Origin of the sequence: Bradyrhizobium sp. CCBAU 11361, from assembly GCF_028128935.1 — a bacterium.
Classification (GTDB): domain Bacteria; phylum Pseudomonadota; class Alphaproteobacteria; order Rhizobiales; family Xanthobacteraceae; genus Bradyrhizobium; species Bradyrhizobium niftali.
The window spans coordinates 57,672-98,393 of record NZ_LBJZ01000172.1; the positions used below are offsets into that span (position 1 = coordinate 57,672).

34 protein-coding genes and 2 pseudogenes (1 of these 36 cut by a window edge) are annotated in these 40,722 nt (G+C 58.2%); 15 read left to right on the forward strand and 21 right to left on the reverse strand.

Annotation, left to right across the window (positions count from 1 at the left end; translation table 11 throughout):
* Window positions 1-177, forward strand: the 3' portion of a protein-coding gene (locus XI08_RS19190; RefSeq protein WP_271575565.1) for a hypothetical protein. The gene continues 123 nt to the left of window position 1, outside the view; the window shows 177 of its 300 coding nt (coding positions 124-300); the start codon falls outside the window, past its left edge; the stop codon is at window positions 175-177.
* Between the two features lie 568 nt (window positions 178-745).
* Window positions 746-1,783, forward strand: a complete 1,038-nt coding sequence (locus XI08_RS19195; protein WP_271575566.1) for an IS481 family transposase — start codon at window positions 746-748, stop codon at window positions 1,781-1,783.
* Window positions 1,784-2,442: 659 nt separating this feature from the next.
* Here the strand turns inward: XI08_RS19195 and XI08_RS46380 are convergent.
* Both XI08_RS46380 and XI08_RS19200 read right to left on the reverse strand, forming a co-directional pair.
* Complete coding sequence (locus XI08_RS46380; RefSeq protein WP_097668532.1) at window positions 2,443-2,862, reverse strand: DUF7694 domain-containing protein; 420 nt, start codon at window positions 2,860-2,862, stop codon at window positions 2,443-2,445.
* A gap of 2,099 nt (window positions 2,863-4,961) precedes the next feature.
* The gene (locus tag XI08_RS19200; RefSeq protein WP_271575567.1) at window positions 4,962-5,294 is read right to left on the reverse strand and encodes a hypothetical protein; all 333 of its coding nucleotides are present in this window, start codon (window positions 5,292-5,294) and stop codon (window positions 4,962-4,964) included.
* A 1,314-nt stretch (window positions 5,295-6,608) separates the two neighbouring features.
* On the opposite strand from XI08_RS19200, the gene XI08_RS19205 reads away from it, so the two are divergent.
* The 5 genes from XI08_RS19205 to XI08_RS19230 all read left to right on the forward strand — a co-directional run bounded on the left by XI08_RS19205 (window position 6,609) and on the right by XI08_RS19230 (window position 10,741).
* Entirely contained in the window at window positions 6,609-7,145 is a 537-nt protein-coding gene (locus XI08_RS19205; protein ID WP_271575568.1) for a biotin carboxylase N-terminal domain-containing protein, read from the forward strand.
* 10 nt (window positions 7,146-7,155) lie between these two features.
* Complete coding sequence (locus XI08_RS19210) at window positions 7,156-7,464, forward strand: ATP-binding protein (protein ID WP_245448758.1); 309 nt, start codon at window positions 7,156-7,158, stop codon at window positions 7,462-7,464.
* A gap of 748 nt (window positions 7,465-8,212) precedes the next feature.
* Window positions 8,213-9,226 (forward strand): anthranilate phosphoribosyltransferase, encoded by a 1,014-nt coding sequence (gene trpD, locus XI08_RS19220; protein WP_161536453.1) that lies wholly within the window; start codon window positions 8,213-8,215, stop codon window positions 9,224-9,226.
* A 255-nt stretch (window positions 9,227-9,481) separates the two neighbouring features.
* Window positions 9,482-9,667 carry a hypothetical protein gene (locus tag XI08_RS19225; protein WP_097668530.1) on the forward strand — a complete coding sequence of 62 codons (186 nt, stop codon included), beginning with the start codon at window positions 9,482-9,484 and terminating at the stop codon, window positions 9,665-9,667.
* An 810-nt stretch (window positions 9,668-10,477) separates the two neighbouring features.
* Window positions 10,478-10,741, forward strand: coding sequence for a hypothetical protein (locus XI08_RS19230; protein WP_161536454.1), 264 nt, complete (start codon window positions 10,478-10,480; stop codon window positions 10,739-10,741).
* 329 nt (window positions 10,742-11,070) lie between these two features.
* Here XI08_RS19230 and XI08_RS19235 read toward each other — a convergent pair.
* Window positions 11,071-11,296 (reverse strand): annotated as a pseudogene (locus XI08_RS19235) (AMP-binding protein); the annotation flags it as partial.
* Window positions 11,297-11,473: 177 nt separating this feature from the next.
* Between XI08_RS19235 and XI08_RS19240 the strand changes: the two are divergent.
* A complete protein-coding gene (locus XI08_RS19240; RefSeq protein ID WP_161536456.1) occupies window positions 11,474-11,857 on the forward strand; it encodes an IS630 transposase-related protein in 384 nt (127 codons plus the stop codon).
* A 325-nt stretch (window positions 11,858-12,182) separates the two neighbouring features.
* Window positions 12,183-13,220, forward strand: a complete 1,038-nt coding sequence (locus XI08_RS19245) for an IS481 family transposase (protein WP_271575569.1) — start codon at window positions 12,183-12,185, stop codon at window positions 13,218-13,220.
* A 73-nt stretch (window positions 13,221-13,293) separates the two neighbouring features.
* On the opposite strand, the pseudogene XI08_RS19250 reads toward XI08_RS19245, so the two are convergent.
* The 18 genes and pseudogenes from XI08_RS19250 to XI08_RS19335 form a co-directional block, all read right to left on the reverse strand.
* Window positions 13,294-13,479: pseudogene (locus tag XI08_RS19250) on the reverse strand (IS66 family transposase); the annotation flags it as partial.
* Complete coding sequence (tnpA, locus tag XI08_RS19255; protein WP_271575570.1) at window positions 13,404-13,865, reverse strand: IS66-like element accessory protein TnpA; 462 nt, start codon at window positions 13,863-13,865, stop codon at window positions 13,404-13,406. The gene tnpA and the pseudogene XI08_RS19250, both read right to left, overlap by 76 nt.
* A 418-nt stretch (window positions 13,866-14,283) precedes the next feature.
* Window positions 14,284-14,961, reverse strand: a complete 678-nt coding sequence (locus XI08_RS19260; protein ID WP_097668527.1) for a 2OG-Fe(II) oxygenase — start codon at window positions 14,959-14,961, stop codon at window positions 14,284-14,286.
* Window positions 14,962-15,233: 272 nt separating this feature from the next.
* Entirely contained in the window at window positions 15,234-16,055 is an 822-nt protein-coding gene (locus tag XI08_RS19265; protein ID WP_271575571.1) for a hypothetical protein, read from the reverse strand.
* 1,296 nt (window positions 16,056-17,351) lie between these two features.
* Complete coding sequence (locus XI08_RS19270) at window positions 17,352-18,194, reverse strand: electron transfer flavoprotein subunit beta/FixA family protein (RefSeq protein ID WP_097668526.1); 843 nt, start codon at window positions 18,192-18,194, stop codon at window positions 17,352-17,354.
* 585 nt (window positions 18,195-18,779) lie between these two features.
* Window positions 18,780-20,603 carry a nif-specific transcriptional activator NifA gene (gene nifA / locus XI08_RS19275; RefSeq protein ID WP_271575572.1) on the reverse strand — a complete coding sequence of 608 codons (1,824 nt, stop codon included), beginning with the start codon at window positions 20,601-20,603 and terminating at the stop codon, window positions 18,780-18,782.
* A gap of 182 nt (window positions 20,604-20,785) precedes the next feature.
* The gene (locus XI08_RS19280; RefSeq protein WP_097668524.1) at window positions 20,786-21,622 is read right to left on the reverse strand and encodes an SDR family NAD(P)-dependent oxidoreductase; all 837 of its coding nucleotides are present in this window, start codon (window positions 21,620-21,622) and stop codon (window positions 20,786-20,788) included.
* Between the two features lie 627 nt (window positions 21,623-22,249).
* A complete protein-coding gene (locus XI08_RS19285; protein WP_143279286.1) occupies window positions 22,250-22,429 on the reverse strand; it encodes a hypothetical protein in 180 nt (59 codons plus the stop codon).
* Window positions 22,426-23,538, reverse strand: a complete 1,113-nt coding sequence (locus tag XI08_RS19290; protein ID WP_271575573.1) for a nodulation protein NodZ — start codon at window positions 23,536-23,538, stop codon at window positions 22,426-22,428. The genes XI08_RS19285 and XI08_RS19290 overlap by 4 nt, the downstream gene beginning before the upstream one ends.
* Before the next feature lie 157 nt (window positions 23,539-23,695).
* On the reverse strand, window positions 23,696-25,735 hold the full coding sequence (locus tag XI08_RS19295; RefSeq protein WP_271575574.1) for a carbamoyltransferase family protein: 2,040 nt from the start codon (window positions 25,733-25,735) through the stop codon (window positions 23,696-23,698).
* Window positions 25,736-26,061: 326 nt separating this feature from the next.
* Window positions 26,062-26,850, reverse strand: coding sequence for an ABC transporter permease (locus tag XI08_RS19300; RefSeq protein WP_097668520.1), 789 nt, complete (start codon window positions 26,848-26,850; stop codon window positions 26,062-26,064).
* Between the two features lie 3 nt (window positions 26,851-26,853).
* Entirely contained in the window at window positions 26,854-27,774 is a 921-nt protein-coding gene (gene nodI, locus XI08_RS19305) for a nodulation factor ABC transporter ATP-binding protein NodI (RefSeq protein ID WP_245448754.1), read from the reverse strand.
* Between the two features lie 2 nt (window positions 27,775-27,776).
* Window positions 27,777-29,486, reverse strand: coding sequence for a nodulation protein NodU (gene nodU, locus XI08_RS19310; RefSeq protein WP_097668519.1), 1,710 nt, complete (start codon window positions 29,484-29,486; stop codon window positions 27,777-27,779).
* A gap of 12 nt (window positions 29,487-29,498) precedes the next feature.
* Window positions 29,499-30,128 (reverse strand): nodulation methyltransferase NodS, encoded by a 630-nt coding sequence (nodS, locus tag XI08_RS19315; RefSeq protein ID WP_097668518.1) that lies wholly within the window; start codon window positions 30,126-30,128, stop codon window positions 29,499-29,501.
* 11 nt (window positions 30,129-30,139) lie between these two features.
* Complete coding sequence (gene nodC, locus XI08_RS19320) at window positions 30,140-31,516, reverse strand: chitooligosaccharide synthase NodC (protein WP_143279285.1); 1,377 nt, start codon at window positions 31,514-31,516, stop codon at window positions 30,140-30,142.
* 17 nt (window positions 31,517-31,533) lie between these two features.
* The gene (nodB, locus tag XI08_RS19325) at window positions 31,534-32,193 is read right to left on the reverse strand and encodes a chitooligosaccharide deacetylase NodB (protein WP_271553807.1); all 660 of its coding nucleotides are present in this window, start codon (window positions 32,191-32,193) and stop codon (window positions 31,534-31,536) included.
* Window positions 32,190-32,822, reverse strand: coding sequence for a NodA family N-acyltransferase (locus tag XI08_RS19330; protein WP_097668516.1), 633 nt, complete (start codon window positions 32,820-32,822; stop codon window positions 32,190-32,192). Before XI08_RS19330 ends, nodB begins: the two co-directional genes overlap by 4 nt.
* Window positions 32,823-32,863: 41 nt before the next feature.
* Window positions 32,864-33,082: a hypothetical protein gene (locus XI08_RS19335; RefSeq protein ID WP_245448752.1), complete on the reverse strand. Its 219-nt coding sequence runs from the start codon at window positions 33,080-33,082 to the stop codon at window positions 32,864-32,866.
* A 576-nt stretch (window positions 33,083-33,658) separates the two neighbouring features.
* Here XI08_RS19335 and nodD1 point away from each other — a divergent pair.
* From nodD1 to XI08_RS19365, 6 genes are all read left to right on the forward strand, one after another.
* Window positions 33,659-34,603 (forward strand): transcriptional regulator NodD1, encoded by a 945-nt coding sequence (gene nodD1, locus XI08_RS19340; RefSeq protein ID WP_271575575.1) that lies wholly within the window; start codon window positions 33,659-33,661, stop codon window positions 34,601-34,603.
* Window positions 34,604-35,218: 615 nt separating this feature from the next.
* Window positions 35,219-36,211, forward strand: coding sequence for a transcriptional regulator NodD2 (nodD2, locus tag XI08_RS19345; RefSeq protein ID WP_097668514.1), 993 nt, complete (start codon window positions 35,219-35,221; stop codon window positions 36,209-36,211).
* Window positions 36,212-37,140: 929 nt separating this feature from the next.
* Window positions 37,141-37,854 carry a MerR family transcriptional regulator gene (locus XI08_RS19350; protein ID WP_179879918.1) on the forward strand — a complete coding sequence of 238 codons (714 nt, stop codon included), beginning with the start codon at window positions 37,141-37,143 and terminating at the stop codon, window positions 37,852-37,854.
* 212 nt (window positions 37,855-38,066) lie between these two features.
* Window positions 38,067-38,420, forward strand: a complete 354-nt coding sequence (locus tag XI08_RS19355) for an ABC transporter substrate-binding protein (protein WP_271575576.1) — start codon at window positions 38,067-38,069, stop codon at window positions 38,418-38,420.
* 134 nt (window positions 38,421-38,554) lie between these two features.
* Complete coding sequence (locus XI08_RS19360) at window positions 38,555-39,130, forward strand: ABC transporter (RefSeq protein WP_271575577.1); 576 nt, start codon at window positions 38,555-38,557, stop codon at window positions 39,128-39,130.
* A gap of 576 nt (window positions 39,131-39,706) precedes the next feature.
* Window positions 39,707-40,722 (forward strand): LLM class flavin-dependent oxidoreductase (locus XI08_RS19365; RefSeq protein WP_271575578.1); only part of this gene is annotated, 1,016 nt, incomplete at its 3' end.

A 40,722-nucleotide genomic window follows, 5' to 3' on the forward strand; every position in this document is an offset into this window, starting at 1 on the left:
TCGCTTATCCAAGGGACCGCTGAGACTGAAATGGATCCCGGTTTTGGGACCAGGGGCGAAGTTAAGGGCCGCGCATTGGAAGCGGTGCTGGAGCAGGCGACGGCGGCCGTTCTGGCCCAGCGCTATGAGGTTCACCCGAACCAGATCTACGCATGGAAGAAGCACCTGCTGGACTAGGCGGCCGGAGCGTTTGACGCGGGTGTCGGGCGCGAGAGCGAGGAAGCGCGCGAACGCGAGTAGCTGCAAGCCAAGATCGGACAATGACAGTCGAGCGCGATTTGTATGAGCAATCTCACGTCAAGAGACATCATCAGGTCATTTTGCTTCCCCTGTGGGAATCGATTTTGTGCATTGGCGGGCTTCGGATTGAGCGGCGGCGGCGCTCCGCACCTAGCGGAGCCCGACGGCGTCGTGTCTCGGTTCGATCGGATTGCCGGGTTCGATGATCTCTCGTGCGCGCGTGCGTTTGGCGCATCAACTTATATCCAACAGCTCCGTAACGGCATACGACAATCCTGCATGCACGAACCAAGACATCGAGGAGGCATCAGGCGCCTGGAAAACTGCGCGCCGATGGCGGTCTGGCGGACCGCTGTAACCGGCGCATTCGGCGAAGAGTGTAGAAGTTTCGACTTAATCTGACGGCAAGGTTTGAACTGGCAGGGAATGGAGCTGCGGGCGAGCAGGAGCGCTCACCCAAAGGGCGCTCCCGCGCAGCCCGCAGCGTCTCACAGGAGACGTTACCATGACCCTGGAACAGAAGGTCATTCGTGCGAAAGTCGGAATGCTGGAATTGGCCAAGCAGCTCGGCAACGTCAGCCAGGCTTGCCGGATGATGGGCTATAGCCGCGACAGCTTCTACCGGTTCAAGGAACTGTACGAGAAGGGCGGCGAGCTCGCGCTGATTGAGATCAGCCGCAAGAAACCGGTCCTGAAGAACCGTGTCGCGCTGGAGGTCGAGGCAGCCGTCGTTGAGCTGGCGATCGACCAGCCGGCCTGGGGTCAGGTGCGGGTCAGCAATGAGCTCAGGAGCCGCGGCCTGTCGATCTCCCCGTTCGGGGTGCGGGCGGTGTGGCTGCGTCACGACCTCGCCAACGTCAAGAAGCGGCTGACTGCGCTGGAGGCCAAGATGGCCCAGGACGGCCTGGTGCTGACCGAGGCCCAGCTCGTTGCGTTGGAAAGGGCCAAGTCCGAGAAGGAGGCGCACGGCGAGTTCGAGAGCGAGTGCCCCGGCTATTGCGGTGCGCAGGACACCTTCTATGTCGGCAACATGAAGGGGGGCGGGCGGATCTATCAGCAGACCTTCATTGACACCTACAGCAAGGTGGCGTTCGCCAAGCTGTATGATCGCAAGACGCCGATCACGGCGGCTGAACTGTTGACTGATCGCGTGGTGCCGTTCTTCGATGCGCGGGGCATCCCCCTGAACCGAATCCTGACCGACCGCGGCACCGAGTATTGCGGCAATCCGGAGCATCACGAATACGAGCTCTACCTCGCCGTCGAAGACATCGATCACACCCGCACCAAGACGAGGAGCCCACAGACCAACGGCATTGTTGAGCGCTTCCACCGCACCGCGCTCGAGGAGTTCTATCGCGTCGTGTTCCGCAAGAAGATCTATCCGAGCATCACCGCCTTGCAGAGCGATCTCGATGAGTGGATCGCTGCCTACAATGAGGTGCGCCCGCATCAGGGGCGCTGGTGCTACGGCAAGACGCCGATGCAAACATTGCTTGACGCAAGTGCTCTGTCGAGAGAGAAATTGTTGCCGGCTGCGTGAGGTCGGACATGAAACCTTTGTCGGGCACCTGCCGCGGCAAAGCACTCACTGTCAGCTCAAGTCCCTTCTTTTACAGTCGCTTCCCGCAAGCGAGAAGCTTGGACAGCGCTGCGCGTTGCCCACATCCCGCAGCCACAACAGCGGCACGCAAGAGTAGCGTATGGGAAGAACGAACGGCAGCAGCTCCACTTAAGAACCGGACCCGGTGGTCCTCAGCAAAGGGTCCACTTCAATTCCCTGCCAGTTCAAGCCTTGCCATCAGTTCTACAATTTCGCGTTATGCCGTTTGGTAGGAACATGCTTTTCGCTCCAAAGAGTGCGCAATTCGCGTCGTCGGATCGTCCAGTGATTGCCTTGTGACCCGTCGTCGGCCAGGTGAGACTTTGTTGTTGCTGCCGAGCCGGCGTTCATCACGATTCCGCAAACACTGGTTTCAATGCCGCCAAGATCCTAACTCCAATCTATCGTTCTCCCGACAATAACTGGTCCAAGCGCGTACGAGACATCTCTTGAACCGGATTAGTGCACTGTCAGCGGGCTCCTTCAGGCGATCGGTCTTGACATATATCCGCTTGTGACGCCTCATTCCGGTGGCGCCGAACCGGTTCTTCTGCATCCACTGGCCTCATCTTTCGCTCCGATATCGTTTACTCAGCTCATCATGCTGTCGCGCTCATCCGCGCGAACAACATTGCCGCTTCCGATGGCCCTAGCCCAACGATGCCTACAAAGCTCGGCGGCGGCATTGGGATGCCCCGATGAGTGGGTCTCCACAGGTGCAGGCAGTATCGGCTGTTATTCACATACTGCGAATGTGGCGGATGCAGCTGCATGACGCACTCCTCTTCATCCCAGAACAGGTCTTTGACAAAGCACATCTCCTCCCAATTCGGACAACGCCGCGGCGTCGAGACAGCGACATGTTCCCAGCCAGGACGGACAAATCCACTTATCTTGAGTTCACACCCGCAAGGCCCCTGCACAAAGAACAGACCGCAAGGGCCTGATCCCGGAACGGTAGCGAACTGGCCGTTTTGCACGCGGCCGGCCTCCAACTTCTCTATGATCTGCGCTCGCACGCCCCCTCCTTTGCCTCTCGGATGGCCTTGAACTCGACGTAGATGACGTTGTCTCGCAACTCATTAACCGGCTGGGTCCTCTGCGCGGCGTTGCTACATCGCTCTTCAGCGAACCATCTGCCGATAAAGCTGCAGATGTCCATCGTCACTCTTCTCCTGTTATTAGTTTTCTAACGCTGGCATTGTGGCTGACGAACGCTCTCGAAGCTCGTTGATTGCCTGACTACGAGCCGCGCAGCTTCTGCGCGATGGCGAATAAGCCCGCAGATCGCACATTCCCGCTCATGGTGGCCCGACGGGGTTCGCTCACGGGACAACTCCGTCATCAAGCCCTCTCATGCGAAGCATCTTGTCATCCATGCCCGCCGGTGCTGGCCGCACATCGCCGAACAGAGCGCCCGCACCAGCAATTGTAATATCCGCCATCGAGCTTTCGTGCGTCCAGCAAGCGTTCGTGCCCCTGCTAATTCATGTCTCATGGCGACTTGCTTAAGTCCATGAAATCGGCGGCTCTTGGCTCATCGCCCCGCCCTCAAGGAATCGCTCGTCATCATGGCAATGCTCTCAATAAACCTTTTGCATCTAAATTCCATGATGGTTCTCAAACCAGTGCGGCACCAGGTGACGCTTCGCGGCGATGTTGCTGCTTCGTGAGGTCGTACTTGATCATTCGCTGCTTTCTCGCCGAGTCTGAAACAGTGCCATTGAGCCATCTATGTGACCACGATTGAGTTGTATGGGGTCAAATCGAACGGGCTCACACCAGAGCCGCGGACGCCTGGCATGAACTGTCTTCGAGCCGATAACAGCCAGCGGATCGCCTACCATCTCGGTGCTCCTTGTAAGTCGGCGATCAGGAACAATGATTAATCGATCTCATTGACTGCAAATGCGACCGGCGGCCGATCTTCCCGCGTCACTACGATGCAACTCCTAACGCATTGTTTCCGGTATCGCGCACGCGAAGCGCTCACCTTTTTGCCGCTAATACGGGCGTTGTCTTTCAGACGTCGACGTCGCGAATCCGACAACGGGCGGCGACTCCGTGTCGCCAACGCCGATAGCGCGCTTGTTTTTTTGCATCAAAGCCGTGCAGGCACTCCTCCGTCGTGGCATGTAGGTTGCTGTGGTGACGGAACGCGACCTCCCTGTACCGACGATGCGCGAGCATGTCATCGGCCGGATGCTAGCCGCGCAACAAACAGGGATTCTGATACTCGCGCTTTGAAAGAGGACTGCGAACTTATGAGTGATACGAGGCATGTAAGGCCTGGACTTTTTCCGCGGACCAGCGCGGCAGGTGATGAAATGACACATTGGCGCGCACCAAAGCACTCAACGATCAACCATTATGGCGCCGATTGTCGCTCCTGGCAGGCGCAAAGGAGGTGGAACCTGTGGCCTCTGGCCGCACTCCTCATAAATGCGCTGCTTTGGGCTGGTATCTACTGGATCATCGCAGCGTTCTTCTGAAATAATCTCGCGGCTGGCAAAGGCGCGAGGGGCTTTCCGACGCCCCTCACGTGCCGCGGCCGCAACGTATGCACACCATCAATCGGACGTGGAGACCTCTTCACAGACTTGGTCAAGCCCAGACTTGGCGCGGCTACCTGGATATAAAATCCGCACCTCCGACCAACGCAAACGAAATATTGAGGCATGACGCAGATGTCTCGAATTGGCGAAACTGATATGCGGCCAGCTTGCCCGCGTGGATTGCAGCGGCGATGAAGTGCCAAACACTGACCTGTAACAGCTCAACACGGCCACGCGAGGATGGCATCCGGCCTTCTACGTTCAGCGCGACGCATTGACTGCAGGCGGAAATCTAGGTTCGGCATCTTCATGATAAGAGGATTAGCTTTCGAGAAGCTGACTAAACGAGTAGACTGAAGTGACCGTTAGGCAGGCTGCCTGCTCCGCCTTCTCACTTACGTGTTGCGGCAAAGGACCGTCGGGATGCCTCGCCCTACGGTGCCGCCTCAACGTCCCGTGCAAGCGCACTGACTCGCCTGCTGAGCGACATTTTATTGGATCGGGTAGCGATCAACAGGCCGGGGCGTTTTTATGGAACCGCAGCGACGCTTTACAGCTCTTGCTCAGGCCACATCATCCTCGCCGCTGCGCGTCTGCCACACCTGGGCACGGAGAGCCAGCTTGTCATATTCCATGGCAATCTTAAGCAGCCTGTCTCTCGGTTTGCCGTCGGCGAGCGCTTCCGCCTTCTTTCGCGTTGCTTCCGCACGGCCTCGCCAGTGGTCGGGCTGGTAGAGTTTACTTTTCGGATTCATGCCGAGAGCATGCAATTCGTAGATCAAAGAAATGCGACACAGGCCCTCCGTATAATAACGTAACAGCGACGCTCGTTGCCCGGCTGCCGAAGCGGACAGTCGCCCTGCACAGCCGCTATTCAGAAACGCCAAAGTGCGCATTGCAGCCGAAGCTCGTACGAAGATTGCACAGCTCCAACATCTTCAGACGATCGGACGCACGAAGGGGCTTGAATCGCACTTAGCGTTAGATTGTACGATCCTGGACACGTGGGAACGACCTCTGACAATCCAGACCCTTCCTGACAGGTCATGAGAATTGCAAATGTCTCAAACATCTAAACTCACCTGCCACGACCGCATAAGACCACAAGATCCTCCAGATGCCCGCTTGTCCGCGCTTCATCGGAGGTGTTCCTGTCGCAGCTGGACGAATCGCGCGTTTCGAGATCTGCACGGCAGGCGCTCCCACCACCGTAGCCTCACCGGAACTGACGCAAGACGAATTCTCCATCCCAGATACCCCACCCACGTCTTCACATAACGTGGAACACAGGCGCGCGATTACACCAAAGATAGTCTCGGCGCGCGCCATCATGGTTCGCTCTGCACAATCGAATGCATCATCAACAATGCCTTGAGCGCACCTGGCTTTTGCCTGATCTCTCTGCCTCGCGATAACTGGCCCGGGCCCCTCGCGCCGGCTACGGGGTCATTAGTCGGCTGGCGGGTACGCTGAGCCAGAGTACCTAAGCACCTGTCACGCCCAAGCAATGCCTCGCGACTCCAGGCAGGCACCGACCGCACAATCGACCGGAAGCTCCAAAATGATCCCTTGCTGGACCAGTTCAGCCGCCAGTACTTCCCCTCTTCGGCTGGCTCCGCCACTTCGGCAGGTGTCGTTTCTGTCGTGCCGGACCGATGACCAGCACCGTACAGTCAAGACCGCAAAAGTGAAGAACGAGCTTGCGGCACCGCGCTTAAGCAGTTCCGGCCTGTTTCCCCCCGGTTGACAGGTCATGTTGCGCTTCGCGCAAAGAACAATACCGCAGCCTCACCGATTTGAAGGGATATCATGACTCAAAATCACCGAGCTCAATTGGCTTCCAGCCTCACAATTTACTACTGCGCCATCGCTCTTGCGGTCGCAATGACAGCTGTGATGCCCGGGCCAGTCGACGCGCGCGATCAAGCGCCGACCGCAGAGGAGAAAGAGGCTTGCATGGAGGACGTGTTTCGCCTTTGTAGCAGCCACATACCAGATCGCACCGCTATCACTACCTGCCTCAGATCCAGACAAGCGAGCCTCAGTCAGCAATGTCGCTACGTGATCTCCGTGCGTGACACTGGCAAGAAAAGCAAGGACTCGAACTGAAGATATGGCGGCCTGTTCGTTTGCCTCATCCTCAGAAGTGGACCCAGCCTGACCAGCAGGACCGTCGCCCAAGGTCAGTGACGAGCATGGCTCGCCTACAATTGACCGACGCTCTGGTTCAATCGCGCTTGTCTGGATCGGCGAATGCGCAAATTACCCTTCAATACTGGTCTGACCGCGAATACGGGGAGATAGCCGCACGTATCATCAAAACGTTGCACAAGCTTGGACGTCGTTCTGCAATTGCCCAGCATGAGGTTGACGAAGGGACCCCGGCCGTCTCAATGGCCGGCTTGGCCATTCCGATCAGCGGCCGCCCGCCGATCGCAAGCTATCTGAACATCGCGCAGATTATCGCTGCCGCCCACAAGGCGAACGCCGGCGCGATACATCCGGGTTATGGAGTGCTTTCTGAGAGTGCGGAATTCGCGAGGACAGTGTTAAAGGCCGGAATTGCGTTCATTGGGCCGGTTCCAGAAACTATCGAACTAATGGGCGATAAGATCCGCGCCCGTAATTTCGTTCAGGGCAACGGCTTCGCACCCTGCGCCATCGAGGAAGATGATCCGCCAACATTCGTTTCGAGAGCGCGGGCTGTTGGAGTTCCTTTGCTCGTCAAGGCCATCAGGGGACGGTGACGGCAAGGGAATGCTGATTGTACGCGACCATGCTACGTTGGAGGCAGCCATTGAGCAATCGAGCAGTGAAACGCGTCGCTGCTTTGGAGATGTCCGACTTGATGTTGAACGATATGTCGAAAGCCCTCGACATATTGAAGTACAGGTGCTCGGTGACTGCTTCGGTAACCTGATCCCTCTCTTCGAGCGCGAATGTTCGGGTGCAGCGCCGTTTCCAAGAGATCATCGAGGAAACGCCCACGCTGGCGCTATCGCCGGAATTGCGGACCCCGGTTTGCGAGAACGCTCCTGCTCTTCCTGCAGAATGCAACGGGCTTGATGGTTGGCCGCGAATATGAACGGCGTGGGATCACCAAGGACGCAAAGCTGATCATGGCGCGTCCGTGCCGACGTTTGCGATCATTTGTAATAGCTCGCACGGCGCAGGAACTTACGCTATGTCGGGACGCGCGTTTGATCCATGCGCTTTTCGACGCGCCGCAGTACGGCGTAGTCCGACTGTAAGGCGGGACCGAAGACCGGCGGCTCACCGCCTCATGTGGGCGGATCAACGGAACACGTCCATCGCTCTACGAAGGCTGTCCTGCGCACCTTCATTTGCAATCGGCTGGGGTTCTTTTGTAGAGCGGGCTCGATCTACCCAGCACCGATAGCCTCGAAGCAGGTAGAGGAAGCCGCTTCAACGCTCCACGACGGCGGCGCCGGAAAGCCATAAGGCTTTGAAGGATGCGGTGATCCGGCCGGAACACCGCGGTCAAGAGGGCGCTGCGGACGCGGCAAGCGGTCCCTAGACAGTGCCATTGGTCCCGGCGTCAAGCAAACTGCAAGTTCCAACTAGGCGGCGATCTCCTATCGACGGCACCATAAAATGAAGCTTGCCCCTCACGTAGCGTCAGGTTGTAGCCTCGCCAAGGTGCGCACACTCAACCGACTGCCGCCTCAAGCGTCAATGAGACCATGCCCCGTGGGGCGGGCAGCTGCATCAAGGCAACCGGTGCCAGGTCTCTTCAACGATGCTTCGTTGAACGGAAGAGCGCGAGGCTTGGACAAGGAACGTGTAAAGTTCGATGGAAGCGCTTAGATCAATCATCGGCAAAGTTGCCACCGGCGCCACTCTGACGCGTGAGGAAACTGCGTCAGCCTTCGAAAGCATGATGTCGGGGTACGCGACTCCCTCGCAAATCGGTGGCTTGTTGATGGGGATGCGGGTCCGGGGCGAGACGGTCGAAGAAGTCACCGGCGCCGCCTCCGCGATGCGGAATAGGATGCCGCGTGTCGAGGCGGCATGCGACCCCTTCGGTATCGCTGGCGCGAGCGACACCCTTATGTATTCGGTCAACGTGTCGACGTGTGCTTCCTTTATCGTCGCCGGGGCCGGCATTCCTGTCGCCAAGTATGCCAGCCGCGCTGCGTCTTCGGGATCAAGCACCGCAGACTTGTTGGTGCGGCTCGGCGTGAAGGTCGATCTCAAGCCTGAGGCCATTGCACGTTGTGTGCAGGAAGCCGACGTCGGCTTCATGTTTGCGGCAGCCCATTATCCGGCGATGCAGCGCGTCGGCCAGATCCGGAACGCACTTGGAACCCACACGATCTTTAATCTGATCGAGCCTCTGTCCAATCCGGCCAGGGTAAAGCGGCAGATCGTTGGGGTGTTCTCTGCCGAATGGGTCCAGCCCCTGGCGCACGTTTTGAAGAACCTTGGGGCCCAGTCGGTATGGGTTGTTCATGGCTCGGACGGGCTCGATGAAATGACCCTCACCGGTCCAACCTTTGTTGCTGCGCTTGAGGCGGGTATAGTCCGCACCTTCGAAGTGACGCCGGAAGAAGCCGGGCTCCCCCGCTGCCGCAACGACGCGCTGGAGAGCAGCGATGCCGAGGCTAATGCCGTTGCACTGCAAAATGCGCTTGATGGCGTACCAGGTCGATTTCGCGACGCTGCGCTTTTGAACGCAGCGGCGGCATTGGTCGTGGCCGGGCGGGCCTCGACCCTGCAGGAAGGCGTAGCACTTGGACAAGAATCACTTGATCGCGGCGCCGCAGCCGCTCGACTGAAGCGCCTGATCGCGGTTTCGAACGCGTGACAGCTAGGCTGGCCGATGTCCCAGTATTCCGACCAAGACTGCGGCTCACGAGCGCGACGATATTGCAGCCGCGAATGCGCTCACGTCTGTGGGATTTCAAGGAGCGTGCGCCGCCTGCACTCGCCCCGACCAAAGCAATTCGCGCTGAGCACGCGGCCCGAGAGCCAATTTTGTTTATCGAAGAGCCTGTTGCAGCCGGGGTTGCCGAGGTGAGCCCCCGACGAAGCGCGCGCTGCGCTCCGAAGGAGAAAATCGATGATGTCCCGGCAGAATATTGAAGCACTCGGATCTATTGCAATGATAGAACACATCATTCGGAAGTTTCGGGAATTGATCGATACAGATAGCTCGATCCCGCCGGAGCTGCGGGGTGCGCTGCACGCGACGCTCGATAAGCATCTTCTCGAGGCAAAAAAGCGTGTTCTCCTAAAAGTGCCTTAGGTGCGCCGCTGCCGTCTACGTGCGGAGAAACTCTGGCAGGCGCGCACCGGTACCGCAATCGGCATCATCCCATCCGCACGGGGGCCCAGCGAGGCTCCAGCCCAGCCGGTCGGATCGCGACCACGACTCCATGTGCACTTCGCCGGCCGCTCAGCGTGGTTTCCTGCTTGAGAAGGGTCCTATTGTGCGGCAATTCTCAGTTGGCCGCTGGATCGCTGATCCGGCCTACACGGCGAAATATTGCACGTCCGTCGGGTCATGATGGTAGCTAATCCAGCGGACACCAACGAGATGACGAACTCTCTTGACGCAAATTGCAGCGCTGAATGCTTGCGACACCAGACCGGCCGATCCGGCAGCCCGAGAGCTTGGCCATGTTCTCACAGGCTGCAAAAAAAAGCTTGAATCTGACGTAACGTTAAATTGTACGGTCTTGAGGTTGGCACCTATCTTGGTCTGCCGCCGGGATTATGAAGGATTGCGAATGTCTCAGCAGGTCAGATCCACGACCCGATGGCGCTACGGCTCGCTCGTAGCTTTGAATGCTTAGGCATTCAGGAACCGAAACTATGGGGCTAACCTGAGCCGAGCCACCAGAGAGCCGCGCGACACCGCGCCAAAATCAGTTCGCCGAACCGGTTTTGCGCTCTGTTCAAACTACTTTCCCGTGGCTGGCTAGGCATTTCCATGGCGCAAAGGTGCGGCTGACGGCGGGCCTCCGCAGGTTTCCTAAGATCCTGAGCTGCGAGTGCCGCTCCGCGTGATCCCGCGGCATCGGAAGATATTGCTTGGCATTATGGAGCATCCAAGTTGAAAGAGCCCGACGGCGTCAAGAAGGTCCTGTTAATCGACCATATTGAAGGCCAATGCCGTTGCATCATCGGCTTCAAAGATGGAGATGCCAGAGCGGCCTATATGTGCGGCGAGCCTGTATATCAAGGACGCGGCAAGAAACTATCTTCGTGGTGTGCCTATCACTACCGACAGATGCACACGACCGTCGCCGAGCAGAACAGAGTGAGCGATCAATCGCCCGAGATCCCTCAAGCAATATCCATTGTTCGCAGCCAATGACAACCATCCAGAACCAAGTCCTGCCAAGGCGGTGCGATCATAGCCTGTACGAAGGCCAACCGAAGCATACGAGCGGGAGCTCGAACAAGCAGTTCGGGGTTGCGACTGAAGCGCATCGGGACAATCGTGCTGTGCGGACCTGATGCGCATGGATAACAAGTTGGATCGCTGCATACTGATCGAGCGCGTCATTGCTGGCCTGGGCTTGCATCATGGCTGGCACCAGGGCTGCCAGCGTCGACCGGCCCCGCTCGAATGCATTAAGCGTGGTCTCCGGCATAAAGCGGGTGTGGAGCACCTTGTCGAGCGCTTTGACAAAATGAAAAGTGCTCGGCGGCCGCACGGCGCCAATTCAATGATACGAGGATTGCGCCGAGCCTCGCAGCAGGCATAGAGCAACGCCAGATAATCAGGTCTATTGAGGCTGACGATCGCGATCCGGTCTCCCCTCTGGACGCCGAGCTGGCTCTTGAAGGCGCGGGCGATCCGCTCGATCTGTCGATTGAGGCCGGCGTAGCTGAGAGTCTGCCCCTGACTATATTTAAATCGCTCAATTCATCCGAACTTGCCCAAGCTTTCGATCGCGCGCTGGAAAGCGGTACCCTGAGGACGTGAGGTGAATGTCTGCTTCGTCTCGCTAGAGCATTTTCCGACCGGAATGAATCGGGTGGGGATTCCCAAAGCGGCGCGAGTCAGATTCAAGCTGCATGCTGGCGAGGGAGGCCAGCATGTATGGCCAGGGCGCTTTCGGTTGATCTTCGCCAAAGGGTGGTAGCAGCGATTGACGGTGGCATGTCCTGTCGACAGGCTGCCGAGCGCTTTGGTGTCAGCGCGGCCAGCGCGATCCGCTGGCGCGGTCGCCTCAAGGAAGTTGGCGACATCGTTCCTAAACGCCAGGGCGGTGACCGCAAATCGCAGCGCATCGAAGCGCATTCGCAATTGATTCTGGAGGCGGTGAACGCGAAGCCGGATATCACGCTCGCCGAGTTGCGAGAACTGTTGAAACGTCGTGGAATATCGACTGGCATCGCGTCGCTCTGGCGTTTTTTCCAGCGCAGAAAGATCACACTTAAAAAAAGACAGCGCACGCCGCCGAGCAACGGCGCGGCGATATAAATGCCGCGCGCGAGGAGTGGTTCGAAGGGCAAATCGATCTTGACCCTGAGCGTCTCGTTTTCATCGACGAAACCAGCGCCAACACCAAAATGGCGCGGCTTCACGGGCGCTCGCCACGCGGCGAGCGATGTCGTGCAGCAAACGAGCAAAGCCATCCCATCGGTTGAGCAGATAATTGATCGGCTTGATCACGTTTGATGTAGAAGTTTCGACTTAATCTGACGGCAAGGTTTGAACTGGCAGGGAATGGAGCTGCGGGCGAGCAGGAGCGCTCACCCAAAGGGCGCTCCCGCGCAGCCCGCAGCGTCTCACAGGAGACGTTACCATGACCCAGGAACAGAAGGTCATTCGCGCGAAAGTCGGCATGCTGGAATTGGCCAAGCAGCTCGGCAACGTCAGCCAGGCTTGCCGGATGATGGGCTATAGCCGCGACAGCTTCTACCGGTTCAAGGAACTGTACGACAAGGGCGGCGAGCTGGCGCTGATTGAGATCAGCCGCAAGAAACCGGTCCTGAAGAACCGTGTCGCGCCGGAGGTCGAGGCAGCCGTCGTTGAGCTGGCGATCGACCAGCCGGCCTGGGGGCAGGTGCGGGTCAGCAATGAGCTCAGGAGCCGCGGCCTGTCAATCTCCCCGTTCGGCGTGCGGGCGGTGTGGCTGCGTCACGACCTCGCCAACGTCAAGAAGCGGCTGACGGCGCTGGAGGCCAAGATGGCTCAGGACGGCCTGGTGCTGACCGAGGCCCAGCTCGTTGCGTTGGAAAAGGCCAAATCCGAGAAGGAGGCGCACGGCGAGTTCGAGAGCGAGTGCCCCGGCTATTGCGGTGCGCAGGACACCTTCTATGTCGGCAACATGAAGGGGGTCGGGCGGATCTATCAGCAGACCTTCATTGACACCTACAGCAAGGTGGCGTTCGCCAAGCTGTATGATCGCAAGACGCCGATCACGGCGGCCGAACTGTTGAATGATCGCGTGGTGCCGTTCTTCGATGCGCGGGGCATCCCGCTGAACCGGATCCTGACCGACCGCGGCACCGAGTATTGCGGCAATCCGGAGCATCACGAATACGAGCTCTACCTCGCCGTCGAAGACATCGATCACACCCGCACCAAGACCAGGAGCCCACAGACCAACGGCATTGTTGAGCGCTTCCACCGCACCGTGCTCGAGGAGTTCTATCGCGTCGTGTTCCGCAAAAAGATCTATCCGAGCATCACTGCCTTGCAGAGCGATCTCGATGAGTGGATAGCTGCCTACAATGAGGTGCGCCCGCATCAGGGGCGCTGGTGCTACGGCAAGACGCCGATGCAAACCTTGCTTGACGCAAGTGCTCTGTCGAGAGAGAAATTGTTGCCGGCTGCGTGAGGTCGGACATGAAACCTTTGTCGGACACCTGCCGCGACAAAGCACTCACTGTCAGCTCAAGTCCCTTCTTTTACACGTTTGACGAACGCGAGAGCCGGGCGGATTCCGCCCGTAGCCAAGCCTCAAAATCGCTCAGCAGCGGCGCGCTTCTGTCTTGGCGGACCCGCAGCCGCTCCTCGGCATTCAACCCATGGATCTCGCGCTCGATCTCGAACAGCTGGTCAATTCGAGGCACCGCTTCCAGCGCAATGGGCGAGATCGCCGCCGCCGAAGCGCCTCAACGTCGACGCCCGCATCGACAATGACGCGCCGCCCGCCAGCCAGCTCGATCTCAATCCGACGCTCCGTCGAGTGTGCTGTCGCGCTCTCCGATGAAGCCGCCACCGACGCCACAGGCCCATCCTCGGCCACAACTGCCCTGACAAAGCCAGCCTCGGATTTGGTCCGCTCCGCCGCGAAGGCTCTTCGCCAAGTCACCAGCAGAGAACGCGACAAGCCGTATCGCCGCGCTGTCGCCGCAACCAGCCGCGGCTCGGACAGGCTCTCCAAAACAATCCGCGCCTTCTCCTCCTCAGACCAACACCGCCGCCGGCTCGTCTCCACCACTTCCAGTCGATTCAGCGCACTGATCGTATGGCTGTCCATACGTACAGTTCTCAACCATCAAGCCAGCCCGTCGCAAGGCGTCTTTCCTCGGAGGCTTACCCTGCGCCAACGGCGTAAGGCAGCGCAACGCGCAAGACGGCCTCTAATCAGCGCTCGTGTCAAGTCTACCAAAAAACTCCGCAATCATGGCCGTTCTGCTGCCGGGCTATGCGGGGCGGTTGCACGCGGGAGCCGAGACGGGCGGCGAACTGGACGGCGCTGTTGCGAGACCCAGCGGAGTTACTCTTCCGAGCGGCTTTAGCCGGCGACCTTTCGTTGGGCTTTAAAAGAAAAGTCTATGTCCCACAGCGACAAAGACCCAACCTGTTCTTTCACAAGATGGCCGAGCTACCAACCTCATCTTCTGATGAGCTCACCCGATACCCAACTCATTCAAAGGCCATTTCAACCACCTCAATCACAGGCCACCGGTAGGGCTTCCGACGACCCGGCGGTTCGCGCCGGTGCGTTTTGAACAGAAGTAGACCAACGATCGGCGCTCCCCGGTCAGCACAGGCTTCACCTCATGTCGGAGCCTACATGTGGTGACAAGCACGGCGCCAAAGGGCGGTCGGAATACCTGCTGTTCGTATCCGCTTGGATATACCACGAACTCCCCCCCATCGAAGTCTCTCGCGAGCTGCACAATCACCGAGTACTCGAAATCCGGGTCGCTCGCCGCATCCCGATGCATGCCAACAAAGGAACCAGGTGGCATACGATGCATTTGGCATCGGCGAATCACGTAATCTGACGATGCCCCCAAGATCTTTCTTACCGCGACTCTGCGGTCTTTCCTTTCAAGTAGTTCCATGATCTGCCCTGGAGCTGCACCACTCGCGTTGCTAGGAGCGCGGCCGGGCGGGTCTACCCTCACGCGTTTGACAAAGACATGGTGCGAGTCGCCGGCATCTCCTTCCCGCACTTCTTCTTCGGGAATCTCAGCCTGCAGCTGATCGATCCTGGCCAAGTCATCTTGGGTGAACAATATCTGGGGGCCGATCACGACCGTCCCCTTCACCAACAGCTCTATGCGGTATTTTGTCAGAGCTTCTTCTGAAAGCAGACGGGATTTATCATTCATTGCGCGCGCCATTCTAGTTCACTCCAGGGCTTCAATCTTCGAGGCAGGGCTACCGGGTCCTGGCGCATATAGCGGAATGCTTGCTCCCAATGCTCGCCATCGAACTCGTTTATTCTTATGCATTCGATTATCCAGGCATCGAATATTTACGGCTGAATCCGGAAGGGTTCGACTGCGGCCTATAGAATGGCTTTGGGCCACAAAGCCGGCAAAACGTGTGCCGAGCGATGTTCTTGTTGAACTGGTACGCAGTGAGGAATTCTTCGCCGCACTTAATGCCGAGCCTATCGCCAGGTACGAGCAAGTGCAGAAATCCAGACATTTGGCAGATTGAGCAATTGCATCGAACTGCAGAAGCTCTCGTGGCGCTCGGACGCAGAACTTGCAGAACCACAATGGCAACGGCCATGGTGTTCGATCTCCGAGTGACCATCTCCCTCACGTGAGACGATTCGGAGCAGATCGCGGCACCACAGTAAGCTGAGCCGATAGGCTCGATCGAATTCATTCAAAAAGCGACCATTAAGGTCTGCCGGGACAAGTTCGCCAAGCAGCCGGCTTGTCATTTCTCTGTGATACTTCTCCGCGGGATCTTCTCCGCGGACATGGCTGCGGAAATTCTCAAGATCGTCAGACCGCGCCTCAAAGGTTTTTACCAAAGTGGTCCGCCGCGACTGGATCATGTCCGCAGCGTGTAGCTCAAAACCGACCATGTAGGCGCAACCCACTAGGGGGTCTTTCGATGACAATCCGGCATAGAGAGAATACAGGTACCGCTTCGTCGTGGCACTGTAGTTGGTCCGCACTGCTCTGCCGAGTAGTCGCGAAGCATTCTTTCTAAAGAGGTTTGAGTGGAGGTTTTCAATGACCGGAATATCGGGTAGCGCTGCCTTGCCGCCCTGGGGAACTCGGCGATAACCACCCCTCTCATCCCAACAGTTAAAATTTGCGACCATGCTGGTCAGTTCAATGTCCCTCGCACGATCTCGATTGTGATGCATTGCATCGAATATGAGATCCCTTTGCGACTCTGCCTGCAGGTACGAGAACGCCTGTGACATCGCCAGGTATTCAGGCATCAGGATAGCGACCTGGTCTTCGGACATCTCCACATCGAACGGGTGCGGGCCGAACAGGGCTCGCGCTTGCTCAGTCAAATACTCGCAGCATATCTGCGGAGGCTGATCCGGTGGAAATCGAGACGCTTGAGATGTCATTTGACCTATGGCGATGAGGAGAGAACGAAGCCACTTCGTGTCCGGACCGGCTATTGGCCGCCGCGGAGATCTGCAACTTCGTTGGTTCGATGGTCGTATGATCGCGTTCACCATCGAGGCGAACTTCCTCGTGCCGACGTTCACGTACCAGACAGCGGCATGCTCAATCCTGCTCACGCGATGTCCACCAAATTGAGCGGCGGCGATCCAGTCGGATTCCGGACCATGAGCAGTCCGATGCCGTGAATGCCCGGCACGGCTAGCAATCGCTTGTAGAGTCATGGTGAGATCTTGCCGGCGCACGCCATCGGGAAGCTAACGTCACTGCGCGAGTCGCCCGGGCGCTTCCAGCTTTCGCGAACTGTCGTGGATGAATCAAGCCCTCGCGGTTGCTGCTCCTGCCAGTTCATCGAACGGCTATGACCTACGTACAACATTGCAAGGATCAATCCGCATCTACCTGGCGCTTGACGCCTTTGGCCGCAAGCTGCGCGAAATGCCGGCTGCTGGGCGGCACGAGCGTCTCAAAGAGACCGCCGCTAGTTTTCGCGTTGCGAGCGCCGCCATATTGTGTTCTCGCACGTTTACAGCAATCACCGTGCCAAAACCGTGCACTCGCCCCATAAGGTTATGAGTGCGTTGACGAAACGCTGGCGACCGACTCCTCATTGCAAGTGTATTGAACCTGACAGGACTTGCACGGCCCTCGGAAACCAAACAGCGAAGAGCCAGCGGCCACTCACAATGGGTATAGGGCTGTTGAATTGCGAACATTGCTCAAAAGGCGACACATAGGTGGGCTTTGCGCCCTGAACCGCGCGACAGCACTTCGGGCGTTCAAGCGGCATCGCGCTAGCATGGTGATCCTAGTCGCTGACGTGTTCCGTCTTCGTTCGTAACAACTACGCGCGAAGCAGTCGTCGAATACGACCACACAGTGGGGGTCTGGACGCATGCGCAGCCCTTAGTCGATGCGCCTGATCGCAGCCAACTCGGGGCATCGATCGGTCTACGGAACATGCAGTCCCGGGTGATCGCGAGCGATCGAAGAACGCCATAGACCAGAATGCGCAGGTCGCGGGCTGAGATGCGTACTACATCTTGCGCGCTCTCACTGGACGGTGCCTCTTGCCCTTGGTACATCCTCGGACCGTTTCCGATCTATCGTTGCCAGGGCTCTCCAGATCACGCGTCACGGACAAGTGCCGCAAGATCGGTTTCGAGCTTCGGTTGATACTTGAAAATAGCGTCTATCAACGCCTGTGCCGGTTGCTCGGCGGCCTCAACCAACGTTGCCTTCTCAGCCCGCGCAGAGGGAGCGAACACTCGTTTGACGACGGTCGGCGAGCCCTTGAGGCCGCATTTGGAGACGTCTTCGACACCGGCATCGTGCGCGCTCCATTTCACGATTTGGGCACGCGCGGCACGCAAGGCATCCGCCATCGCGCCGCGCCGAATCTGATTCGTTGCCTCCAGCATGGTGATGAGACAGGGCAGCCTCGTGTGCAGCACCTGGACACCACCTTCGGAGCGTCGTTCCGCTTCAATTGTATGGGCGGCGAGATCTAAGGATCTGACCTTGGCAACGTAGGTTAGCTGCAGTACGCCAAGCCGCTTTGCGATGCCGGGCCCAACCTGCGCGGTATCGCCGTCGATGGTCTGCTTTCCCGTGAAGATAAGGTTGGTCGGGCCGTATTCCTTACCAATTTTTCGGATGGCTGTTGCAAGTGCATACGTTGTGGCCAGGGTGTCGGAGCCCGCAAAACAGCGATCGGTGAGGAGTACGGCGCGATCGGCGCCATAAGTCAGCGCCTTTCGCAAGGAATCTTCCGCCGATGGCGGCCCCATTGTAAGCACGGTAATTTCGCCGCCGAACCGATCGCGAAGCTCCAGCGCGGCCTCGAGTGCGAAGAGGTCATATGGATTGATGATGGTCGGCACTCCCTGACGCATGATCGTATTGGTCACGGGGTGCACGCGGATCTGCGCCGAGTCCGGAACCTGTTTGATGCAAACGACATTGTGCACGGAGTTGCTCCAAAAAGTTGCGACAGCTGCGAAGAGAACAGCAAGTGTTGTACCATCGCCATCCTTTTGAAATCGGCTTGCCATCACAGTGGCTAGAGCGGGTAATGCGCCCCTCTAGCCCGCTCTTCCTGACGAACGAATGCTGACACAAGTCGGGGCTGCGACAGCGCTGTTCCGCAGGGCACGCCAGCCGAGTGACGCCAGGACGGCTTGCGACAGACTACCGCCGCTAATCACGAGCGGGCGGCGGACCGGTTGACGGTCAATGAGAATTGCCGCTAGTCCGGCTTGATGGACGAATACGCGTGATAGCTCGTCTGATGTCGAGCAATTGACGGTTCGCGCTTGCAGACCGAAGGTGACGCTCTGTATGTCGTGGCGCGCAAATCCATCTCTCACCGAACCAGGTGAGTTTGCTTGCGACAGCAGTCTCGGAAGCGAGCGGAGCGGTTTCGGTCGTGGCCAAGTCGCCGCCGAGGGCGGACCCGTTCCTTTAAGATTGCAATGAGATTGGCCACCGGAGATCGTCCTCACATAGCTATTTGGCTCAACTGTGATAGTAAAGGTTCCGGCCGATTTTGTCGTTCAGAACCGCTTTATTTCGATTCCGTATTTCCTCAGCGCGTAGCCTATCTGGCGTGGCGTTAGTCCGAGCAGGCGCGCGGCCTTTGCCTGCACCCAGCCAGATTTTTCCATGGCCGCAATGACCCGTTCGCGATCGGCCATCTTCGCGCCGCTTACGAGAACTGTGCCGGGAGGAGCCAGTGAGGTCAGTTCGCTGCCGACGGACGGGACCGGCGGGGTCGCTTCAGCTAGCGGAATGATGGACTTTCCGGGCACCGGCGGGATGGGTGCCGGCTGGTCTGGCCTCCCGTCCGATGTACTTTTCCACAGCATCGCGGAAAGGCACTGGGCCTGGTGGCATGCAAAGTCAGTTCTTACGATCGATGATCCGGCGCACAGCGTCGCTGTCCGCTCGATGCAGTTTTCGAGTTCGCGGACATTTCCCGGAAAGCCGCACTTCATCAGTACATCGATCGCACTCGCCTCCAAGGTCAGCGTACGGCCGTTCTCGTTGTTGAACTTTCTGAGGAACTCGCTGGCAAGCAGCGGAATATCACTGCGTCTTTCGCGCAGCGGTGGCAACAGCAAGGGAACTACGCTGATGCGATAGTAAAGGTCCGCGCGGAACTCACTCCGTGCCACGGCCTCTTCAAGGTTCCTGTTGGTCGCAGCTATGACTCGAACATCGACCTTAATCGTCTGGTTGCTGCCGACGCGCTCGAACTCCTGCTCTTGCAGGACGCGCAGCAACTTCGCTTGGAACGGAGCTGAAATCTCGCCGATCTCGTCAAGAAATAGCGTTCCTTTGTCAGCAAGTTCGAAGCGTCCCTTGCGCGAACTGAACGCACCGGTAAAGGCACCTTTCTCATGGCCAAATAATTCCGATTCCAGGACGGTCTCAGGAAGCGCCGCGCAATTCAGCTTAACGAACGGCCGCTTGGCGCGGGACGACGATTCGTGAATGGCCTTGGCTACGAGTTCCTTCCCGGTACCGGATTCGCCACGCAACAGAACCGTGCTTTTCGATTTGGCTACAACCGCAATCTTCTCGAGCAGCCCGCGCAGCGCCGGGCTGTCGCCGATGATCCCATGGACGTGTAGCTTCTTGCGCTCTCGAGCGGGCTGCCTGAGGTCAAATATCTGCTTTTGTAGACGGTCTTTCTCCGCCACCAGTGGTTCGCGATCGCAGGCGAACACGCGGTCTAACTTCACTGTTTGTCCAACGAGGTTGGCGATCATGGCGAGCAGCCGCGCATCGTAATCGATGCGGAGGCTTGACCTATCGTCGCGGATACGGTCGATCGTCAGAGTACCCACAACCTTCGGACCAATGCGAATCGGAACCCCGATGAACGACACTGGCATATTATCGGAGGCGCCGAGCACTTCCCGGTCGTCAGCGCTGAATGCCGGCTCGGCGGCCACGTCCTCGGCGACAAGAGGCCTGTCTGTCGCGACGATCTGATCGATTGCCTTCCGTGGCAGGCGCATCCGGTAACGTTCGTCGCTGCCTTCGCTCCAGCCGGCGCCCACTGTAATGTCCGGCATGCCGTCATCGTCGAACAGTGAGACGATGCCGTGTCGCATCTGCACAAACGATTGCAGAAGATCAACAACGTTTGCCAATGTGACTTCGAGCGGACAAGGAGCCGTGAGTATTTTCGATATTTCGAAGATGCCGGCCAACGCACTCTCACGCAACGGCTCCCCCGAGAGCTTATGCTCCGGCTCAAGTTGCGAGGCAGGTCTTTCGAGTGAGGAAGGGATATCCAGCATGAAGCGGCCTCCGTTGTCTTGATGATCCTCCGTAGCACCTTGTTCGGGTTTGCGAGGTTCGTTTTGCATGTCACTCTCGATCTAGTTCCAAGTGTTGACGAGATGACACAGAACCGTAACACCTTTTCATGGCACGACGGTAAACTTACAGTGTGCCTTTTTCCTTTTGCGGAATGTGTGCGCGTCGTCAGCGGAGAGCATAAGTACCGCTGCTGCAGCTCAAGTCACTGCGGCGCCAAGGCTTGGCCAATTCACAGATGTTGCCCACCATCGATCGGCACCTCGGCCCCCGTGACATAGCTCGCCGCATCCGAGCACAGGAAGAAGATGACCTTGGCAACTTCATCCGGGGTTCCCACTCTGCGCAAGGGGATGTTTGGCACGAGACGCGCTTCTGTGTCGGGCGATAACATGTCCGTCCTGATTTCGCCGGGCGCGATCGCATTCACGCGAATGCCATGCGGCGCATAATCATGGGCCATTTCGCGTGTGAGGCTTGCAAGCGCAGCTTTTGAGGTCGCATAGGCACTGCCGGCAAACGGGTGCACCCGCGAGCCCGCGATCGAAGTCACATTCACGATCGATCCTGACGCGGCTCTTAGCTCGTCAAACAAACCCTGCGCCAGCATGATCGGGGCCACCAGATTGAGATGGAACACGCTCATCCAGGTCTCGGTTGAAGTCGTCAACGACGTCATCCGATCGCCAGTGGGCGTTTTCGGCGAGACACCAGCATTATTCACCAGCGCGTGCAAAGGAGCACCTGCCAAGCGCTTCTTGACCTCGCTGATCGCGCGCGGCAGCATTCGATGATTGCTCAGGTCGATCTGGACATGATCCTCGTTCCCTGCCTCCCAGGGGCATCGCTTGCTGTCGAACGGTTGGCGCGCGCAAGAAATGATGCGCCAGCCCGCCTCCGAAAACAGCTTGGCAGTGGCATGGCCAATTCCGCGCGATGCCCCGGTCAGCAACATCGCCTTCTGTTCTCCGCGATGAATACGGGCATTATCGGCGTGAAAGAGGCAACCCAGGTGTGTTTCGGGCAGCTGACCTCTGATCAGATCGTCATTCGGCAGATCGAGACCCACGCCCGCCTCCTCTCCTATTGCGTCGGCGCACGCGTAGCAGAATTTGCGCCACTGCGATGCACGCAAATCAACTCCGTTTTTGCGTCCTAATGTCGCGCACGCGGAATGCTTGGTGGGTTCAAGACACCGTGCGTGTGCTCTGCGACAACGATGGTGCATTACCTACGTAATGTCACGAGCACACTCGCCTGCGTCAAGACGAGGGTGCAGCCGCGCTCTCTTTCCTGATCGCGCAACCGAGGAGCCAGCCGATGGGCACCGCCTCTCGTTGGAGGAACGATCGATCAGGATAGCGGCCCGCGGCCAGTAGCCGCGTCAACTCGAAAACTGACGTTACCAGCTTCGTGCGTCAGATTTGTCGGCAATTGATGCTGACTTTATCGCGCTCTGCTCTGCAGTGTCCGGCACTGGCACTTCGCCGGATTGGTCCTGGACCACGACCTGGCTTACTGGATGTTCAGCCCAACATAGTGGCTCTCGAGACCGCCGCTCCGCACCAGCGCGTGCCCGACCGCAACTACGGAACTCACCGGCTCTACGGAGACCCTTTCGATATGTTCGTCCGCGACCGACCACCGATTAGCTTCCACTCGCGGTCCGCGCAAGGCGAAGACGTGTTCCACCTGTTTAACGTGGCGGCAGCACGTTAGGGCCATCGTTGTCGACGTCGAGCTTCGGCGGGAGGCATTCGGTGGAGTTGTGCGACAGAGCATTACTTTGCGACAAATGCCGCCCCGAAAAAAAGTGCCAGCACTGCTGGATGCAACGAGCGGCAATCAGATCGATCAAGCGGGCAACGACTTTCATGAAGCAACGAGCTCTTGCGAGGTTTCTTCAATCAGGACCAAGCGGCTCGGATCGTTCAAATCGAATTCAATAACGCGTGGTGCGTGGAGACGCGCATAGCGCGTGAAGGCGCTCGTCGGGGGAAAACGGATCACGGTGTCGCAGCGCGCAAGAAGATACATATCGATCAGGGCGGAAAAGCCGCCCTCGGCTCCTAGCGCGGCGTTGTGCAATGGGCCGGCCTGAGGCGCCTGAAACCGTTTGGGGATCGTGAACACATCGGGAAATCTAGTCGAAACTTTCTCAAGGACGAGCGCGCTGTCCGTGCACAGGAAAGCTCTCACGGGTTTTGCGTGGGGTAACCCCCGGGCCTTATCAATGGCATCAAAGACCTGTCGCAAGGCGCGCTCCGGGTCGGCCCAGTAGGGAGTATGCCCCATAATATCTTCGCCGTTGCCATGCCGGACATGAATGCCGATTACGCTGTACGGCTCAAAGTGCTCACGGTAGACAGCATCAATCCGAGCCTGAATTTCAGGTCGTGGCTTGATGCTCCGAAAGATTTCTCGTTCGGCCTCCTGATCGCAGCGCCACATCAGGCACGCGTCACACACGACCGTGTTAGCGTCACTATCTTTCTGACTTCGCAACAATTGATCGAGTTCGTCGCGTTCCCGGAAAATCTGCTCGTCCGGACGATAGACGCAATCGATGGATGGCTTGTTCCACCATGTCGGGAAGAATGGTCCCGGAAATGAGCACTGATTGATCCTGTCGTCGCAGATTACCCGCACGCCGGCAATGTCTTGAACCGGTTCGAAGAAGACTGGAAAGGCGTTGGTGAATGGCTCATCGAGATAACAAGATCCCCGCCAATCAATGGCTAGCGTCCGTCCTGTCTGCTTTGCAAAACGCCAGGCAGCGGCCAGTGACCACAGGCAGTCGCCGAACCCCGTACGTCGCCGGGAAACTACGAACCGATCCTTCCTCGAACCGCTAAGCATCTGCATCGCCTCTTCCCGGGCTCCTGGTTGGACAAGAGACGTCATTGCAGACATCTCACGTATCATCTTGTCCGACGTCATGGTCTGAAATCGCAGTGCCGGCGAGCTGCGTCGGTAGAACTTCATAACAGCGCTATCCTTGATGGGCCGCGTTCTCTCAACACTTTCCGTCTTTTCTTCAGCGGTGTCGCGTCCACGTGCCCGATTTCAGTCGGATGGCCGATAACCCCGTGTGCGTCGGATGGCCTGGCCCCCTCACATGCAGGTATAGGCATGGCCATGCTCATGAGTCCCGGCTATGTCTATTGTTCACTTCATTGTGGCCGCAAGCCGCGCGCGGCGGATGCAGGCGAACGCCCCGCAGCTCCCACACGAGCCGCAATTCCTTCACGAGATCTTCACGCTGGGCCTGGCTCAGCATGGTTGTGTCGAGAAGCCAGCCGAGCGACGCCTCGCCCTCGATCCGCATCAAGATCTCGAAAAGCTCATGTGAGATACGCATACTATCGTGGGCGGAATGTCCCTTGCGGATCTCGCAGACCGTTTCCTGACGATCTGGCGCTGTGTGGGAGCGAACACGATGAAGGGATGCATACGGCGGCAATGAAACGCCCAGTGCACTCCAATCCTGCAGTGATGCTGGCCGCTTCCTGACGAGGAAAGGCCCAACAACAAGTCCGTCCAGGTCAGTCGTCAAGAACGTGGTGATCGCATCTGACACGGACTCCACGATCGGCTCGGCATTGTTGTTAAATGACGTATTTAAAAGAACCGGGATGCCCGTTCGCCTCTTGAACGCATTAATTACATCCCAATAGGTGGGGTTTGTCTTGCGCGATACTGTCTGCAGCCGAGCGGTCCCATCAATGTGCGTGATCGCACCGAGCACGTTACACTTGGTTTCACGCACACGAACTACGAAGTTCATGAAGGGGAGCTGCTGCGTGCCGTCCGGGAGCTCAAAGAACTCGCTCGCATCCTCCTCCAGTACAGATGGCGCAAACGGGCGATAGCCCTCACGCTTCTTGACCATCGCGTTGATGCGGTCCTTGTTTTCCGCAGGCCGCGGGTCCGCAAGAATGCTGCGGTTACCAAGCGCACGGGGGCCGAACTCAGAGCGGCCCTGAACCCAGCCGATTACAGCGCCATTTGCCATCCAGTCTGCCGCACTGGATGCTATGTCATCACTTCGTTGAATGTCGAGGTGGCCTGACCATGCGTTGAGCTCATGCTCTACGGCTTGGTCGCTCCCGAGATCGGGCCCCCAATAAACGTCCGGCAGTCGCTCGCGTGGTGCTGGCCTGCCCAGCTCGTTCGATACCATCAATGCAGCGCCGAGTGCGCAACCGGCGTCGTGCGCCGCGGGTTGAACAAAGATGTCGTCAAATAGCCCGGAATAAAGCAGTTTACCGTTCAGCGTGCAATTATGCGCTACCCCGCCAGCCAGGCACAAGCGTGTCATGCCCGTCGCTTCACGATGGTGCCGCAGGATGTGAAACACGATCCGCTCCAGCGCTTCCTGCAGCGAAGCGCTGACATCTCGATGCTGTTGGGTGAATGGCATTCCTTTTCGCCGAACCTCGATGTTGCGGACCAGGGCCGGACCGATTCGATCCAGGTAAACGCGATAGCCACCGTTGTCCAACAACTCGTAGAACTGCGCGAAGAGCTCGCGATAGGGAGCGGGATCACCATACGGGGCAAGCCCCATCACTTTGTACTCGTCGAACAACCCGTAGCCGAGATATCGGATCGTCTCGAGATAGAACAGCCCCAGGGAGTTATGTTCCGGGAAGCTTTCAAGTTGCGTAATTTCGGTGCCAGACCCCACCGCCAATAAGCCGGAGAGAAAATCGCCACCGCCGTCGATCGCAAAAACAAGACTTTGCTCGAACCCGGACATGGCAAACGCGCTCACAGCATGCGCTTCGTGGTGATTCACGAAGGAAACTCGGGACGGATCGATCTCGGCGCCGAACTCCCGTGTCAGCAGCTGCCGCAGCAACAGTTTGGCGTCCAACGGAATGGGCTGAGAAACAGAAAGGCGCTCGAGCATAGTATTGCAGTAGGCTTCAGTCGCGTAGAACGCGATACGGTCGATCTCTCCGAGCTCAACTCCTGCGGTAGAAAGGCAGTATCGGATCGAATTGCTCGGGAACTTGTTGGAGTGCTTGACGCGGTTGAGGCGCTCCTCTTCGACAGCAGCGATCACGCGGCCATCCTGCACAAGAACCGCAGCCCCATCGTGAAGAAATGTATTCGGCAGCTCCGGCGAGCTTTCATAGATTCTGTCAAGACCGCCACTCACTCCCAGGCACAACATCCCGTTCTCCATTTGATCATGACGGCAAGGCCAACTGCCGTCCCACCTACTTAATCTGTACAGTCACGCTCCGTCGGGTGCGCGGGCCAGACAGCACAACACAACTTTGCAAAGTCCGTCACGGCGCCTAGCGACAGGCGCTCAGAAATAACGGTGCTGGCGTCCGACACCGATCGACCGAACAGGCGGCCGTAGACCTAACTCGATCGCGGCCTCTTAAGGCCATTGCAGCATCTGCTGTGACAGACCAGGTCACTCCCGAGCTACCGCAGAAAGCATCGTGACACTGAATCGATTTGACATTCTCCGTTTTCGCTCAACTCACATCAACGCAGCAGGCGGCGCCGAAATAGTGCCGTCGACGCGAAAAAGGGCAAGACCGCGTAAACGCAGAGCGCACCGACGTGCAGCGCAGCACTGTCGGCGCCGCGCTCAAGCATCGCTGGGCGAATAAGGTCGACCGAATGTGCGAGCGGCAACAAGCCGGCGAAGTGCTGAAACGAGCCGGGCAGCTGGCTCGTCGGAAAGACCACGCCACACAAAAACACCATAGGAGTGAGGACAAGCGTCTGGTAAAACACGAAGTAATCGTAACTTGGCGCAAGAGATATGACGAGCATCGCCAGGCTGGCGAAGACAAGGCCAGTGAGAGCGATTGTTGGCATCGCATACAAAATGGATGGCCATGATGCATAACCCAGCGTAGCAGCGACGATCCCGATCGCTGTTCCGGCCAGAACGGACTTACTGGCCGCCCACACCAGTTCACCCAGAACGATATCGCCAAGCGTGAGCTGAGTAGAGAGGATTGCTTCCCAGGTGCGGCTGGCGTCCATGCGTGCAAAGGCTGCATACATGGTTTCAAAGGTCGCGGACGTCATGGCGCTGGTCGCGACCATGCCTGCCGCCAGGAACGCGATGTACGACGTCCCCTCAACGCGCCCCACGATCAGTCCAAGGCCAAAGCCGAGGCCAAACAGATTGGTTAGAGGATCTGCGAGGTTGCCAAGAATCGATGCAAGTGCGACTTTCTTCCATGCCAGGAAGTTCCGACGCCATACCGCGATCCAGTTGTACGCGTTAGCGGGCATCACCGCCGCATAACTTTCACCCATCGCTCACTTCTCCATCTCGCGCCCGGTCAGCCGCAAAAACACGTCTTCGAGATTCGGGGGGCGCTGCAGAATACGAAGGCCCGCTCGCCCGCGCAGTTGCACGCGTACCTGCTCCGGATATGGCGCATAACAAAAGAGCGTCTCTCCACTCACTTCGATGTGCCGCGCATACGGCCTAATCAGCTCGCAGAGCTGGTGCGGATCACCCCCATAGATTTCGATCACGTTACAGCCGATATGCTCATCGATCAGGCCGTCTGGCTTGCCCTCGGCGATCTTGCGTCCACCCTCGAGGACACACAGCCGATCGCACAGGCGTTCGGCCTCTTCCATGAAGTGAGTGGTCAAGAGAATCGTCTTGCCCCGCGCAAGCAGAACTCGCAGACGTTCCCAAATCAGGTGGCGGGCGTGCGGATCCAAACCAGTCGTCGGCTCGTCCATCACGAGCAGATGCGGGTCATTGATTAGCGCACGCGCCAGCGTCAGCCGCCGTTTCATGCCACCGGACAGCTCGGCAACGCGCGTGTCCGCCTTGCTTTCGAGGCGTGCAAACTCGAGCAGCGAGGGGGCGACCGCCTCGATCTTGCGAGCGCTCATGCCGAAGTAGCGGCCAAACACCAGCAGATTCTCTCGTACGGTGAACTCGAGTTCAAGATTATCGAATTGCGGCACCACGCCGATACGCACACGTGCGACACGAGCGCGTGCAGGTACAGGCTCATTGAGCACCGTAATCTTTCCTCCGTCCGGCGAGATCATGCCAAGCAGCATGCGCGCGATCGTGCTCTTGCCAGCTCCATTCGGCCCGAGAAGGCCAAAGCATTCTCCCCGCGCGACCGAGAACGACAGATCATTGACGATGATCTTGTCGCCAAATGATTTTTTCACGCCGGCAAGGTCGATTGCTACGGTGGACATGCTCACTCTTAGGCTGACAGAAGTCGTTCGGCCGATGATGACTTCCTTACGACCGTCTTGGTCCAGAGCAGGCCGTCGCACCACACATGCTCAACCCGTCCCCACTCGCAGGCCGCGGCAGCATCCGGAAAGAATCCACGTCCGTGGAGGTTGGCACTCGTATTGCAGAGCAGCGGAACGCCTGTGAGTTGTTCAAATTCGACGAGAAGCTCGGCGATTTTGTGCGGAGAGTTGCGGGAGATTGTCTGCAGCCGCGCCGAACCGTCCAGATGGACGACAGCGGGGACCTTGTCGCGCCATTCCGCGCGGGTCTGGTGATCGAACAGCATGTAAGGATCTGGCGTACCTGGGTTGAAAATCTCTGGGGCCCGATCCTCCAGACAAATCGGCGCCACCGGTCGGAAGTGCTCGCGACGCTTAATGTCGTTGAGATGATCTTTCATTGCTGGGGAGGTCGGGGCTGCAAGAATGCTTCTGCCGCCCAACGCCCGCGGCCCAAGCTCGGCGCGCCCGGAAAGGAAGATGATCGGCTTGTTGTCGGCGAGAATCGCCGCAAGTTCACGCAGAGTGCACGGCGCGGCCTCCCAGTCCGACGGAAGCTCGCTGTCCTGCAGGGCCGGCCCACTGTAGACTGACCATTCCACTGGCCCGAAGCCATTTTGCGCCGCCATCGCACCGCAAGCAGCGCCGATTGCCGAGCCGCTGTCATTCGGAAACGGCGGCACCCAGACATCATCGAACAGTCCCGTCATACGAAGCGCACTGTTCCACTTGATATTGAGACCGCAACCTCCGGCGACACATAGATTTCGCGCCCCCGGAAGCGACGAGTGCCGCAGCAGAACCATCGCGATTTCCCTGACAAGAAGACGTTCCAGGAACACATGAAACGACGCAAGAACGTCCTCCGCTCGCTTGGCCGTCAGGCGCAATGCGCTTGCCTCAAAGAACTCGTGTATAGCTGCGAGAGACGATTCCGCATTGTTTATGTCCGCGCGGTATCGACGAGCCTGCTCGGTGTCGGCCGCGAAGCGCTTTTCATAGAGCTCCTGAAACACTGCCACGATGCTTTCGTCGACAGCGCCAAGCGCGATGTATGCCATCAGCTTGCCGGCGATGCCCAAATCCCAACTGGAGCGGTTCGGCTGCCTGTAAGGCCCGAAGTGAAGGCCCGCGGCAGCATAGGCGTGGCCGATCATCGGAAACAGGGATCCAATGAGCCGCGCCCCCCGAGGTTCGACATAGTAAAGACGTGGAAAGATGCAGCCGTCCCATACCAGACACAACGCCGGTTCTCCCGCGCTGGCAAAGGGACTGGTGCTATATGCTGACGCGACGTGGCCCGTGACGTGCGGGTAGCTCTTATATGGAAACACCTTGCCGCCGAGGATCAGGCCAAAGCCGTCGACGGAATCAAGAAGCCCCTCAGCATGGCGCTCGACGTATGGCGCCCCTTTCAGCGCGATCGGCACAGCTCCACTGAGGACCTGGAAATGCGACTCGATCTCCCCATCCCAGCCGTCGATGACGAACTGATCGATATCTCGCGGATCCAGGCCATGCTCCGCCAATGCGAGCACGACTGCATCGAGATTCTCGACGGATTGATAGCGTGGACTGTTGCCGCGCTTCTCTTGCTCGGTGCAAAAGAGAAGCCGCCCGTCCTCGACGACAGCAATTGCGCCGTCATGTGTTAACTTGATGCCGCAGATGCGCATACGACCCCCTGCCTAGTGACTGACGTTTGATTGTTCTGACGGGTGACCCTGCTTCCGGAACCGGACGATCAAGCAGTCTTCGTTGACCGACCCGGTGTGGCAGTGCAGACGCTCGACCTCCGATAGACTCTCGTTAAAGAGACCGATCACCGTCTCGGCACCAGCTGTATGACCCCAGCGTTGACACGTGGCATCACGTGCGGACCCGAAAATCAGAGCTCCATTTGGTGCAAGCATACTCACCAGGTTGCGGATAGCCGCATGCATCTCGACAATGTCCTTGAGGTAGTAGAGAACTTCGGCCACGACAATCAAATCGAACTGCTCAGTGGTCGAGAACCGTTGAATGTCGCAGGTCACCCACGTGATATGTGACCACTTCCTGGTCCGTAGTCGCGCTCGCTCGATCGCCTGCGGCATGACATCGACCACCGTGAGTCGCTCGCAAAGCGGCGCCAGCCTGTCCGTGAATGCACCGGCTGCACATCCTACTTCGAGGGCATACGCAACATCTCCACCGCAACGCGACATCCGGAGCATTTGCGCGTATCGCTCCTGCTCGAACGAACTACTGTCGAGGCGCCATGGATCGTCGACAGCCAACTCTCGCTCTAATAGCTGATGGTTTTTGTCCGAGATCATGAGCCAACCACCTATTTGAAGGCGGTCGAACGATCGCGAGCGCAAACACTCTCCGTCGCCGCCAGGTTCGATGAAGGGTGCGAAAGCCCCGCCTTATGAATTGTGCCGGACATTCCCCCTATACTTGCAGGACTTCGTCCAGCGTTCGGGTGCAGGATGACGCACTGTTTTTCCCCTTCGGCCGGCACGTTGGCGACCTTGCGCGATAGCCAATCGCTGTTGCTCAATGTACAAAGTGCATAGGCCTTCAAAGGAAGTAAGAGAAAGATATTGATCGGTGTGTGGAGCGAGAAGCCGAGAAACCGCACTTCGCGAGCACGAAGCGCTGCAACACTGCACCGGACCATCGTCATTGCTACAATCGTCAATCCCGTCCACCAGGGTACCGAGCCGCCGATTACAAGCTGCGCGAGCGCAGCCAGTGATGAAAGGGCGAGAAGCAACGGGCCGAGATTTTGCCCGATAACGTCTAGCGTCAGATAGCCATCGAGCTCTGGCAGCAGACGTAATGCAAGAAACGTGTCCCGAAAGGTACTGCGCGCCCAGCGGAGCTGCTGACGCAGATATGGCCCAAGGCTGTCCGGAACTACTGTTGCTGCGATCGCGTCCGGGACATATTCGGTTCGAAACCCCGCCTTGAGCATGAGGATCGTTAGATGGCGATCCTCGCCGAAATCGCTCGGCTTCCCGCGAAAGAATTGCGCTTCGTATTGATCAAGCAGCAAAGCGAGCGCGGAGCGACGATACATCGCACATGGGCCGCAGCAGCACATGACGGCACCGAAACGAGCCTGTGCCGCACGCTCTTCGTTGCATGCCAACCAGTATTCCATATCGATCAGCCTGGTCAGCCAGGTTTCGCTGCGATTGCTCGCTATCAACTGACCCATGGCCGCACCGATTTCTGGGTCATGCATCTTCACTACAAGCTTCGTGACAACGTCAGCAGCAAGTATCGTATCCGAGTCGACGTTGAGCACCAGGTCCCCGGATGAGCTGCGTATTGCAGCGATCTGCGCCTTGCGCTTTCCAACGTTGTTTGCCAGCAAGATGATGCTGAATCTCGGATCGTTCGCATAGATTTTGTGTACAGGCGCGACAACGTCGCGATTTGCAGATCCGTCGTCGACCACATAGACCTGTAACTTTCCCGCGTAGTCTTGACTCGCAAGCGACTCCAGACATTCGGCGAGCGTGTTTGGATCCTCGTTGAAGCACGGCACGATGACGTCTACACTGGGAAGGACCACGTCCGATTGTCCCAGGTTGTCCTGCAGCGATGAGTTATTCGCCGGTTGGGCATAAAGCGCTTGCGCGCTCTTGTAGATAGTGGAGAGCAGTGCATAACACGAAACGGCGACAGCACTGGTTGTAGCGAGCAGGTCCATAGGGTGCCAGTTTTTGTTCAGTGAAGTTGAGGGAGCGGACGAATTACAAACCCGCGCCGTTGCAATGCCGGAATCAGATATGACAGCGCCATCGTGGTCTGATCACGCTGCGTAGCATCAGTGCACAGCCTCTCCTCATCAGGAGGATATCCGTCGTGCAGGAGCACAATTGCACCCGGGCGAACGCTCGCGAGCACTGAATTCACAATTCTATCAACCCCGGGGCGGGACCAATCTCGCGGATCGACCGACCAGTGCAGAGCTGTGAGACCAGCGCTCGCTGACATAGCGAGCACCTCTTGTGTCCATATGCCGTAAGGTGCTCGCATGTGCCTGGGCGAGGCCTGCGGGCACGCCGAACGGATCGCCTCGCTCGCCGTCAACACTTCATCGTGCACCTCCGCAGGTCCGCATCTGGATAGATCCGGATGCGTCATCGTGTGGTTCGCAACCTCGTGTCCTTCCGCGATCATTCGTCGAATGAGTTCAGGTTGGTCGGCCGCATACGTGCCGATCACGAAGAACGTCGCCGGAACCTGATGTTGCGCCAGCACATCGAGCACCTCTGGCGTGCAAAATGGATTTGGCCCATCGTCAAAGGTCAAATAGACAGGGCGACTTCCGCTCACGTCAGCGTAGTCGCATCGGACAGCAGATAGGGGGAAAAGCTCGTTCACAGCTCAGGCCCGTTCCGATCGATGATCGTCCCGGCCGGCCACTCGCTCATCGAGCGTCCAACCGGGAAAACCACCACGATCACGTCTTCGATCCGGATCGGCGACAAATTGGGATAGACATCCGGATGCGTGGAGCGGACGCGAATGCCAGACAGGAGGGTGGCGAGCCCCTGCCTTTCGACCAGTCGGGTCATATGTTTCTCTAGCGCAGGCCGAACTGTACCAAAGCCGAACGGGACCCCAAGCTCCTGCAGTATGGGATACATCACGCGCATCGCGTGGCTGATTCCCAGCCCTTCAAGATCCGGACGCACCGCATATAACCCCAGTTCGGCCACGAGGAGATCGACCCCACCAATCTTGATGAAGCGGCGTAGTAACCCGGCGTGAGCAGCTACCCCGCGGGCGTCGTAACCAATTACGCGGACCTCAGGTCTTGCACCGGCCCAACTTCGGTTGCCCTCAAATGGCTGCGCATTGAACGCACCGGTCGGCCCGTAACTCTTGCGGAAGAACTCGGCGAGCTCGGCATGATCGGCGAGCCGCAGCTCGTTTTCCCAGCGACGGCTCCACTGCACTTTGGCGCGCGCAGAAGGAGCTTCCGCAGTCCGGCATACGGCGATGTTCATGGCGGGCTTCCTTGCGCCAGTCGAATTAAGAGGGGAGATGGTCACGTGATGTCGCTACTCGCCGAACCGCTGATCAATACTGAAATGCGCTGCCATGCGTCGTAGGAGCTCAGCACCCTCGCCTGCACCGTGCCGTGCGCCTTCGCTCGCGACGAAGCGATCGCATGGTTCGCGCTCGTCATCCCGGCCAATGCCCCGCGCGAGATATGCCGGAAAATGCCGACGAGGCGATTGGACCATCCAGAACCTGTCTGCACCATGGAGCTTTTCCGCCTTGTCCAGCATCGCTGTCGACGTGTTGACGTCTGAGGGCATGCCATCGATGCGCGGGGCCGCTTCGAGGGCGCATCGGAGTGGCATTAGATCAAACTGGTTCTTATGCATCTTCGACTCGCCCTGAATGCGGTGGACAGGCGAGCCGTTTGGACAGTCGCCGGGAATACTTGGCATGCGCAATCTGCACCTGCCGCTATTCCGCGACACTAGAATGAGGCTGAACGCGCCCTCAAGTGTACGTGGGTAAACCTCCAATATGGAAACGGATGGAGTACGCATACCAACGTTTATCGGGACCCGCTTGGCGTCCGATCGAGCGCGCTTCGCAACCGAGAAGAAGCGATGCGGCACGCACGGCGCGCCCATCGCAGCCCGCGAAACCGATGCGGCGGGTGCTCGCACCTCCAGGAGTTTTTCTCTGAGCCCGCGTGAACGACCAACAGCCATCGTGGTATGCCATGATTACTTTTCCAAACCGATGTTTGCTATCCAACATCTCGCGATTTGGTAAAATCGATTGTTTCGATAGAACACATCCACACGATGGATAGACTCACAACATGCGGTTCAAGGGACTCGATCTAAATCTTCTCGTTGCGCTCGATGCTCTGATGACGGAGCGCAACCTCACAGCGGCGGCGCGCAAAATTAACCTGAGCCAGCCCGCTATGAGCGCTGCGATCGGGCGGCTGCGCACCTATTTCCGCGATGAACTATTTACCATGAGAGGTCGCGAGCTCGTCCCGACACCTGGCGCGGAGGCGCTTGCAGGTCCGATTCGCGAGGCCCTGCTGCACATCCAACTCTCGATCATATCACGGGACGGGTTCGACCCGACTCACTCGAGCCGACGCTTCAGGGTCATTCTCTCCGATTTCATGACAATCGTCTTTTTTCGGAGAATCGTGGACCGTATTGCACACGAAGCCCCCGCGGTACGCTTCGAATTGCTGCCATTTTCCGATGAACCCGATGAGCTGCTCCGCCGGGGCGAGGTCGACTTTCTCATTCTGCCAGAATTGTTCATGTCGAGCGCGCACCCTAAGGCGACGCTGTTCGACGAGACCCTCGTGTGCGTGGGATGCCGCGCGAACAAGCAGCTATCGCGGCAGCTTACGTTCGAGAAATACATTTCGATGGGGCACGTTGCGGCCAAGTTCGGACGGGCGCTGAGACCAAACCTAGAAGAATGGTTTTTGCTTGAGCACGGCCTCAAGAGACGCATTGAGGTCGTTGTGCAGGGCTTTAGCCTGATTCCGCCGATATTGTTAGACACGGGCCGTATCGGCACGATGCCATTACGGCTCGCCAGACACTTTGAAAAGCGGATGCCGCTGCGGATCGTCCAACCACCGCTCCCCCTGCCGACATTCACCGAGGCTGTGCAGTGGCCTGCGTTCCACAATACCGACCCGGCGAGCATTTGGATGAGGCGGATATTGCTGGAGGAGGCATCCAACATGGCATCTGCGCATCAGGAGCCTCCAACTCGAAGGCGCTGCTAGGCTCACCATAAGCCGGTTCTAAATACGCTATTAAATCCTTCGATGTGCTCGGCAACTTTATCATCTCAACCGTTCGGGGGCGAAGCTGCTAGAGGCCGCGGGGAGGCGGCGATCAGTTGCGAAGGCTTGCCGGGTGGTGAGCGTGGTGATCTCGCAGGTGTGGTTTGACGCCCAGCAATATTGCGCTCGCTTCTTCCAGAACAATAAATGTTTGGCTTGCCCAATAGAATCGCTTGAACCCCACACTGCGTCAGGTTGTAGATTGGCCGCCGTGACTAACGCTGCGCTACGGAACCCGTCGACGGAGCGCTTTGGCGAACTTAGGGCGCTGGCCGGACACTGTGGTTGATCTGCCATTAACGAACTGACCGGGTCCTGTTGCGTGGCTCGTCGGAAGGGGCGAGACCGATCAGCTTCGGGGCACCTGACGGTTTTCGGCCGCTGGTGGTCGGCCTACCGCCTTGCTCGCCATTCTTGCGATCATTTCGCGAGTGTCTTCTCGCGATCACACGATGGAACCGATGTCCATTCGGACGACGCAATAAGACCGCATCAGACGAGCCGTCACCGCTCGTTGTATGCACCGCAAGGATGGTTTGTGCTGGATAAGAAGACATGCGTTTCAACGGCCTGGATCTAAATCTTCTCGTCGCGCTGGATGCTCTAATGACTGAGCGCAACCTCACCGCAGCGGCACGCAAGATTAACCTGAGTCAGCCGGCCATGAGCGCAGCCGTTGCCCGGCTGCGCACCTATTTCCGTGATGATCTGTTTGCGATGAGAGGGCGGGAACTTGTCCCGACCGCGCGCGCGGAAGGACTCGCAGCTCCAGTTCGCGAGGCTCTAATGCACGTTGAGCTCTCCATTATCGCGCGGGACGTGTTCGACCCGGCTCGATCGAATCGGCGATTCAGGATCGGCCTTTCTGACTTTATGACAGTCGTATTCTTCCGAAATGTCGTGGAGCGCGTCGCGCGAGAAGCACCCGCCGTCAGCTTCGAACTGGTGCCACTCACAGATCAGCACGATGAGCTTCTGCGCCGCGGCGAAGTCGATTTTGTTATCCTGCCGGAATTATTCATGTCCAGCGCGCACCCCAGGGCGGCCCTGTTCGAGGAGAGCCTCGTCTGCGTAGGCTGCTGCACGAACAGCCAACTACTACGGCGACTTACATTGGATCGGTATATGTCGATGGGCCACGTTGCGGTTAAGCTCGGAGGTGCGCGCAAGATCCCGGTCGAGGAATCCTTTTTACTCGATCTCGGCCTCAATCGGCGCATCGACATTCTCGTGCAGAGCTTCAGCATGATCCCGCCCTTGCTGGTAGGCACGAACCGCATAGGAACGATGCCATTAAGGCTCGTAAAGCATTTCCAAAGAACGATGCCCCTTCGGATTGCCGAGCTTCCGCAGCCATTCCCCGCCTTCACCGAGGCGGTCCAATGGCCCGTGTTTCACAACAGCGACCCGGAAAGCATCTGGATGCGAGAGATATTGTTGCAGGAGGCTACCCTCATGGCAACTGCACAAGAGCCCTCCATCATCTGCACTTCGAAACCAGCGGATACTGCCGGCGATTTCGCACGATCTGTCTCGCCGTTGTCGTAAGGACGTTCGCAAAGTCTGCGAGCCTCATATCCCAACACATGTCTCAAAGCACGCAATTCAGGCTTGCCTCGCTCGAACTCATTGTCGCTGGATAAAGATCCTCGCAGCGGACGGCTATCATGACGACGTTGCGAAGCTCTTTCGCACGTTGGCATCAGGCTCGTCGTGCAAGCGGCGGCTCAGACTGGCGGCCCTCTTACAGACGGGGACGGAGCGACGCGCTGGCTGCCAAGCCAGGCCTTTACGTTGCAACCCGGCGTCCGGGCGCACCTGCCTCGATACAGGGAGGATCGGCGCGGGGCTGTCGTCGTCAAGTCTCCGAATGAGTAGCGGCTCCCAATGAGCGGAGACGATTCCGCTTCTTCGGAGCTGTACCACGCGCACAGTGAGCGTGGTGGTCATCTCTCATGTATATGACCACGACCTCTTACGCTCTCGAAGCAAGCATCGCGCACGTGTGTTGCCCTGTCGCATCACCCTGGAGTACATCGCATCTTCGTCGCTCTGCGCCGCCGGTCTGACTTCTTTTGGCCCTACCGCGGCCAAACGTCTTGACGACGTGCGCTGCCCTGACGCAATGACAAACAAGGGCTGAACGTTGGAGCAATGCAGCAGGGTGTTCGATCCGGAAGAGCTTTCCGTCTGGGAAGCCCTTATGATGGCGCGGCCACCGCGTTACCGCCATCGATGCGAAATCCGGAGAATCGCACGGCAATCGCCAAACTCATCCTGGAGCGTACAGCGGCTGGCGAGGCTCAACTGGCATGCCTGACGAACTTGTTGATCACCATTTTTCCGCTCAGGGTTGATCCCCCGCCATTCTGAGGATAGTCACCACTCTCGCGCTGGAATGGAAGACGATCCAGTTAGAGCTTTGAAATAGCTTGAATCATACGTGACGTCAGGTTGTAGGCTTTGAAATGAACAACATGAGCAAAGCTACACCACGAAGGCGTCGATGGCGCATTGGCGAACTTGCAGAGGCGACCGGAGTAACGGTGCGCGCGCTGCATCATTATGAACACACGGGCCTCCTAGCAGCCTCAGAGCGTACTGACGGCGGTCACCGAATGTACGACCGCGAAAGCGTGCAACGGGTTCACCAGATTCGGGCGCTACGTGAACTTGGCTTCTCCCTTATCGAGATCCGTAAAGCTATGGAGGGCACGACCTCACTCACCGACCTGCTGCGCAAACATCTAGAGCGGATAGAACTTCAAGTCGCTCGAACTACTCTGTTGCGAGATCGTTTGCGCAACATGACCATCGACAGTGAGATCCAGGTAAGTGTGGATGAGCTGCCTGCCACCCTGAATGCCATGTCGCGGGTCGAGACGCGTAGTCAGACATCCCGATGCACCTGCAAGTTAGCTGCAGATCGCGAGGAGCGGTGGCGGCGGATCCGCGACGACCTGCGTGATTGTATGGATCGGGGCGAGCACCCTTGCGGCGAGCGGGCAAAGGCTGTCGCAGTTGCAGCACGCCTGCTGATCAGCGAAATCGCCGGCGCGGATTCACGCGTTTCGATGGTCCTGAAGGTACTTGCACGATTAAGCGCCCCCCGCAGTCTGGCTGGTTGGGATCCCAGCCTCATGCAATATCTCGATCTCGCCCTTGGCGGGTTGGAGGATCAGCCGTATTGACGTCCTCATGGTCAGCTCCGCATAGAATTGCCGATCGGTGACTCCCTTCAAAAGGGGGCTTGAACCGCACGTAACGTCAAATTGTAGGCTCTACCGTGGTTGCAATCCGGCCGACCTAACGCACGCTTCGCTTGGCAGGCAACCTCGACTTGCCGGCACGTCTGATCACAGCTGCTGGCGGTTCACTTCAGGTGAACATTGGGAGCTCTACAATGTTAAATGGGCGTAACGCTTCTGCTGCGCCTGCAGCGCTTCTCTTCTGCGCCCTCGCCTCCGCTGTGCTCGGTTCCGAGGTCAGTATTGCCGTGGCTGGCCCAATGAGCGGAAGCAGCGATGCGTTCGGCGCGCAAATGCGCGATGGTGCGGCTGCGGCGTTGGAGGCATTGAACGCTTCGGGCCTAATTCCCGATAGCAGGGTGATATTGAGTGTCGCCGACGATGCCTACGCCCCGAAGCAAGCTGCCGCAGTCACGAATAAGCTCACAACAGAGCGAGTCCGGTTGGTCGTTGGCCATTTTTGTTCCTCTTCGTCGATCCCGGCCTCCGCCGAAGCAGCCATCCTGTAGGTGTCACCTGGCTCGTCAAATCCTCAGCTAACAGAACGCGGCCTTCTGTCTTTCGGATCTGCGGCCGCGACGACCAACAGGGCACCGTTGCCGCTGAGTACATTCACCGGAACTACCCTAACGACAAGATCGCAGTGTTCGACGACAAGAGCACCGCGGGCAAGGGCATCGCCGACGTGGTTGAGGCACAGCTCAAGAGATTCGGAGAACAAGTCATTCGGCAAACCTATGTAGCCGGTGAAAAGGATTACAGGGCGTTTGGTCTTAAGAATGAAGAAGGATCGGGTGCGCGTCGCCTATATCGGCGGCTATCGTACCGAAATTGGATTGTTTGTACGCCAGGCATCAGAAGCAGGAGCGGACTCATCGTCATGGCGAGCGATCCGTTGATGACCTCTGAATTCTGGGCCATTACCAGCAGGGCTGGAAATAGAACATTGTTTACCTTCATGCCAGCCCCCGCCAGGAATGCCAATGCACTCGGCGTGGTAGCCCGACTCAAAGCTTCCAACCTGTCCGAAGGCTACACGCTTTACGCCTATGCAGCCGTGCAAGCATGGGCAGAGGCGCTCCTTCAATGCTGCGCGCGTCGCCAGTGCACTTCGTTCACGGCCGATCGATACCGTGATTGGCCCGGTCTGGTTCGGTACAAAAGAAGACAATGCGGCTCCTGGTTTTCTCGTTTACCGCTGGCGCCACGGCCATGTTGAAACTGTCGAGCAGAACTGATTGGCATCAACGCCGCCTTCCCAAGCCCAAAGTGACACGAATGACGAGACGCCCTCAGGACGTTGGAGCAGCGATACTCGCAACCTCTCTTATACTTGCAGCTTTTGGAGCGTTTTTCGCGTTCGTTGGAGCGCTCGCACAGCTACCCGATGTCGACCTGAAGGAGACGCTACGGCCGATGATAGACAAATAGTAGCCGTGCCGAGCTGATCTGGCTCGCAGGCACGGGACCTCTGAAGCGATCTTCAATTGTGCCAGGTTTGGCGCCATGGGCGTTTCTGCGGCCAGGCGGTGAAGGCCCAGGAATAGGAGAACGCGAAGGTACCGATGCTTCCGGTCGAGCACATGCTCGGTGTGGAGGCGCTTAGCCAACTTCTATCAAAGCAAGGGCCGGACCGTCATCTGCGCATTCTCGTGCCCCAATCACATCGTGCAAGCACAGATCCACGCACCCAAAGAGAACGAACTAAGCGGCCAAATGACGAGCGAGACCTTTTTGAGCGAGAGCATGAAGCAACCAGGACTCGCCAACTATCCCATAATCGGAGATTGATCGAGTGAAGAGTGGCTTTCCTTCAAGACTAACGTGCGGAATTTTCGACCATTTGGATGACGACGGCCGAGATGCCGCACGACAATATGAAGATCGTCTCAAGCTGGCGGAGGTCTGCGATTCTCTCGGCTTCTACGCTTATCACCTCGCCGAACACCACTGCACACCTCATGGCAGAGGGCCCTCGCCGAACCTGTTTCTGTCAAGCGTCGCGCAGCGTACCCGGCGATTGCGGTTCGGTCCGCTCGTCCTGTTGCTCAACCTTTATCATCCATTGCGCGCATTCGAAGAGATCTGCATGCTTGACCAATTGAGCGGCGGCAGGCTCGAGCTCGGGATCGGCCGCGGCTCCCAGCCGATTGAATGGGGCTATTTCGGCATTAGTGCAGAAGCCGCACCAGGCCGTTATACTGAAGCCAGCGAAATCCTGAATATTGCGCTGAAGGGACATACGCTATCTTATCAGGGACACCACTTTGAGCTCAGCGAAGTACCCTTAACCTTGAGGCCTCATCAACGTCCATATCCGCCGACCTGGATCGCGAGCAATCGGGCCGAGTCGGCGCAGTGGGCCGCTGCAAATGGCGTCAATCTGGCGTGCGTAGGCCGCGCCTGTGTTGTCCGGAACGTTACGGATGCCTACCGCGCCCATCGAGCCCACAGTACAACCCCACACGGCCGCGAGCCATTTCTCGGGCTGGCCCGCATGGTCGTGATTGCGCAGTCTGACCAGGACGCTCATGCGGCGGCCGAAACTGCGTATCGACGATGGCTGGAGAGCTTCAAGTTTCTTTACGAGCTGAATGCCATTCCGACACCGCCCGCCCTTCCGCTGACCTTCGATGCAGCACTTGAGAGCGAATTGTGCGTCGTCGGAACGCCAGCTTCCGTCCGACAGCTCCTTCTTAACCAGATGGAAGAGGCAGGTGCCAACTACTTGCTTTGCCAGCTTGCATTCGGAAACCTTCCGCTGGAGATTTCCCTGTACACCGCAACGGCAATCAAAGCTGAAATTCTCGA

Coding starts and splice junctions, on each gene's coding strand:
- nodU (WP_097668519.1), bottom strand. CDS start 29,486: ATGCGCATCTGCGGCATCAAGTTAACACATGACGGCGCAATTGCTGTC.
- nodD2 (WP_097668514.1), top strand. CDS start 35,219: ATGCGTTTCAACGGCCTGGATCTAAATCTTCTCGTCGCGCTGGATGCT.
- XI08_RS19335 (WP_245448752.1), bottom strand. CDS start 33,082: ATGGTGCAGACAGGTTCTGGATGGTCCAATCGCCTCGTCGGCATTTTC.
- tnpA (WP_271575570.1), bottom strand. CDS start 13,865: ATGGACAGCCATACGATCAGTGCGCTGAATCGACTGGAAGTGGTGGAG.
- XI08_RS19300 (WP_097668520.1), bottom strand. CDS start 26,850: ATGGGTGAAAGTTATGCGGCGGTGATGCCCGCTAACGCGTACAACTGG.
- XI08_RS19265 (WP_271575571.1), bottom strand. CDS start 16,055: ATGTCCGAAGACCAGGTCGCTATCCTGATGCCTGAATACCTGGCGATG.
- XI08_RS19285 (WP_143279286.1), bottom strand. CDS start 22,429: ATGAAAGTCGTTGCCCGCTTGATCGATCTGATTGCCGCTCGTTGCATC.
- nodS (WP_097668518.1), bottom strand. CDS start 30,128: ATGATCTCGGACAAAAACCATCAGCTATTAGAGCGAGAGTTGGCTGTC.
- XI08_RS19260 (WP_097668527.1), bottom strand. CDS start 14,961: ATGGCGCGCGCAATGAATGATAAATCCCGTCTGCTTTCAGAAGAAGCT.
- XI08_RS19225 (WP_097668530.1), top strand. CDS start 9,482: ATGATGTCCCGGCAGAATATTGAAGCACTCGGATCTATTGCAATGATA.
- nifA (WP_271575572.1), bottom strand. CDS start 20,603: ATGCAAAACGAACCTCGCAAACCCGAACAAGGTGCTACGGAGGATCAT.
- XI08_RS19245 (WP_271575569.1), top strand. CDS start 12,183: ATGACCCAGGAACAGAAGGTCATTCGCGCGAAAGTCGGCATGCTGGAA.
- XI08_RS19210 (WP_245448758.1), top strand. CDS start 7,156: ATGCTGATTGTACGCGACCATGCTACGTTGGAGGCAGCCATTGAGCAA.
- XI08_RS19350 (WP_179879918.1), top strand. CDS start 37,141: ATGAGCAAAGCTACACCACGAAGGCGTCGATGGCGCATTGGCGAACTT.
- nodD1 (WP_271575575.1), top strand. CDS start 33,659: ATGCGGTTCAAGGGACTCGATCTAAATCTTCTCGTTGCGCTCGATGCT.
- XI08_RS19355 (WP_271575576.1), top strand. CDS start 38,067: ATGTTAAATGGGCGTAACGCTTCTGCTGCGCCTGCAGCGCTTCTCTTC.
- XI08_RS19295 (WP_271575574.1), bottom strand. CDS start 25,735: ATGTTGTGCCTGGGAGTGAGTGGCGGTCTTGACAGAATCTATGAAAGC.
- XI08_RS19330 (WP_097668516.1), bottom strand. CDS start 32,822: ATGAACATCGCCGTATGCCGGACTGCGGAAGCTCCTTCTGCGCGCGCC.
- nodC (WP_143279285.1), bottom strand. CDS start 31,516: ATGGACCTGCTCGCTACAACCAGTGCTGTCGCCGTTTCGTGTTATGCA.
- XI08_RS19240 (WP_161536456.1), top strand. CDS start 11,474: ATGGCCAGGGCGCTTTCGGTTGATCTTCGCCAAAGGGTGGTAGCAGCG.
- trpD (WP_161536453.1), top strand. CDS start 8,213: ATGGAAGCGCTTAGATCAATCATCGGCAAAGTTGCCACCGGCGCCACT.
- XI08_RS19200 (WP_271575567.1), bottom strand. CDS start 5,294: ATGCGCACTTTGGCGTTTCTGAATAGCGGCTGTGCAGGGCGACTGTCC.
- XI08_RS19290 (WP_271575573.1), bottom strand. CDS start 23,538: ATGAAGTTCTACCGACGCAGCTCGCCGGCACTGCGATTTCAGACCATG.
- XI08_RS19195 (WP_271575566.1), top strand. CDS start 746: ATGACCCTGGAACAGAAGGTCATTCGTGCGAAAGTCGGAATGCTGGAA.